The sequence below is a fragment of the Trinickia sp. genome (assembly GCF_051954495.1).
In the GTDB taxonomy this organism is placed as follows: Bacteria; Pseudomonadota; Gammaproteobacteria; order Burkholderiales; family Burkholderiaceae; genus Trinickia.
Window position 1 is genome coordinate 1 of the sequence record NZ_JBQCHR010000193.1, and the last position, 57671, is coordinate 57671.

Here is a 57671-nt window from a genome sequence, read left to right on the forward strand (position 1 = left end):
CGCCGAAACGACGTTCATCTGCTCGCCGGCGAACGTTTCATAGCCGGCGATCAACATGGCGAATATCGCGAAAACGGCGATCACTAACACGTCGTGCTCCGTGAGAAGGGTGTGCGAGGTCCGCCGGCGGCGAGGCCGGCAGGCAAGAGCCGTGCTTGGAAACGTGGGTTAGCTAGAGGTCCACACGACTGAACCGGCGGCGTTGCCGCATGCAGTCTTCGCCGAGCCCGGAGAGATCGGTGGAACGACCGCTGTGGCGCTGCCTGGTCCAACTACCTGCAACCAGCCGGTCGTCGTCGAAGTTAGCGCGTTCACGCACACATCCGGCGGTACGTTGGTATAGGTAATCGTGAATTTTGTATTGTCGGCGGCCACAGGCGCGACCGTCACCGAACCGCCCCATGCATCCGCCACCGTGCCATTGGCAGCATCGGTCGTCAGCGTCTGCGGAAACCCCTTGGCGGCGATTAGCGTTGCCGTGAAATCCGTCGCCCCATAATTGCCTTGCGTCGTCATGAACAATTTGCGCGACGCCGTCTGAATGGCCGACAACTCCGAGTTCAACTCATTCGAATTCGCGCTGCTGAAAGCCGTATTGAGCAACGCAATCGCCCCGATCACGACAATCGCCGCGATCCCGAGATAAGCGATCCCTTCCAGCAGCGAAGCGCCCTTTTGCACCCGTCGCAACGCCCTGCGTGTTTGATGCTTCGTCATTTGGTCCCCCAATTCACAAAGAAATATGCACCGCATAAAGAGTCGAAACAGCCCGCCCTAACGCATGGACCGCGTCACGGCGGCGATTTCCTGCTGAATACCGAAAAACCCCGTGATGAGCCAAGCGATCACGAGCGCAAGCACGATGATGGCCGCCCCGTTCAATACCCGCATCTGCACGGAGATCGTCTCCACGCCGTCCTCCAACCATTCTTCCGCGATGGTTTCCAATGCATCGGCGAAGCCGCCGTACTCGGAGTAGACGCACAAGTCGTCGACGATCTCCTGCGACGGAAACCGATAGCCCGCGACGCGCATCGCCTCCCCTGCGTTGAGCCCCGACTTCACGCCGAACAGCGTGTCGTCGATCCGCGCACGCAGCCAAGGCCGCGCGTTCGCACCGAGCCGAACCAGCGACTTTTCGACCGTGAACCCCGAGGCTTGCAGGGAAGCGAACGCCATCAGAAAGCCGCTGCCCACGACGAGCCGATAAATCGAATACGGCGGCAGGCGATCGAGAAACGTGCGAACGCGCCCGTTCCAATGCGGCATCGACCATGCGACGACGCCAATTGAGAGCGCCAGCACGATCAGACACGGCCACAGCCAATGCTGAACGAAGCGCGACATCAGGTAGAGCGAGCGAGCCGCCCCCTGCCACTGCGCGGGGTTCGCGAATTGCTCGAAGCGCGGGATTACACGCGTGCCGAACAAGTAGACGTAGCAGATCGTCATCGCGAACACCATCACCGGGTAGGCGATACCGCCGAGAATCGAAGCGCGGATCTTCTTGCTCGATTGCACGACGCCGGCCACCGACATCAGCGCCGTTTCGATCCGCCCTGCCTGCTCGCCGGCCAAAATGATCAGCTGCTCCGATTCGGGCACCCAGCCGGCCATGCCCTCCGCAAGCATGCCGCCGTTCTGCACGGCATGGCGCCAATCGCCGAGCACGATCGCCATCGCTTCGCTGGGCTTGCGTCCGCCGTGCGACGCGCGCAGTTCGAGCTCCTCCAACACCTTGAGCAGCGGCAAGCCGTTCGACAGCATTTTGCTGATCTTGCGGTAGAGCCGCAGCCGCTCGTTGGTCGTCAGTTGCAGCTTCGCGAAGGCCCGGTTCAGATCGGGCAGCGAGAACGGCAAGCGTGCGAGATCAAGCCGCGCCATAGTCCACTCCGATCACGTTCGACCCGAAGCCCTCGTAATCGGCTTGCTCGGTCAAGTGCCCGACTACACGCTCGGCCATGCGTGGATCGACGAGCCCTTCGATGACCTTTTCGATCGCATGATCGACCACCGTTTGACCGTCGAGATGCCTGAGCCAGTAGGCGATTGCGCCGGCCTTGTCACCATCGCGCAGCAAGGCAAAGAACCTTGCGTCCGTGCGGATGACCTCGGCCACGACCGTCCGGCCGATCGTTCCGCGTTGCCGGCAATGCTCGCAACCCGGCCCCGCGATGCACACATCGCCGATATGGGCACCGGCCACGCGTTTGACGCGAGCGACGAGCGCCGCATCGAGTTCATGCACTTCATCGGCGAAACGCAGCTTGCAGTGCGGGCAGAGCAACTTCACGAGCCGCTGACTGATGAGCCCCGTCACGACCGATTCGTCCGTCACCATGCGCAGCGGCAGCCCAAGATCGATCAGGCGGTCCACGATCGCGATCGCGCTATTGGCGTGCAGCGTCGTCCAGACTTGATGGCCCGTCATGGACGCGCGAAGCGCGCTCTGCGCCGACGCCCGGTCTCGGATCTCCCCGATCATGATCGTGTCCGGATCGAGCCGCATCGCGTTTGCGATCGCCTCGGCGAAGACGACGGAGCGGGCTTCCTCGCCCAGCGCGTTGATAACGGGCGTTTGCACGGCGCCCGCGATCGGATATTCCACCGGGTCTTCCACCGTGATCACGTGAATCGTGCCGGCCGTATCCTTGATCTCGCTCGTGAGCACACGCTGCAGCGTCGTCGATTTGCCCGACCCCGTCGGCCCGCTGATGATGTTCATCCCGATCGGCTGCGCTTTCAGAAAATCGAGTGTCTCCGCTTGCGCATCGGTGAAACCCAGCCGCTGCAAATCCGTCGTATCGCCCGCATCGTTGTAGAGCAGGCGCAGCACCATCACACTGCCCTCGCTCGTGGGCGCCGTGGCAATTCGGACACCGAACAATTGATCGGGCAGCTTGTCGCGGTCGCCGATCGCCGCGTCTTGGCGTTCGGTCGGCTTGTACGTGTTGTCGGAAACGCTCGCCATCGCGGCGTAAAGGGTCGCCAGCAAGCGCTCGCCGTGCTCCCGCGTCTGTTCGCGCACGCGCTGCAGTTCGTTGTGCACGCGAAAGAGAATTTCCGTGCTGAACCGATTGACGCGAATGTGAATGTCCGATGCGCGCTCTCTGCACGCTTGCGCGATCAGCTCTTTGGCGAGAACCTGCATGGCCGTATGATCGAGCGGCTCCGCGCCCGAGCGACGGCGCTCGCGGTACGCTCGGCTGACGACGTCGAGCCCGACCGGCGTCGGCGTATAGGCATGGCGCAGCCGATCCAACCGCGCGCGATACGAAAGCACGAACGGGTTCATCTCTTGACCTTCGGCGATCAAGAGCCGCCCGTCGTCCAGCAGGCAAAGGAACTTGCGCTCTTCTTCGCTGGCGGCGAGCTCGCCGGTGTCGGATACGGCTTTCGTATCGGCGAGATCGAGCGCCTGTACGGTCGTCTTGCCTTCCGCGTGCTTGATTCCGAGCGCGGCGCGCGCCGACTCGACAGCGTTGCGGGCCGGGTGCAGCGGAACCGGAGACGCCGGGCGGCCTTTGGAAGTCAACATGCGCATGATCAGTTCCTCGGCAGCGGCGGGAAGCTCGCCGTATTGGACTCGGGCGCACCGGCGTACGACGATGCATCCCACGAAACGACTCTTGGCAGTTGAACTTTCGCGCCGCCGCGCAATTGCGCATAGACGGCGTTCGGCTTGATCGACACGATCTTCATGCCGTTGGGCAGCGTATCGCCGGCCTTCACTTCGAACTCGCCCGCGCTGCGGCTTTCGAGCGTCGCGAAGAGCTTGTTTCCGAGCCCCTCGACGGCCCGCACGCGAACCTCATCGGGGGCGCCCGCGCCATTCAGTCGATTGAGCTCCGCGGCGCGCTGCGCGATTTGCGTCTGCGTCTCGAGCTTCTTGAGTTCCGCCTTGAGCACGACGGTTTCGCCTTCGAGCCGCGTCAGCGCTGCCACGGTCGCCGCGGCTTCCGGCGACGGCGGATCGACTTGAGCCGCCGTGACCGGAGCCGGCGCCAGCGCGACCGCCGACGACGCCGCGACGGCAGGCGTTTGAGGCGCGGCCTGCGCGAACGGCGATGCCGACGCGGCCAGCGTCGCCACGCATGCCGCGACGAGCCACTGCATGCCTTGGATCGACTTACTTTGCATAGATCTCTCCTTCCACCGACCAGGCGCCGTTTCGATACGACACCGACTGAAGTCGAACGCCCGGTTGATCGAACAGCGGGGCGACGAGCGTGGGCGCGATGCCGTCGAGATTCGCCGACAGGCGCCAGACGCGCCAATTCGGCGCGGCCGCGGGCGGGTTGTGCCCGCCCGGCAGAGACTTCACGATTGCGGACTTCACCGAGGGGTCGTCGCGCTGCTGGACCACGTCCAGCTTTAATGCCACGCCCAACGGCTGAAAAGCGTCGAGCAGGCGCAGTCGTAAATGCGATTCCGAATCGAGCGCCTCGTCGTCGGCATGCGTTACGGCGAGCGGCACCGTCATCACCGCGCGATCGCCGCTGCCGTCGATTTCCGCGCGCGGCTCGTCGGCCAACAAATAGCCCACCGTCGAGCCATTGCGCGACCAGACGTAGCTCGCGGCCGCCTGCGAGCATGAATACTGATCGAGCTGCCAGCCTCCGGGCGAGACGATGCCGAATGCGCGCAGGCAAGCGCGCACCATCGCCGACGGCGCCGGCTGCGACGCCCACGGATGCACGACGGGCGCGTTCTCTCCCGCGTCATGGTTGCGGTTCGCGGCCGCCCGTTCACGCATCAGCGCGACCATCTTGTCGAATTGCACCTGCCGCTCGTGCTCTCGGTATTTCGAGTAGCCGAACGCCGCGCACAACACGAGCACCGCAGCCGCCGCGCTGGCGAGCAACGGCTTGCTGATCGTGCGGCGCGCGCTCTGCAGCGCCCACCAGCGCTGCACGCGCAATTTGCCGTTGCGCTGCGGCAATAGATCGTCGAGGCTGCGCTGATAGAAGTTGTGAAAACCGAGCGCCTCGAGTTCGGCGTCGCCGATCACGACGTTCCACCCGCCCAACCCATAATCGGCGATCAACCGATCGAACACTTCCTCACGCGTGGCGAGCCAATCGCCGTTGGGTAAAAACAAGTTGTCGCGCACGGCGAAGTACGCCCACCGGCCGTCGGGCACTTTGAATGCCCCGAGCCAATTCGGCGCGGGCTGCTGCCTGCCGTCGTACTGCGCCCCCTGCCTCGCGATCGCCTCGCCCACCATCGCGCCCAGCGAGAGCAAGCCGGGCTGCACGCCCTCGCGCACGCTCGCGAATCCGGCTTCCGCGACGTCGCGTCCAATGCGAACGATCAAGAGATCGAAATTGAGCTTTTGCGCGAGCTCGAGCGCTTCCTTGCGCAACTCGCGCTTGCGCGACAGCGATTGCCAAAACAGCCCGCTGACGAAGCGCTGGCGACCGATTTGGATGATGGGGTTCGACATGATCGAAGCGTCGTATGAAGAAGCGCCCGCCTACACGCCGGCGACCGACATCGTGATCGGCGTGATCAGGATCACGATGATGTCGCGCGAACGCCCCGCATTGAACCCGCCTCCGAACAGATAGTTTTGCGCCTTGCCCACTCCGCTCTGCGTCAGGTTGTCGTTCGTGCCTTCATAGCCACTGATGACGAGCGTCGCGCCCGACTTCATCGCCACCCGCTGCAGGAAGTTGCGCGTATCGATCTCCGGCGTTTGAATCTGCAGCGGGTTGTTCCCCCCGCTCGACACTTGCTGCAGTGCAACCAGCGAAGACAGGTTCGTGTAGAACTGCATCAGCACCGTGCCGTCGTCGAGCACATGCGGCAGCAGCGTCATATTGAAGCCCGTCGTGACCGTGCCCGGCGTGAGCGACGTTTGCGAACCGACGAGGGCCGTGTTCGTCGTCGAAATCGAGGCGAGATAGCCCTGCTGCGTCGCCACCTGCACGGGCACCGGTTGATTGTTCAGCGTCGTCACGGAAGCCGACGTCTTGCGGCGCACCTTGCCTTGCTGCGACAGCGCCGCGATCATCGCCTTCGTGCCGTTCGCACGGCTGTTCGGCGTAATGACGGCCGCCGAGAACGACACCGGATTCGTCAGCGTCGGCGCGAACGTGTTGGCTAGGCCAAACTGCGTTCCGAGCGTTTGGTAGACGGCCGTCCAATCGATGCCGTAGCTGTCTTGATCGGAAAGCGTGACGCTCAGCACGGTCACATTGATCATCACTTGACGCGACATCGTGCGGTTTTGCTCTTCCATGAAACGGCCGACGCGCTCGAGGGCATCGGGCGTATCGGTCACGGAGATCGAGCCCGTCGCCGGCGACGAGACGACGTGGCCGTAAGGCGAGAGCATCGCCTTGATCGCGGCGTCCAAGCTGCCGAAGATCGACAATTGAGAGTTCACCTGCGTGGTCGACGTGTTGTCGGACGAGACACCCGTGCCGCTCGATCCGCCACTGCCGGCCGACGAGCCGATCGTGCCGCTCGTTCCGCCCCCGCCGTTCATGCCGCTGCTGTTGCCGTTGTCATTGTTGGCCGCGCTGACGACATTGGCCTTGACCGCCGAATCGCCCGGCACCGCGCTGACTTGGAACGTGCGCGTATCGGTGAAATAGAAATCGACCACGCCGTTCGCGAACTTCCAATACACGCCGAACTGCGCGCAGGCCGAATCGAGCAAACCCTTCAGATCGCCGCTGCTGTAGACGACATGCAGCGGCACGGGGCCGAAGCCTGCCGCGGGCGCACCGCCGCGAGTGGGCGGCAGCGGCGGTTTGACGGCCGTCGCCCCCATCGCGTTGCCGCCGGCCGCGCCCGAACGCGCGTCGCCGCCCACCGCCGCTTCGAGCGTGCGTTCGGCGGCCGAACTCGCGTCGGGCGCCACCTTCGTCGGCAACTGCGTGAGACGCGTGATCCGTTCGGCGAATTCCTGCAGCGACGATACCGAGCGGTCGAACGTCGCCGGCTGCGCGAAAATCGGCGGCAGCGCGGCGTCGGTGCCCAGCTTGACCGTGCGGCCCGACAACCAAATGCCGTTGTTGACGACGACGTCGTCGAGCGCATGGACGGCGATATGCCCTTGCTCCGCATCGGCCACGAGAGCATGGCCGTGCTCGGCATCGCGCTTGGCCGAATCGGTAATGCGCTGAGAGAGGCCCGTGCATCCGGCGTTCATCAGCAGAACGAATGAAAGACCGGCGGCCGCCGCGCGTTTGAAAGAACGGTCGTTGCGCATCATGCTGCTCCCTTGGCGACGATACGAAGCACCTTGTTGCCTCGGTAGAGGATCGCCTGAATCGGCGTCTCGGATTTTTTCAATGCGTCGACGACGGCCTGCAGGGCTTGCTCGAACGTCCCCGTCACCGTTGCGTCCGCATCGACGCCGAAGTCGAGCGGCACGTCCCAAACGAGCTGCCAGCCGTCTTCCTTCGCCCAACGCGTCAGCGCGGTCTTCACGGTGTGATCGGCGAGCGACAGATGCCACTCCCTCACGGGCTCTGGCGGCGGCGCGGCCGGAAGCGGTTCGCCGACGGCGTCGGTGGACGAAACGGTGGCGGGCGATGCCGGCGATGCTTCCGTCGTCGTGCCCACGACGTTGCGCGCGTTGACTGTCGCATTCGTCGAAGCGGAAGGGGCCGCGGGCTTCGCTGGGGCCGGGCTCGCCGTCGCGGCCGGCCCGAGGTCTGCCGTGGCAGCCGGCCGTTTGGTTGCGGGCGCAACGGTTGGCTGGTCGTGCATGGCGGCCAAAAGCGGCGGCTGCGTGGCAAGCGCCGGTCCGATCCCCGCGGATTGCGCGGGTGGCTGCGATGGCTGCGATTGCGGTGCTTGCTGCGCCGGCTGTACTTGGCTCGGCTGCGAAGGTTGCGGCGCCTGCGCACTGCCGTTCGGCGGCAGTCCCCAGACGTGCTTCATCGCAAACGCCGCATCGTCGCTCATCGCCGAGACCGATGCGTTGGCGCGAACCGTCACGAGGCGCAGCTTGAGATCGACATCGGCGTTCACGTCGGGCGCGGCCGACAGCGCATCGCGCAACGCGGCGACGAAGGTCACGTGCGCGGGCCAGCTCACGGGCACGTCGGCCCATGGGCCCGCGTTGGGCAAATTGATACTGAAATCGGGCGGCACGATCTGCTCGAGCGCATGGCGCAACGGCACGCCGCGCCCGCCTTGCGAGACCTTCGGCGCCGCGCGGCCCTCTCCGAGCACGCGCACCTGCGCCGCATCCATCGTTTTCGCGATCGCCGAGGAGCAATCGGCGACGCCGCACATCAGACCCACCAGCGCGGCAATGCACACTGTCAGCTTCTGCATGTTTTTGTCCTTGCCGTCGGATTTGACGAAGCCGGCAGCAAGCCCAAGCGCGATAAAACGCTCGACGATATGCGGGAACCTTCGCACCCTCGTAACCGTCCCCCCACGAGACGGCTTGCCTGCTGCCGGTTTCGCTCCGGGCCTTCGCGTTCGCGCGCCCGGAATCCTTCGGCTGTTCGTTTGTTTTCGCCTGCTTTACTTTGACTGCGTTACTTCATAAGCTCGCGGAAAACCGCAACGGACCGCGTGCGCCAGGTTCGACGCGCCGCGCCCTTCACTTACCACGACAACGTACCGCCATGACTAACGACTTCGGCACGATGCGCGACTTGACGCGCGAAATTCTCGACCTCGTCGACCTGCGACAAACGTTCACCGACATCCATATCGAGCAAGACCGCCCGATCATGATCAAAACGCCGCGCGGCTGGACCGAGACCGGCGACGGGCCCGTGCTGTTCGAAGAGATGCTGCCCATGCTCGATGCGATCGATCCCGACTGGCAAACGCGCCTGGCCGTGGGCGCGCTCGACCGTCCCTTCCTGCTTACGCGCTGCCGCCTGCGCTGCAACGTCTATCGCAGCTCGGGCGGGCGCAAGACGGTGATCTCGATGCGCCGCCTTCCGCTCGAGCCGCTCGCGCTCGACAAGCTCGGCCTGCCCGCGTACGTGAAGACGATGCTCGAAGCGACCAAGGGCATCGTGCTCGTGACCGGGCCGACCGGCTCGGGCAAAACGACGACGATTTCCTCGCTGCTCGACCACGTCAACCGCACCCGCAACTCGCACATCATCACGATCGAGGAACCGATCGAGTATCACCTCGACAGCCGTCAATCCATCGTGTCGCAGCGCGAAGTGCCGACCGATACGCCCAGCTTCTCGGCCGGCTTGCGCGAGGCGCTGCGCCAGAAACCCGACGTCATCATGGTGGGCGAAGTGCGCGACCTCGAAACCGCCGAGACCGTGCTCCAGGCCGGCGAATCGGGCCACCTCGTCTTCGCCACCATGCACACGAGCAGCGCGATCAGCACGCTCACTCGGCTGCTTTCGTTCTTTCCCGCCGCCGAGCGCGAACGTCACGCCGTTTCGCTGGCCAATTCGCTGATCGGCGTCGTGTGCCAAAGCCTCGTGCCGACCGAGGACGGCGAAAATTTCGTGCTGGCGAGCGAGCTGCTCTTCAACAACAACCAGCAGGTCAGCAAGCTGCTCGTCGATCCGAACAAGCTGCACTTCGTCGGCGAATTCATCCGTCGCAAGGAAGACAACATGTCGCGCTCCTTGAACGAGCATCTCGCCTCGCTGGCATCGCGAGGGGCGATCTCGTCGCGCGACGCGCTTCGCGCCACCTACAACCGGATGGAACTGCATGAGATGCTCCAGGGGTCGGTCAAGCGTTGAACGGATTAAAGCCGGTCGAGCGCACTCCTCGCACGATGTTTGACAAAGATTTACAAACTCGAATGCTCACTTCTTCCTCCTATCGCCTGCGCCGATTATTGGTTCGCAATCTTACGGCTCTCTGACACAAAGGCGACACATGATATTGCGCCAAAAAACAAGGGCTACAGATCGGTCGGCGTAGACTCGCCTTATCGGCTGCGCAGTATAACGTCTGTATTAGGGTTTTCACTAGAGCCAATTTAATGCATCCATAATGTGGCAAATTTATTCCGATGCAATCTCATACCGGGTTAAATTACCGCCTATCGCATCGATAGGTTTTCGCAATGAAAAAGGGTCTTCAACGGTTGCTAAAAGAATGCATTGGGGCCGTTAAAGCCGCATGATCGTCGGCACGGCTTCGCAAAGCGAGCCGGTGCTTCGCACGCCCGAGATCGACCGGGAGACGCCGTGCGCCGATACTGCGCGGGCGGAAGTTGCAAGGGCAACGTTCCGCCCGCGCCGGCGTCGAGCCGGCCACTTCACGAGGAGAGCGCGATGCCCGTCGATAACGTCAACGAACCGAACAGCCACCATCCCATCGATTCGACAAGCCTCGACGACGCCAGCATTCATCACGAGCCGACGACACCCGTCGTCCCGCCCTCGAGGCCGCAGGTTACGCCGCACCCGCAGTTCGAAGCGCTGGCCGACGGCCCCCCATCGCGCCCACCGGTGCAGGACAATACCGGCGTGCGCCTGAACGCCGACAGCTCGAAGCTGAACGCATTCAGACAACGCCTAAGTAGCCCGCCGTCGGGTCACGCACCCAACGACGGCTCGCAAGCCCCCGGCATGGCCCATGACGCCATGCGCGATCGAATGCATGAAATGATGTGGTTCGAACAAGGGATGGCGGGCATGCAGATCGAACAGAAGATGTTCGTCTCGGCACTCGAGTTCGAGAAGCAGCTCGCGGCCGATATGGCGAAGCTTTCCGAGCCGATTCGGTAACGCGATTTTGGCGTTTGTTTAGTATATTTTCGCGTATGTTTAGTCAGTCAAAGTCGAATAACGATGCGCCGCTTCTCTGCGGCGCATCGTTCGTTACGCGACCGCATTGGCGGCATTCTCCCCATTTTTGGTAGTGCCTTTCACGCCGTTATCGCCCATACGCCGAGCAACGTAACAAACCATCAAAATCGTCCCGCCTGCACGCATCGCATTGAGAACATGGCAACCAAGACACGACGTTTCGATCTGTCGACACGGTTGCAAGCAAAACGATCTCAATGGAGTGTGTCATGTTCTCGACTCTTTACTTCGCTGTCGCCTCCGCCCTCTGCGCGCACGAGCAGTTTCCGGCTTACACGCAAAAGGTCATCGCCGGTCAATTGAACGAGGCTTGCTCGACGGCCGCCGCCTGGGCGGAACCTGACGGCGCGGAGCGCGAGCTCGACTACATGCCGCTGCTCGCATACGCCGATGCGCAGTTGATTCTCGGCAGGCCCGTCGAAGCCGAGGAAACCTATCGAAAGGCTCAGCGAGCGATTCGCGATTGCCGTGAAACGCTGCGCATCGTGTCGTGCCGCAATGCCGGGTGGCAAGCCTTCTTCCAGCATCGTCTCACCACGGCGCTGACTTGTTTCGCTCGCATGGGCGGCGAAATCAACGCCACCGCGCCGCAAAAGATGGACAGTCTCATCGGCGAAATCCTTGTCCTGCATCAGCTCGGCAGACTCGGGGCGATCGATGCGCGCGTTCAAGCGCTCGAGGCACTCGCCGATCAAGCGGACGACGCACGCTGGTCCTCGCTCGTTGCCTCGCTCGTGCTCGACCTTCGCATCCAACAGCAAGTGCGAGGCGCCGACGAACTCCATGATCATATCTACTGGCGCTCGATCGAAACGGACCGCCTCTTCGCCATGGCAGACTCCGGGGAGACTGAGCATTCGAGCCCGCTTGCCGACATGCCTATCGTCGATGCACGTCTCGACTATTTGCGTCGACTGCAAGGCTTCGCCGCCGGCCGGCGCGACGTGGCCGAAAAGCTCGACGAACACCTGCACTGGGCGGCGCGCACCGGCATCTCGGCCTATCACCGCGGACTGTGCCTCGAAATCGCCGTCGCCGCCCTTGCCGCGGCCGCGCCGAACACGGCCGAATCCATGCTCGAGCAGTGCCGCGTCGGCAACGGGCAGCAACCGTGGCATGAACGCTGGTATCTCGAGTACGCCTACTGCCTTTCAAAGGTTCGTCAACGTCAGGGCCGCATCCAAGAATACGCGCAGCTGTATGGGCGTTACGCACTCGCCTCGATTCGACACGTGCGATCGGACAACGTATCGATGACGCCGGCGACGGCCGACGCGCTGCAGGACGCGCGTCAACCGACGTCGGATGACGTCAGCGCGCGACTGCCTGGCAAGTACCGCCGCGCGTACCGCTACATGATGGAGCACCTCGATCGTCACGATCTGTCGGTGCGCGAAATGGCGGCCCACATCGGCGTGACCGAGCGTGCCATTCAAGCGGCCTTCAAGACGCACCTCGGGTTGTCGCCGAGCCAATTGATTCGCCGCCAGCGCATGGAGCGCATCCGTCACGAGCTCACGCGCGACGGCGGGCGCACGCCCGGCGTGCTCGAAGTCGCGACGCGCTGGGGCGTTCAACATCGTTCGACGCTCGTGAACAGCTACCGCAAGGTTTTTCACGAAGCGCCGTCCGACACGCTCGCGCGCTGAAAATTCGCCCCATCAACCCGCTCGCCTCGTGCACACACCGTGGTGTGCACGCGGCGCCATCGATCCGCTCCTGCGCTCAGCCTGTGAGGTCGACGCCATGGAATCGTTCGTACCGCCTCGCTTCATCGAAACCGATGACCTCTTGCTGCGGCCCTTCGCCGAAGGCGATGCGCCGCAGTTCTTTTACGCCTTGTTCGGCGATCCGGCCGTGACGGAATGGCTGCCCACGCCGACGCTCAATTCCGTCGACGACGCCCGCGCCATGATCGGCAAGATGCAGCTTGGCTGGGAGCGCAACACGTGCTTCGCCTGGGCGTTGGAGGATAAGGAAACCGGGCATATCTCGGCCATGATCGAGATTCGTCCTTGCCTGCCTCGGGTCGAGCTCGGCGTCGCGATCAGCATGCGCACGACCCATCGGCGCCGCCGCGCCGGCCTCGTGGCGTTGCGAAAGTTGATCGATTGGGTGCTCGCCCAGCCCGGCGTGTATCGCCTCTACGCGTGCTGTTCGCCGCAGGCCAAGTCCACGCCCGTCATGGAAAAGCTCGGGTTCAAGCTCGAGGGTCGCCTCGTCAACTGGGACGCACGGCCCAACGCGGGCATGCGGATCGACGACGCGCTGATGTTCGCGATGACGAAGCCCGCGCGCGCCGACGAATGCAAACCGCAAGCAACGTCCCACTCCTCTGAATCCTCACGAGACCGGCACGCGCTCGCGACGCGCGAGACGGCCGACATCGCCGACGAAAACTAAGGAGCGCAAAGCGATGGAATTCGGCACTTTCATGACGATGCAATCGCCCGAGGCCGCTCCCTCCGACCGCATCTACGCACGCGCCCTCGAGGTGGCGCAAATGGCCGAATCGATCGGCCTCACGCGGCTTTGGCTGGCCGAGCATCACTTCACGAACTATGCGTACACATCCCGGCCGATCGTCTTGTTGTCGCATATCGCCGCTCGAACGCGTCGCATTCGCCTCGGGCCCGCCATCGTGCCTTTGCCGTTGCACCATCCCTTGGTCGTGGCCGAAGAGCTCGCGACGCTCGACGTTCTGAGCGGCGGACGCGTCGAGGTCGGTCTCGGCAAAGGCTATCAGCAATATCAGTACGACCGTTTCGGCATGACCAAGGGCGAGGACGAGCAGCGGTATTTGGAATCGATCGAAATCGTGCAGCGCGCCTTGCATCAACCGACGTTCTCCTACGAAGGGGAACGCTTTCGCATCGCGCCGACGCGCCTCTATCCGCAGCCATTGCAGCGGCGCGCGCCATGCTGGCTCGTCGTCAATTCGAGCCGCCGCGAGTCGGTCGCCGTCGCCACGCGCGCGGGGATGAATCTGTTCACCGGGGTACTGGAGCCCATCTCGCGACTCATCGACGTTCGCGCCGCCTATCCGGACTTGTTCACCGATCGTCCGGGCCTGCTCATCGGCACGCAGCGGCCCGTCTATGTGGCCCAAAACGAAGCGGACGCCGCCGATGCCGTGCGCGCGGCGCGTTGGAATGGCCGCGCCACGGTGCGCCTGCGCTATGACGCGGCGCAAGTGCACGACGGCGTCGTGCGCGCCGACGCGTTTCCCGGGGAACCGAGCGACGAACAGATGCGCCGCGACTACGTGGTGATCGGCACGGCGCAGGAGTGCGTGCGTCAGTTGCGCAAGATTCGGGACGGTCTCGGGTGCAACTACTTCAGCGCAAGCTTTTGGTTCGGCGACCTATCGCACGAGCGCGTCCTGGCGTCGATGGCTCGCTTCGCGCGCGACGTGATGCCGGCGTTTTCGCGCGTGCGCCGTACGGAGCACGCGTAAATCGATCGAAACATCGCATGCCGGTCGCCGAACGCCTAGCCGCATTCGAATTCGAATTCGGCTAGGCGTGCTAGGCGTGCTCGGCGCCGCCTAGCAGCGAGCTTCGATCCGCCGTTTTAGACGCTCGCCCATCCGCGCGAACGCGCGCGACTCCCCACCGGCGATCGCCGCATAGCGTTCGCGCAAGGCATCGAGCTTCGGCCCGATGCCCGCGTCGATGCGTTCAAGAACGCTCTGCTCGAAGCCGCGCGCTTCGCACGAAATCGCCCAATCGCTCAAGCCGTTTTCGGCGAAGAGCTGATCGATACGGCTATCCATCGACACCCCAACGACCGGCACGCGATTCGCAATCGCCATGACCGAAGCGTGATAACGCGTGGTCACAATCCACTGCGCGTCCTCGAGCGTGCCGACGAGCGCATCGAGCGTATGCTGGCCGCGCATCAGCACCGGCGCGTCGAACGGCAGCAAGGCGGCGATCTCATCGCATGCGGACTTGTCGAGCCGCTCCATGGCCACGAACACCGGCGCATAGCCACGACGCTTCAACCCTTCCGCAATCGTCGCAAAGCCGCGCTTGTAGGCGGTGAAGCGCGCGGCGCGCAAGTCGTCCCACGTATGGAAGCTCAGGGGCCCATAACGCAGCGCCGACTGTGCGCCCGCGATATCCAGCTCGATCGCGCGGTTCACGTTCGTCTGTACGGGCCACCAAAACGGGTTGTTCGGGCAAAGCACCGCGTAGCGGGGGGGCAGCGCCAAACGCGCCCCCGGCGCCGCGCGAAAATTCCAAGCCGCGTCGGCGCCTTGTTCGACCGATAGGCCGAGCGATCGCAACTTGTCGCCGGCTCCGGCGCTGCGGCACACGATATCGACGCCCTCGGCCGTCTGCGTCGCGAAGCGGGTCAACCGCTCGGTCATGGTCCCGGCGTCGATGCCGTAGGCGCACGCAATACGGCCATTGGCGGCGGCCAAGCCCACGCCGCCCACGAGCAACGCGGCCAGCGCATCCGAAAATTTCGACGTGTAGGTCGAGCCTTCGACATTGAGCACGACATCGTATTCGTCGACCGCCTGCGCGAGCGCGTCGGGCAAGTAGTCGCTGCGCGGCACGAACAGGTGGGCCGATCGCAGATCCGGATGATCGAGCAGCGCACCCAAGGCGAATACCGTCAGATCGAGACGGCGATCGGGAAAGAGTGCGTGCAGCTGTCGAATCGTTTCGATCGTGCGTAAATCGGCGCCCGTGTTGCCAGCGCCCGTGTAGCCGAGCAGCAGCACACGCAGCGGTGCATCGTGCGCGCGCGACCGGGCGAACGGCGATGCGCGGCCACGCTGTCTTGCTTCTTCGATCAAGGCCTGGAAATCGTCGAGCAGCACGCTATCGGGATCGGTCGCGGACAGGAAGCGACGCTGTCGGCCGATCTTAGGCGCGGCCCCGCTGTTCGCGCCGACTAGCCCTTGGTCGAGCTTGCGCGGCGCATCGGCTTCATTGATGACGGTCATTTTTTTCTCCTGTTTACGTCACGCCGGCTACTCCGCCACGCAAGCCGCCTGTCTACATGAGCGACAGCACGGCCTCGAGACAACGCAGGCCGTCGAGGGCCGAATTCGGCGGCACGAGCGCCTCGACGATCGTCACGCCGTCGTGCCGTGCCGCGCCGTCGAGCGCCGCGCGCAGCGGCTCGCGGCCTTGCGCTCGCGTAAAACGCAGGCCGAACGCTGCGGCGACGAGCGAGATATCGCATTCATAAGGATTCCTAATAGACTCCTTGTACTCGGGTCGGCTCGCAAGCGGCAGGAAATCGAAGATCGCACCGCCGGCATTGTTGATGACGCAGATGCAAGCCGCACGCCGATGCCGCTGAAGGTTCGCCAGGGCGGGCAGATCGTGCAGGAACGCTAGATCGCCGAGTACGAGCAAGCCCGATGCATCGAGCGCCACGGCTTCGCCCAGAAACGTGCCGAGCGTGCCGTCGATGCCCCACACGCCGCGATTGGAAAACGTCGGCTGACGACCTGCTCGCGTTTCGTAGAACAAATCGGCGTGGCGAATCGGCATCGAATTGCCGAAATGGACGAAGTCGAAACCCTCATGCGTGAAGATCTCGCGCGCGGCCGCCAACTCTCCCCACCCCAGCGCATCGGCCAGGTCGCGCCGCTGCTTGGCGACGCGTTGCGCCGCGCGGCGCCAGCCGGTCAGCCAATTCGCGTCGCCCGGGGCCAGCGCATCGGCAAGCGCATCGAGTTCGGATGCGCTCGGGGCAACGAGCGGCGCGAACGACGGGTGAAGATAGTCGCGCTCGATGGCGGTGCGGCTCACGCGGATCGTCGGGCACGGCTGTTCGATCAGATAGTTCTGCACGGACGGCATCACGGGCGCGAAGCCGAAGCGGACCACCAGTTCCGGCGGCGCTTGCGGACGCATCGCGGGTGCGCTCAGCGCATCGAACCCGCTTACCACCGAGGCGCCGCCCGCGCCGCGCAACCCGCTCGCCGCATCGGCGAAGACCGGAAAGCCCGTGCGCGAGGCGAACCGCGCGAGCGTGTCGGGCGCGACGCCGCACTCGGGCCCCGCCACGACGATGCCCCGCATTCCGGCTCGCAATCCCAGCGCGCCGGCAAGCGCGGCGATATCGTTTGCCGGGTGCGCCGCCTTCGGGTGGAAAAAAGCCGGCCGGCTGGCTTCTCGCAGCGCGGTGGGGGAAATCGCGCATGGTTCTGTCGAGTCGTAGCGGCCGGCGAAAGGAATATTGATGTGCACCGGGCCCGGCCGTGCGCCGCCACATGCCGCGAGCACCTCGGCCACGCGTTGGCGCAGGCCGGCAAATGCCCGCGCATCGTCGACCGGATCCGGCAAATCGACGCTCGCCCGCACGAAGGCGCGGCACGCGCCGATATGGTCGATCATTTGGCCGAACCCGCTACCGCGCAGGGTACGTGGGCGGTCGCACGTGACGAGGACGAGCGGCAGAGCGCACTCATCGGCCTCGGTCAACGCCGGCACGAGGTTCGCCACGGCGGAGCCCGACGTCGTCACGACCATCGCGCCCTCGCCGCTCGCCTTGATCATGCCGAGCGCCGTGAACGCGCCGGTGCGCTCGTCGGCGCTGACGACGACATCGGCAAACGTCGTGCGCTCGCGCACAGCCAAGGCCATGGCGGCAGAACGCGCCCCGGGGCACAGCACGGCGCGGCGAACGCCGGCCGCATCGAGCACGCGCAAGACGCACTCGAGCCACAGTTCGTTTAGATTGGCATGGGCAAGCGTCGACGCCCCGCTGGTCGATTCGCTGGGCACTTCAACCACGGCGGCAGTCATATCGATGAGGCGTCCTAAGTATCAGTGGTCGAGCGTGGCGCAATCGGAAGGCAGTGCAACGGCGCCGGCGCACGTTCGATCTTTCGATTTTCGTGAATCGCTTAGTTCGTGCTCCGCCGGGCCCGAGCACGCCCCCGGGGCCGCGGCGCGCAACGCGTCGCAGAATTCGCGCTCGCGCCGCTCGTCGGCCAGTTTGAGCTCCATGATGCGGCGCGCCCGCACCGCGGCGCCATCGATCGAAAGCATGACGGGCTGAGCCGCCCAAAAATCGCCCTCCCCGATTGCCCGCTGCTGCGCCTCGAGCATCGGCAGGTCCTCTTGCTTGAACGGCGTCATGAGACCGTCCACGGCGTATTCGACGAGCGACTTCGCCGCGTCGCCCATCAGCTTGGGCAGCCCGAAGCCGAAAAAGTAGTGCGTGGACGCTTCCGTTTCCGGCGTGAGGAAGTGCCCCGAAAAAGATACGCGGCCGAATTCCAGCGGCAAGCCCGATGGAGTGACGCCGACTTCGATCGACATGAGGCCAGGCGCATCCCACCTGACATTCAGATAACGGTCGACCGCCAAACCGGGGGGCACGCCGAACGCGCTCGCGACGAAATCCTGCAAGTGCTCGCCGCGGCAGACGCGCCGCGACCATACGGTGTCGCCTTGTGCGTCGAACGACACCGCGCCCTGGGACACCATCTCGTTGCTTCCGAGCGTGTCGGGATGCAGAAACTGAAAGTGGCTCAAGTCGAGCAGATTGTCGGCGCTCAGCTGGTAGTGCGCGTGGGTCCGCAAATAGCCGCGGCTCGTCTCGAAGGCGGCTTCGTCGAGATAGTCGAACGCCGGCAAGGCGGCCGCGCCGGCACGTTCGGGGTCGCCCATCCAGATCCAAACGGCGCCATAGCGCTCGGCCACCGGGTAGCTCGCCACGCGGGCGGCCGATGGAATGCGGCCGTCGCCGTGCGGATTGTGAACGCATTGACCTGTACGATCGAAACGCAGGCCATGGTAGGGGCATTCGATTGCATCGCCGCGAATCGTCCCGCCAGCGAGCGGCGCGAAACGATGCGGACACCGGTTCGCAAGCGCGACGGGCGTGCCTTGCGAATCGCGAAACAAAACGGTCGTTTGACCGAGCAACGTGCGCTCCATGGGCGCTTGCTCGGTCACCTCGCGACTCCAAGCCGCCACGTACCACGCGTTTCTCAGGAAAGCCATCGTTCAATCCCCGTCGGCGTCATCGATTGATTGACTGCCCTGCCGATTAAGCGGGCGCATCGATGTGTTCGAAGGGAGTCTAGCGACGGCCTTGCCGGCGAGACGCGCGGCGCGCGAAACCTTCGCCTAGGAAACGAAGTGCGAAAGGGAAATGCGAAAAGCACGCTACCGGACCGTTCGGTATGGCGCATCGGGGGCCAACGGCGCTACACTCGGACATCTCTCGCCGCGGAGCGCCATCATGACCGACATCGATCCGGAGCGGACCTTCCGCGGGCTTCCGCTCACGCCGGAGCAAGACGCGGAAATCAGGCACTACATCAAGACTCGCAAGCAGCACGGCAAACCGTGGGACACGCCCGAGCTCGAAGCCATGCTGCGCGACATGCTGGAGCCGCCCGGCGACGAAGAAACCGGCGACGACTTCGACGACGAATTCGGCAATGCGCGCACGGCGGCCGAGCGCGCGCAATTTTCGATCGACGACGAAATCAATTCGATCGAAGCGTCAGAAGAATGGCAAGCCGCCATGGAATCCGAAACGATGAAAAGGCTCGATCATTAAGCCGCTTGCCTATGACGCCACCGCGGCCGCTCCCAACGGCGGCGCGTTGGAAGTACTCGCCATCTTCCTCAAATTGGGGCTGACTTCGTTCGGCGGACCCATCGCCCATCTCGGCTATTTTCGTCGCGAATTCGTCGAACGCCGGCGCTGGCTCGATGAATCGGCCTACGGCGATCTCGTCGCCCTCTGCCAATTTCTGCCGGGGCCTGCCAGCAGCCAGGTCGGTTTTTCGATCGGCCTCATGCGCGCGGGCTGGCTCGGCGCCCTCGCCGCCTGGTGCGGCTTCACGCTGCCGTCGGTACTGCTATTGCTCGCGTTCGCCCAGTTGGCCCCGGATTTGGGCGGCGTCGCAGGTCTTGGGCTCGTGCATGGGCTCAAGCTGACGGCCGTGGCCGTCGTCGCACAGGCGGTATGGGACATGGGGCGCAGGCTGTGTCCCGATCGGCGGCGCACGGCCATCGCCGTCGTTTCCATTGCGTTGCTGGCGATCATGCACACGGTTTATGCGCAACTGATCGTGATTGCATTCGGCGCAGCGGCCGGGCTTGCGTTCTACGGCCGCGAGCGAGGGATAGAAACGCACGCCGCCTCGCCGGCCGGCCGCCTCATCGTCGAGCGGCGCATCCCGCCCGCGGCTGGGGCTGTTGCACTCGTCATGTTTTGCCTGTTGCTGGCCGGGCTGCCCGCAATCGCCCGGCTCTTGCCGGCGCTGCGCGCGTTCGACGCATTCTTCCGCTCGGGCGCGCTGGTATTCGGCGGCGGGCACGTGGTGCTGCCCTTGTTGCAGCAGCAAAGCGCCATTCAAAACGCGGTCGGGGCCAACGAATTGCTGGCCGGATACGGTGCGGCGCAGGCCGTGCCGGGTCCGCTTTTCAGCTTCGCCGCCTACCTGGGCTGGATGATGCCGAGCGCCGGCAGCCGGGTCGCGGGCGCCGCGCTGGCGACGATCGCCATTTTCCTGCCGGGGCTTCTGCTCGTCGTGGCCGCGCTGCCGCACTGGCAGGCCCTACGCTCGCGCGTGTCGACGGCCGCCGTATTCGCCGGCATCAACGCGGCCGTCGTCGGTCTGCTGGCGTTTGCGCTCTATACGCCGGTTTGGACGAGCGCCGTGCATGGCCCGCGCGATTTCGCGATCGCCGCTGCCGCGTGTCTGCTGCTCGTCAAATGGAAAGCGCCGCCGCTCACGGTCGTTGCGTTGTGCGCGGCGGCGGGTATCGCGGCGGCTTTCGCCGGATAAGACGCCCTACGTTACTTCGGCTGCGCCACCGTGCGCAGATACGGCTTGAGCGTCTTGAAGCCTTGCGGGTACTTCTTCTTGGCTTCTTCGTCCGACACCGACGTCGGGATAATGACGTCGTCGCCCGGACGCCAATTCACGGGCGTCGCCACCGTGTGCTGCGCGTTCAACTGCAGCGCGTCGAGCAAGCGCAGCACTTCGTCGAAGTTGCGGCCGGCGCTCATCGGATAGACGAGCATCGCCTTCACCTTTTTATCCGGGCCGATGATGAACACCGAGCGGACGGTCGCGTTGTCGTTCGCCGTGCGCGCGCCGCCGCTGGCATTGGGGTGGATCATGTCGTAGAGCTTGGCGACGTTCAAATCGTCGTCCCCGATCATCGGGTAGTTGACCGCGTGCCCTTGCGTTTCCGCGATATCGCCCACCCAGTTCTTATGATCGCTCACCGGATCGACGCTCAGACCGATGATCTTCGTCTTGCGCTTGTCGAACTCCGGCTTCAGGCGCGCCATGTAGCCGAGCTCGGTCGTGCACACGGGCGTGAAATCCTTCGGATGCGAGAACAGGATGGCCCAGTTGTCGCCGATCCACTCATGAAACTTGATCGTGCCTTCGGTGGTTTCTGCGGTGAAGTCGGGGGCGACGTCGCCGATGCGGATGGTCATAGCGAACCTCCTTCTTTAGATGACGTTGGCAAGCACGGAATCCACGCGGCATGCATAGCTTATTAGCGTTCGGCGTGGCATGAGATGAAGATGAGGTTCCGAATTATAGACCCCGATGCGCCGCCGCATCCGACGAAGACGCACCGAAGACGACACTGTCGCGCCGAACGGGTGCGGCTCGCGCGCCGCGCTGCACTGCTGCGGTGCGGCACGCGTATGCCGCCCAGTTTCCTTGTGGTGCGTCGATCCCCGCAGACCCTTATTTCTTCTGGGTTTTAAGCACTTGGCATAGCCTTTGCATAGAGTGCGTCCGTACCCGGCAACGGTGTCGGGATGCATGCAATGCAACGCGATTGCGAAGTGGCGCAAGGCAGGTCGTTCTGCCCGCACGCTCGCGCAAGCTTCAAGGACAACGGCGTCCCCTCGTGTATCGGCACGAGCGGACGCCGTTTTCGTTGATGCATGCCCTTAGCTTGGTTTCATCTCCCAGTCGAGCAATGACGCTGCGACCTCAACGGTTCAAGGAGTAAGCAACGATGAACGCGCCCCGACTCGTCGTCATCGGCAACGGCATGGCCGGCATTCGTACGATCGAAGAGCTGCTCGCGCTCGCGCCGAATCACTACGACATCACCGTTTTCGGCGCCGAGCCGCATCCGAACTACAACCGGATCTTGCTCTCGCCCGTGCTCGCCGGCGAACAGACGTTCAAGGACATCGTGCTCAATCCGCTCGAATGGTACGAGCAGAACGGCATCCAGCTGCATTTGGGCAAAACCATTTCGCGCATCGATCGCAAGCGCCGCATGGTCATGGCCGAAGACGGGACCGAGGCGCCGTATGACCGCCTCCTCATCGCGACCGGGTCGCAGCCGTTCATCCTGCCGGTTCCGGGCGCGAACCTCAAAGGCGTCATCACCTATCGCGACATAGGAGATACGCAAGCGATGATCGACGCCGCGTCGGTCAAGCGCCGCGCCGTCGTGATCGGCGGCGGCCTGCTCGGCCTCGAAGCGGCCAACGGCCTGAAGCTGCGCGGCATGGACGTGACGGTGGTGCACTTGTCCTCGACGCTGCTCGAGCGCCAGCTCGACGCAAGCGCGGGGCGGCTGCTGCAACGCTCGCTCGAAGCGCGCGGCCTCGACTTTCTCCTGTCGAAAATGACCTCGGAGATCATCGGCAACGAAGCGGGCGAAGTCGCCGGCGTGCGCTTCAAGGACGGCGACGAAATCCAAGCCGACCTCGTCGTCATGGCCGCCGGCATTCGCCCGAACACCACGCTCGCCGAATCGGCCGGGCTGCATTGCGACCGCGGCATCGTCGTCAACGATACGCTGCAGACTTACGATCCGCGCATCTACGCCGTGGGCGAGTGCGTGAGCCATCGCGGCGTGGCCTACGGTCTCGTCGCCCCGCTGTTCGAACAAGCCAAAGTGTGCGCGAACCACCTCGCGCTGATGGGCATCGGCACCTATAAGGGCTCGGTGCTTTCGACCAAGCTCAAGGTAACCGGGATCGACCTGTTCTCCGCCGGCGATTTCATCGGCGGCGACAATACCGAGCAAATCGTGCTGTCCGATCCGGCCAGCGGCGTATATAAGAAACTCGTCATCGAAGATGACCGCCTGGTAGGTGCCTGCCTCTACGGCGATACGGCCGACGGCGCGTGGTATTTCAAGCTGCTGCGCGAAGGCCGTAAGCTCGGCGAACTGCGCGACCGGCTCATGTTCGGCGAATCGAGCATCGGCGACGCGGGCGTGCAAGGTCATAACCGCGCCGCCTCGCTGGCCGATTCCGACGAAGTGTGCGGCTGCAACGGCGTGTGCAAAGGCACGATCGTCAAGGCCATCACCGAGAAGGGTCTTTTCACGCTCGACGAAGTCAAGAAGCACACGAAGGCGGCCAGCTCGTGCGGTTCGTGTTCGGGCCTCGTCGAACAGATCTTGATGAGCACGGTCGGCACGAGCTTCCAAGAAACGCCGAAGACCAAGGCGATGTGCGGATGCACGGATCGCACGCACGACGAAGTGCGTAAAGCGGTGCGCGAACACAAGCTGCTCACGCATCGGGCGGTGTACGACTTCCTCGAATGGCGCACGCCCAACGGCTGCGCGAGCTGCCGTCCCGCGATCAACTACTACCTGGTCTCGACTTGGCCGCGCGACGCCGTGGACGATCCGCAAAGCCGCTTCGTCAACGAACGCGTGCACGCCAATATTCAAAAGGACAACACCTTCTCGGTCGTGCCGCAGATGAAGGGCGGCGTGACCACGCCCGACGAACTGCGCCGCATTGCCGACGTCGCCGACAAGTACAACATTCCGATGGTCAAGGTGACGGGCGGCCAACGCATCGACTTGCTCGGCGTGAAGAAGGAAGACCTCGTCAACGTCTGGCAAGACCTCGGGATGAAGTCGGGCCACGCCTACGGCAAATCGATCCGTACCGTGAAGACGTGCGTGGGCAGCGAGTTCTGCCGCTTCGGCACGCAGAACAGCACGCAAATGGGCATCGACCTGGAAACGATGCTCGCGAACATGTGGTCGCCGCACAAGGTGAAACTGGCCGTTTCGGGCTGTCCGCGCAATTGCGCCGAAGCCGGCATCAAGGACGTCGGCGTCATTGCCGTGGACAGCGGCTGGGAGCTCTACGTCGGCGGCAACGGCGGCATCAAGACGGAAGTCGCGCAGTTCCTCGCCAAGGTCAAGACGGCCGAGGAAGTGAAGGAATACACGGGCGCATTCCTGCAGCTCTATCGAGAGGAGGCGCACTACCTCGACCGCACCGTGCACTACATCGCGCGCGTCGGGCTCGACTACGTCAAACGCAAGATCGTCGAGGATGCGGGCCAGCGCCGCGCGCTGTACGAACGCTTGCTCTACGCGCTGGAAGGTCTGCCCGATCCGTGGCAGGCGCGCGTCAAAGGGCAGCATCAGCGCGAATACATCCCGATCAAAGTCATCGCTTGAGGTCATTCACATGGATATGACGACTCACACCGCGTGGACGCACGTTTGCAGCGTCTCCGATATTCCGCGCCTGGGCAGCCGCGTCGTCAAACGCGCCGACGGCGACGTCGCCTTGTTCCGGACCGCCAGCGACGAAGTGTTCGCGCTGCACGATCACTGCCCGCACAAAGGCGGTGCGCTGTCGCAAGGCATCGTGCACGGCAAGACGGTCACCTGCCCGCTGCACGGCTGGAACATCGCGTTCGAAACGGGCGAAGCGTGCGCGCCCGACGAAGGCTGCACGATGCGCTTCGCCGTGAAGGTCGAGGGCGAAGCCGTGTTCGTGCAGTTCGCATGACGCAGGATGCCGTCGCGATGAGCGCCGCCCCGAACGAAGGTTCCGCCAAATCCGTCACGCGGTCGACCTGCTGCTACTGCGGCGTCGGCTGCGGCGTGCTCATCGAAACGCAGGACGGCCGTGTCACCGGCATCGCCGGCGATCCCGAGCATCCGGCCAACTTCGGCCGGCTCTGCACGAAAGGGCGCACGCTCCCGCTGACGGCGGCGAGCGACGCCGGCCGTGCGCTGCGGCCCGAGATGCGCCTCACGCGCGACGCGGGGCGCGAACCGACCGATTGGTCCCACGCACTCGATCACGTCGCGGCGCGCTTTGCCGACGTGATCGAGCGCGACGGACCCGACGCCGTGGCGTTCTATATCTCCGGACAGCTCCTGACCGAGGACTATTACGTCTTCAACAAATTGTCGAAGGGGCTCATTCGCACGAACAACATCGACACGAACTCGCGCCTGTGCATGTCGAGCGCGGTGACCGCGTACAAGAAAGCGCTCGGCGCCGACGGCCCGCCGACGTGCTATGAAGACCTCGAACTCGCTCGCACGGTGCTGTTCGCGGGCAGCAACATGCCGTACGCGCACCCCGTGCTGTTCCGGCGCCTGGAAGAAGCGAAAGCGAACGACCCGTCGATCAAATGGATCGTCGTCGACCCGCGCCGCACCGATGTCGCCGCGCTGGCGGATCTGCATCTCGCGATCGCACCGGGCACCGATGTCGCGCTGTTCAACGGCATGCTGCATCACATGATCTGGGAAGGCGCGCTCGACCCGGCCTTCATCGCGCGGCACACGAACGGGTTCGGCGAACTGAAAGCGCTCGTGCGCGGCTATACCCCGCGCATGGCCGCCGAGATTTGCGGCATCACCGAGGCCGATCTGCTTCAAGCCGCCGAGTGGTTCGCGACGAGCCCCGCTGCGCTATCGCTCTACTGCATGGGGCTGAACCAATCTAGCCACGGCACCGACAAGAATCTCGCGCTCATCAATCTGCATTTGGCCACGGGCCAGATCGGCAAACCCGGCGCGGGGCCGTTCTCGCTCACGGGCCAGCCGAACGCGATGGGCGGACGCGAAGTGGGCGGCATGGCGACGATGCTCGCCGCGCACCGCGATATCGGCAATGCCGAAGATCGCGCGCAAATCGAAGGACTATGGGGCGTGAGCGGATTGTCCGCGCGGCCGGGCCTGCCCGCGGTCGACATGTTCGATGCGGTGGCGCAAGGCAAGATCAAGGCGATCTGGATCGCCTGCACGAACCCCGTTCATTCGATGCCCGACATCGAACGCGTACGCAAGGCGTTGCGCAAAGCTGAATTCGTCGTCGTGCAGGAAGCGTTCATGCAGACCGACACCGTGCCGTATGCCGACGTCGTGCTGCCGGCAGCGAGCTGGGGCGAGAAGTCGGGCACGGTCACGAATTCCGAGCGGCGGATCTCGCGCGTACGCGCGGCGGTGGAGCCGCCCGGCGAAGCGCGCCCGGACTGGTGGATCGCGAACGAAATCGCGAAGCGGCTGGAAGCCCGGCTCGCACCCTCTTCCCGCACACCCGGCGCCCCCGCGACGCTGTTTTCCTTCGATTCTCCGCAGGATGTTTTCGATGAACATCGGGCGCTGACGGTGGGCCGCGACCTCGACATCGAGGGGCTCACCTACGCGCGGTTGGAAACCGACGGCCCGCAACAATGGCCGTTTCCGGCCGGCGCCGCGGCAGGCGACGCGCGCCGCTACACCGACGGCGTCTTCGCCACGCCCGACGGCCGCGCCCGCTTTCACGCGACAGCCTACTTGCCCGTGGCCGAGCCGGCCGACGCGCGCTACCCGTTCCGACTTTTGACGGGCCGATTGCGCGACCAATGGCACGGCATGACCCGCACGGGGCGCGCAGGCGCGTTGTTCAACCACGCGCCCGAAGCGACGCTTTCGATGCGGCGTGAAGATGCCTTGCGCCGGGGGCTGAAGGAAGGCGACTTGGTGACGATCTCGAGCCGTCGAGGCCGCCTCGTCTTGCCGCTGGAGATGACTGACGATTTAGCGTCGGGTACAGTCTTCGCCGCGATGCATTGGAGCGGCCAATTCCTCGCGAGCGGAGGCATCAACGAAACGACGATCGGCGCCGTCGATCCCGATTCCGCGCAGCCCGAACTGAAGCATGCCGCCGTACGCATCGAACCGGCCAAGCTGCCCTGGCGGCTTGCGGCGGCCAAGCGCGGCGACGTGCTTGCCTTGCGCGAGGCCGTGCAGCCGCTGCTCGCCGAGCGCCGCTATGCATCGATTCGCGTCGAAGGGGACGACCTGCTCGTCGTGACCGCCGCCGACGTCGATGCGGACACGTCATGGACCGAACGGCTCCACGATGCGCTAGGATTGGCGCGTGGCGACGATCTGCTCGAATACCGCGACGCGCGTCGCGGCCGCGCGCAGCGCGTCGCCTGGGATGGAGAGCTCGTCGACGGCTTCCTTTTGACCGGCGAAACGAGCCCTGCCGCGGTGCTGATCGAGCAGATTCGCTCGGCCGCGCCTTGGCAAGGCCCGCGTCATGCAATCGTCCTGCTCGGCGGGGACACGCCCACGCGCGCCGCGACGCCGCGCGCACGCGTGGTCTGCAGTTGCAAGCAAGTCACGCAACCGCAAATCGAGCAGGCGATCGCCGGCGGCGCGGGACTCGACGAATTGAAATCGACGCTCGGGTGCGGCACCGTGTGCGGCTCGTGCGTCCCTGAGATCAAGCGATTGCTGAGCGCGACGACGCTCGCGTGATTGCATTGCCCACCGTGTAGATGCTGCGAATTTTGCTCGTCACCGATACCGACAAACCGATCGGCGAACTGCGCGAGGCGCTCGCGCGCCTCGGCTATGACATGCTGCCCGAGGCCGCGGCGCCGCACGCCTTGACGAAAGTCGTCGAGCGCGAACGGCCGGACGTCGTCATCATCGATACGGAATCGCCCTCGCGCGATACGCTGGAACACCTTGCCGTGATGAACGAAACGGCCCCTCGCCCGGTGGTGATGTTCAGCCACGACGCGAATCAGCAGCTGATCCGCTCGGCTGTCGATGCCGGCGTGACCGCGTACATGGCTGAAGGCCTCGCTCCGGACAAACTCGCGCCGATCCTCGAAGTCGCGCTCGCGCGCTTTGCGCATGAAGAGAAATTGCGGCAACGCTTGGCGAAAGCCGAAACCGAACTCGACGAGCGCAAAACGATCGACAAGGCGAAACGCCTGCTGATGGAGCGCGGCAAACTCTCCGAACACGACGCCTACGCCACGCTGCGCAAGCGCGCGATGGATGCCGGCGTGCGGTTGGCCGACATCGCGCGCCGCGTGCTCGACGCGGCCGATTCTTCCAGGTAGCCCAAGCAATGGATATCGCCACGCCTGCCGACGACCTTCCGGAGAAAACGCATCTTCGGATCGGCTTCGTCGCCCTTTCCGATGCCGCGCCGCTCGTCGCGGCCAAGGTACTCGAATTCGGCCATCGGCACGGGCTGACGCTCGAGCTATGCCGTCAACCGTCATGGGCGGCCGTGCGGGACAAATTGCTTTCGGGCGAAATCGACTGCGCGCACGCGCTGTATGGCCTCGTGTACGGCGTCGAACTCGGCATCGGCGGGCCGCGTGACGAAATGGCGATCTTGATGGTGCTCAATCGCAACGGGCAGGCGATTACATTGTCCACGCAGCTTGCCCGCGCGCTCGATATAAAGGGCGATTTGAAATCGGCATTGGCTACGCTCGGTCGGCCGCCGGTATTCGCGCAGACATTCCCGACCGGCACCCATGCGCTTTGGCTTTACTACTGGCTGGCCGCGCAGGGTGTGCACCCGCGCGACGACGTGGAAAGTGTCGTCATCCCGCCGCCGCGGATGGTCGATTCATTGGAGCGCGGGCTTCTCGACGGGTTTTGCGCGGGCGAGCCTTGGCATGCCGTCGCGGAGGCGCGAGGCGCCGGCGAGACCGTCGTCGCCACGAGCCAAATTTGGCCGAACCATCCGGAAAAAGTGCTGGCGTGCCGGCGTCATTTCGTCGAACGCTATCCGGCCACGGCGCGCGCGTTGGTGCAAACGATGCTGGAAGCTTGTCGTTGGGTGGATGAGATCGAGCACCGCGATGAAATTTCTGCGTGGCTCGCCAAGCCCGACGCGCTCGACGTGCCGCGCGAACTCATCGCGCCGCGGCTTAGCGGGCGAGAAGGCGGGAAACGCTTTGCGCGTGCGCCGCTGCCCGTATCGTTCTTCGACGGCGGCACGGTCAATTACCCGCGCGTGGCGGAGGGGCGCTGGTTTCTCGCGCAATATCGCCGTTGGGGGTTGTTGCGCGAGCCCGATGCCTCAGCGGTAAGCGATGAGGCCATTGCCGCGCGGGTCAATCAGACGGCGCTCTATCGGGAAGCGGCGGCGCGGGCCGGGGTTCCGGCGCCGGCGGCCGGCTCGGAAGATGGGCATGCCGATGTGTTTTGCGATGGGGCGGTTTGGCGGTAGGTCAACGCGCTGGCGGGGCGGTTGAAAGAGGCATTCCGATTTCGACCCCGAGCGTTTCAACATCGGGCTGTGAGTCTCAACCCGCTTCACCCGCAGAAATTCGGATACGTCCAGCAGCGCACATCCAACGCAGCCCTTCACCCCAGCGGACTCACCCCAATGAGCCAGCGGTGCAGCGCAAACGCGAAAACGCCCCATGCGATTAGCCCGACGATCACGGTTTTCGTATCGCCAGTCAGCGTCCCCACCGGATAGCGCACCCCGGCAGTGCGGTCGCGGCCTCGCAAAGCGACCGCGCCGACTGCGCCCCAGATCAGAAACACCGCGAACAGCACCACCGCATTGAGCGTCCCATTCGCAAGCAGATGCCCGAGCGCCCAGACGGCCACGCCGGCCATCATCGGATGTCCGATCGATTGCTTAATGCGATTGCCCGGCACATAAGCCGCGGCGATCAGCACGAATGCGATGAGAACGAGCAGCGCCGTCAAATGTCGCGCTCCGACCGGCGGCGACCACAGTACGGTCGGCACGCGCCGCGCCACACCGTAACCCCACACGATCAACACGAGTCCAACGAGCGAAGCCACGGAATAGAGGCCTTTCCATCCCAGTTCGCCAAAACGCGCAACCTGAGCGTCGCGCCATGCCGGCGCAACGAGCCGCGTACAGTGCACCCCGATAAAAACGATCAAACCCAGAATCAATATCGCCATGTCGCCCTCTCTTCTTATTGACTGCGGACAGCGTCGTTCCATGCAATGCCAAACGCGCAACGCGAAAAGCGATCTACGACGCCCAAGGCGCCATTCACCGTTTCATCCGGCCAAGCGCCGAAGCAAAGACATCAACGTGTCGCCGCAATGACCTGAGCCATGGCAGCCGTCAACTTCTTCGCAAACGGAACATGCAGAAACTCGTTCGGCCCGTGCGCATTCGATTTCGGCCCGAGCACGCCGCACACGACGAATTGCGATTTCGGGAACCCCGCCTGCAACACGTTCATCAACGGGATCGTGCCGCCCTGCCCGATGAACGCGCAATCGGCGCCGAAGTGCGCCCGCGATGCCTCGTTCAGCGCTTGCCCCAGCCACGGTGCCAGATCCGGCGCGTTCCAGCCGTTGGCGCTGGCATCGGGCTTGAACGTCACCTTCGCGTTGTACGGCGGATCGAGTTCGAGCAGCGCCTTGAGATCGGATACCGCGCGCGCCGCGTCGACGAGCGCCGGCAAGCGCAGCGATAGCTTGAACGCCGTTCGCGGGCGCAAGACATTGCCGGCGCTCGCAAGTGAGGGCAATCCTTCGGCGCCCGTGACCGAGAGCGAGGGCCGCCAGGTCATGTTCAGCAAGGCTTCGTAGGGATCGGCCGTGACGGGCAGCACGCTCTTGCCGTCTTGTCCGCACGCCCAGGGCGAGCTTTTCCAGACTTCGTCGCCGAGAATGCCCGCCGTGGCCCGCGTCTCGGTCAGCCGGTTCGCCGGAATCTCGCAGTGAAACTGAGCGGGGAGCAGGTTGCCCGTGGCCGCATCCTCCAGCCGCTCGAACAACTGCCGCATGATCCGAAAGCTCGACGGCACGATGCCGCCGTAGGAGCCCGAATGAACGCCCTCGTCCAGCACTTGCACCTCGAGCGAGCCGCCGACGAGGCCGCGCAGCGATGTCGTCAGCCATAGCTGATCGTAGTTGCCCGCCCCCGAATCGAGGCAAACGACGAGCGCGACATTGCCGAGCCGCTCGCGCAGCGCATCGACGTAAGGCAGCAGATCGTAGCTGCCCGATTCCTCGCACGTCTCGATGAGGCCCACGCAGCGGGGCCGGGCCACGCCCTGTGCGTCGAGCGCCGCCAACGCGCAGACGCTGGCGTAGATCGCATAGCCGTCGTCCGCTCCGCCTCGGCCATAAAGCTTGCCGTTCTCGTACTTCGGCGTCCACGGACCGAGGTCCTTGCGCCACCCGTCGAATTCCGGCTGTTTGTCCAAATGGCCGTAAAGCACCACGGTGTCGGTGCTGCCGGCTCGGGTAGCGGGCGCCTCGAAAAAGATCACCGGCGTACGCCCGGGCAGGCGAACGATCTCGAGCTTAAGCCCCGTGACTTGCTGCGCCTGCGCCCACTTCGCCGCGTCTGCCACGACGCGCTCTAGATAGCCGTGCTTTTCCCAATCGGGATCGAATGCGGGGCTTTTGGCGGGAATGGCAATGTAATCGGTCAGCGCGGGGACGATTTCGCCGTCCCACTTGCGCTCGACGAATTCGGTCAAGGCCGGTTGATCGATCGAGCGATCTTGCTGCTTCGCATCAGGTGCGGTCATGGCGGTCGGCTGTGGCGGTCAAAGCGCACATGATAGTCCCGATCCCCATGCACAACATCGCCGATTGCGCGACAATCGTTCATACCCTCCTCGAAGCGAGCACCATGCTAGGCCGAATTGCCTTAGAAATCGTCGAGGTGGTGTTTGCGCTGGCGATTTACTTCTTGCCGGCCATTCTCGCGGACCGCCGCAAACGCCACGACCTGCTGACGATCGCGTTGTTCAACGCGTGTCTCGGCTGGACGGGGCTGGGCTGGCTGCTGGCGCTGTTTTGGGCGCTGCAGCCGAATCCTCCGGTGAATCTCGGCCGCGATGTGACGACCAAGCGGCGTTTATTACGGATGAAGGCTTTTTCGACCGCGCTGATCTCGCGTATCGAGCGGCGCGAAGCGAAACGCAACGGCGCCCAGCGTTAGGCTAGCGCCGTCGCGCGCGGCGGCTGCGGCGGCCGTCAGATCGGCCAGGCGCGCCGCGGATTCAGACAGTCGATTTCGCCGCCGATTGGGGAAACGACGCGCCGGCCATGGCCGTGCCGTAACGACGCACGTGCACGAGGCCCGGGGGGATCGAACGCGGCTCGCGCCCCAGCGCTTCGCGATCGAAATTTTCTTGGCGGAATTCCCCTTGTTCGTCGAACCACTGGCACAGCACGCCCTCGGTGACGAGCGCCGTCACCGTCATGCGCGACCCGCCCGCTTTCAGCGTCACGACATCGCCCACGCAAAACTGTTCAACCGAATCAAAGGTAGCTGTCGACATAAGTAGTACTCCGTCGCAAAGCAGAGGGCCGCCCGAAGGGCAACGGCAATTCGAAAACGTGCGCCGGCGAACGGAAAGAAATAACAAAGCCGCTCGCACGATGACCTTGAGATAACAACCAAGGTCAAGCAGAGATTAACAATAGAATTTTTATTCTACAAGCAATTTTAGGGAAAACGCGGGGTGCGACTAACCCGCACATTCGTGTTCCAGACCACAAAAAACGATTTACATCGAAGAGGGCCAGATTATCTTCAAAATGCAACAATCGTACTTTTGGCGCTCCGGCACAGAAGGCTGTCCGGCTTGGCAGGTGTGCCTTCTGGCCGATACGACGTCGCAACCGTTCTGACCACGCGCGCGGGGAAAAATTCTAAGAAGATCGCTAATTATTATTTTGATCGAGATCAATCCCGCATTGCATCAATTCGACAGGGCCACTAAATCCTAGTAAGCGAATTAAGCAGAAACCGTGAAAACGTTTTCGGATCGAACGCCTTCAAGAATTACCGCACCATTCGAGCGCGGCGCACCGCCTTCAGCGTGCGCCGCCGCGCCGTTTTCACGCACCGCGCTCCAGGACGGCGCACGCGCGGCGCGACGCCACGACGATCAGCTTCATCGTCGCCCGCGTAGCACCCACGAACAGCTTGCGCGCCGCCCGCTCGTCGAACGCGTCGAAATCGACCTCGGTCAGGACGACGCAAGGCGCCGACTGCCCCTTGAAGCGATAAATCGACTCGAGCAGCACATCGCCTTCGCGATACTCGGGATTGCCGAACAGGTCGTACTTCCCCGTAAAGCTGCGCAGACGATGCGGCCCCAAATGCTCGAGCGCGGTCAGCCCGGAGCCTTCGCGGCCTCGGAACGACAGCACCGCGATGTCCTGCTTGCGAAAACCGAGCGACAGCGCTTGCGTGATAGCGCGCTTCGTGGAATCGATGACCGATTCGTCGTCCGTTTCGTCGTACGAAGTCATCGAAATGTCCGATCCGTCGAATGGACTGCCGGCCGCGAGTCCGGCCGCCATGGGCACCGCGGCGCCCACCTTGTCCCTGACGAAATCGAGAATGTCGCGCGGGCTGCGGTAATTCGTCGTCTCGGTCAGCACCGTCCAGCCCGGCAGGGCGACGGGCTCGCGCATATAGAGATTTTGCAGGGGATCTTCGAGCCACCACCACGCCCCGTCCGGCCGCACGAGACGCGATAGCGCCTCGACCCAGGCTTCCTGAAAATCCTGCCCTTCGTCGACGATCAAGACGTCGAACATCCAGCGCTCGTCGATCGGCGCCTGCACGAAAACGGACTCGAGCCGTTTGAATACGTCGGGTCCGCGAAAATCCTGCACCGCCCCCACATCGCGCGCCACCCAATCGCATAACTGATGGTAGTTGGCGACCTTCGCCCCTTCCGGTGCGACGCGCGCGATGTGATCGGCGAGCGGCCGGTTGAAGCAAACGTACAGCGCGCGCTTGCCGGCGGCCGCGGCGTCCCTCATGACTTGCACCGCCAGTTGTGTCTTACCGGACCCCGCCGTTCCTATCACGCGCAGACGAAACGGCGTGAAGGCGAGACGCCGCGCCCACGTCGCCAGCCCGCCGGACAAGCGCGTGACGAGCGTGCCCGCCTGCCCCACCAGCGCGCTGGTGTCCGGCGTGAGCGACAATTCGTCGGCCAAGAAATGATGAATCTTGGCTGCACACGGCAGCTTGGGCTCATCGGCGGGCAACGCCGCCAAAATGATCGAAGCGAGCCGGTCCTTGCGCGTCGCATCGACGATGCTTTCGGCAGACACGCCCGCAATGGCCGCATTCTTGACGATGTAGTCAGGGCAATAGAGCAGCGCCTCGATGCAATAGGTGCCCGCGCCGAACGCCGCCGTGAAGCGCCGGTGCATGCCTTCGATGGTGCGAGCCAGTTGGATCGAGACGTTGCGCTCGGTCTGGAGGTACACCTTGACGAGGCCCTTCGGCGTCTCGCGCAAGAAGCCGGCCTTCTGTTCGACGAGCATCACGCGGCCCGCCGGGCTCACGATCACGAAATCCGCTTCGCCGAATACGGAGAAAGCCCGATTCAGGCGTGTCCAATGCACGCCGTGATACACGGTGTAGTCCTCGGGCAGCGCCGCCTCGAGCAACGCGAGCGTTTCGCGCTCGCGCTCGGCGGCGCCGGTCGCGGCCAGATTCTTCCAATCGTCGGGAATAACGCGTGCCATGGCAGGTTGATCCTCGCTTTGAGGTGTCGAATTCGGCGTATTGTACAAACCGCGCGGCGCATTCCCGTATGCAGCCGCCACATTCTTCCGGAGGAATAGTCAATGCTGAAGATTTGGGGACGAGCCAACTCGGTCAACGTGCAGAAGGTGCTGTGGTGCTGCGACGAGTTAGGCCTCCCGTTCGAGCGCGTCGATGCCGGCCTGCAATTCGGCCGCGTCAACGATCCCGACTACCGCGAGCTGAACCCGAACGGACAAGTGCCCACGCTCGTGGACGGCGCGTTTTCGCTGTGGGAATCGAACTCGATTCTGCGCTACCTGGCAATGCAGTACGGTGCGTCGAGTTCGCTCTATCCCGCCGAGCCGAAGCTGCGCGCCAGCATCGACCGCTGGCTCGACTGGTCGCTCTCGACGCTCGCGCCGGCCGAGCGGCCGGTGTTCCTCACGCTCGTGCGGACGCCGCCCGAGCAGCGCGACATGGATGCGCTCGCCGCCAACGTCAAGACGCTCGTTTCTCGCTGGAAGATCGTCGACGGACACTTGCAAGGCCGCTTTCATTTGGAGGGGGACCGCTTTACGATCGCCGATATCGTGCTCGGGGCGTTCGCGAAGCGCTGGTTCGGCGTGGAAGGGATCGATCGTCCGCCTATGCCCAGCCTGGAACGCTGGTATCAACGGCTGACGCAAAGAGCGGCGTTCAAGAAGCACATCGATCTGCCGCTGACCTAGTGCCTGCTAGTGCCTGCTAGTTCCTGCTAGTTCCTGCTAGTTCCTGCTAGTTCCTGCTAGTGCCTGCCCGCCGCTGCAGGCCCTTCGCGGGTGCGGCGCTCGCTCACGGCGACGGTCGCGCGCGGCGCTCGCCGGCGCGCGTCAGCAACGTGTCGAGCATCGGCAATTGCACGGGCTTGGTCAAATGCAGGTCGAAACCTTGATCGAGCGAACGGGCGACGTCGCTTTCCTGCCCGAACCCCGTCATTGCGGCGAAGCACGCGTCTTGTAGCGCGTGCGTCAATTTGAGCTCGCGCAAGACGGTGAAGCCGTCCGCGCCGGGCATCGCGATATCGATCAGCGCCACGTCGATGCGCTGGCCCCCCTCGACCATGGTCAACGCTTGCGCGCCGCTGTACGCCACCTGCACGCGATGACCTTTCATGCGCAGCAGCATCGCCATGCTGTCGGCGGAATCGCGGTTGTCGTCGACCACGAGCACGGTCAGCATTTCGTGCGCGGCGCCCTCCGGCAAATCGCCGCTCATGCCTTCGTCATTGGCGGCGTCTTGAGCCGAGAACAACGGCAAGCGCACCGTGAAGGTGGCCCCGCGCCCCAACCCTTCGCTTTTCGCCTCGATCGATCCGCCGTGCATTTCGACGAGCCAGCGGCACAGCGTCAAACCGATGCCCAGGCCGCTTTCCCTGCGCTCGAATCGATTGTCGGCCTGCACGAACAGATCGAAGATCGATTCGAGTACGTCGGCCTCGATGCCGCACCCCTCATCGGTCACACGCAAGCGCGCGAACGCGCCGCCCACCTGGTCGACGTCGACGCTGATGCGGCCGCCGTGCTCGGAAAACTTCGAGGCATTGTTGAGCAGCCCCTGCATGACCTGCACGAGCCGAGTCGCGTCGCCGTTGACGACCATGCGGACCGCGCCCGTATGCACTTCGACCGTCTGCTGGCGCGACGCCACGTGGGGCCTGATCATTTCGATCGCGCGCACGACGACCTCGGACACATCGACGGGCTCGAGCCGCAGCGCCACCTTGCCTGTCGTCACGCGTCCCGCGTCGAGCAAATCGTCGACGAGGCGTGTCAGGTGCGAGATCTGCCGATCGATCATGTCGCGGCACTGCCGCAGCGCGGGACTGACGAGCGGCTCCAGCATCATGACGCTCAGCGCATTGCTGACGGGCGCCAACGGGTTGCGCAATTCATGGGCGAGCGTGGCCAAAAACTCGTTCATGTGCTGGCCGGCGGCTTCCAGTTCGCGCAAGCGCTTGCGCTCGGTCATGTCGCGCGTCACCTTGGCGAACCCGCGCAGATGCCGGCCCGGGCCGCCGGGCGTGTAGACCGCCGTGATCACGACATTGGCCCAGAACATCGTGCCGTCCTTGCGCACACGCCAGCCTTCTTCCTCGACCCGCCCCGTTTGTGCGGCCACCGCCAATTCCGCGGCGGGTTTGCCGCTCGCGACATCGTCGGGAGGGTAAAAGATCGACACATGGCGGCCGATGATCTCTTGCTCGGTATAGCCCTTGATCTTCTCGGCGCCGTTGTTCCAACTGACGATAACGCCGTCCGGGTCGAGCATGTAGATGGCGTAGTCCTGGACGGACTCGAGGAGGATGCGCAAGCGTTCCTCGGGCGGGACAACCGGCTCGGGCGGCGCGGAGAATGACGGGTTATCGCTGGCGAAGCTGTCCGGACGCATGACGCGGCATTTCATTTGAGAGTAGTGCGACACATGGGTTGCCGCTGGGGACTGAAGTAAGCACAACGCATGCCTGCGGGCTTACCCTCGCCACCCCAAAGCAGCCGGGGAGCGACAGAGCGGTCCCCACCGCGCCGGATAAGGCTTCGCCGAAACCGCCTGCGCGCGCGCGGCGCACGCACCCCGCCCGGCTATCGTTGCGAAAGCAACTTTGACCGTGTGTTTTGCAAAATCTTCCGACGCCGCGCCAAGCCAGCGGTCTTAGCCGACGGCCCGCGCACCGACGGCGTCCGCCAGCAGCGTCACCAGCCGTTCGGGTTCGGCCGGCTTTCTCATGAAATGCTGAAAGCCCTCGCCAATGCTGCGTAGGCGGTAGGTTTCATCCGCGTGCCCAGTGATCGCGACGGCCACCGCGGGCAAGCGATCGTTGCGAATTTCATCGTCGCGCAAGCGCTGGATCAGGTAAAAACCGTCCATGGCCGGCAGGTCGATATCGCACACGACGGCGTCGGGCGCCGTTCGCAGCACGGCGTCGACGCCTTCCTCGGCATCCGCGGCCGCCACGACGCGCGCGCCCTCCGATTCCAGCAACATGGAGAGCGACTCTCTGCTCGATCTATCGTCTTCGACCACGACGACCGTCATCTGATCGAGTCTCATCAATCCGTTCATACAATTTGTTGTAGCTGTCAATACACACGCAAAATCCTCGGACTCGCACACGCTCGTGGAAGTTGCATGCCACGGTGAGACATGAGCGCGGCGAGCGGATCGCAAGCCGGGCGCACGATAACACGCCGTTAAGTTAATACGATGACCGCCTCGATGCGAGCGAATCGCCGTCGGGCGCTGGCATATGGCGTATAACGACCGACAAATGTCGGCGCGCCACCGGCGCGACAAGGCGCAATATCCGCGCCAGGCGGGCCCGCGCCCCGTTTCGCCGGAGGGGCTATCATCCGAGGATTTGCTCGAAGCCGTCGCTTGAACGCACCGCTCGACCGTCCTATCGTTACGTCGGCCGATGTCGAGATGCGATGTCAAATAACAAGAAACGAGAGGCTGCCATGACGGTGCCGATACGCCGCGACCTTCGCTTTACCTTGCCTGCCGAGCGCGCCTGCGACTGGCACGCGCTCGGACCTTACGTGACGCATTTCTTCAATGCGTTGTCGCTCATGTTTCCCGCGGGCGAACGTTATTTCATCGACAGCGTGCGCCATTATCGCGACCGCATCGAAGACCCGGCGCTAAAGAGGCAAGTGCTCGGTTTCATCGGGCAGGAAGCGATGCACACGCGCGAGCACGTCCAATACAATGCGGCGCTCGAAGCGGCCGGGCTTCCCGCCGCTCGGCTCGACCAGCGCATTCAGAAACTGCTCGATTACGGACGCCGAACGCTGCCGCCTTCGATTCGGCTCGCGCAAACCGTTGCGCTCGAACACTACACGGCGATGCTGGCTGGCCTGCTGCTCGACGACGACGCGCGCATCGCGAGTTCCGTGCCGATCTATGCGCAGCTCTGGCTGTGGCACGCGCTGGAAGAAACCGAGCACAAGTCGGTGTCGTTCGACGTCTGGAACGCGGCGGTCAAGCCCGGCCTGAAGCGGTATTTCATGCGAACGTTGACGATGCTGCAAGTCACGGTGCTGTTTTGGACGATCGCCTTCAGTTTCCATGTCCGCCTGCTGGTTGCCGATCGGCATCGCGGCGGCCATGTGCGCGGCCTGTGGCTTCTACTGCGCTTTCTGTTCGGGCGGCGCGGCGTGTTTCCGAACATCGCGCTCGAATGGCTGAGATTCTTCAAGCCGTCATTTCATCCGTGGGACCATGACAATCGTGCGCATCTCATACGCATCGATGCAATCGTTGCCGAAATCGAGGCAAGCGGCGGCGCCCTTCGGAATGGGCGTGAATGACTGATTCCGACAAGGCCCGATGAAGAAGGAAACGCCGGCGCCGCGCGCGCGACCTCTGCTACGAACCGTCGCAGGCGCGATAGCACAATTCAATTGGCATATGAACGCGAATCATCTTAAATAGCGAGAGTCGCCTCGCACGCTGCCCCTTCCGCGGAGATCAACATGACTCAACCGAACGTCGACGATCTAGTCGAATCGATCGCCAACGACACGGGCGCGCCGCCCGAGACCGTATCGAAAATGGTCTCGCAGACCTGGCAAGCGTTCAGCGACGGCGCTCGCATCACCGACTACCTCCCCGTGCTCGTCACCAAAAGAGTGCGCGAGAACCTGCGCGACCAGGGACAATTGCGTCGCCGCTGACTCCTCCGATGTAACCGCCAAGGCGTGCTCGCGAGCACGCCGCTTGCGTTCGCCTGCTGCCGTGCCGCTTGCCGTACTGGGAAGCCGGCGCGCGTTCCGTCGGACGCTTGGCGTATATTGCGCGGCCTGCACTTCCATTCTCCTCTAACGTTTTTCAAATTCGCGCCGAGCCGCTACTAGCGTTTGAAGGCGAGCTTACGCACTTTCAAAAACGTGATGCTCGACGGTGCAAATAGACCACTCCGGCTATTTGACAGCGCCATTTCACCTGCATACGCTTGCGCATTCTCGCCGCGCAAACGTTTTCTCCCAATTTCTTTCGACTTCTTCTTTGTCAAAATCGCGGCACCATCGCATACGGCCGCATTTGCGCGTTGGCGCGCCGATCGAAAGCATAAGACGAGGGGACCAAAAACGAAGCATCTCATCACATGGAGGAGCCATGTTCGAATCGTCCCTGATGCACGGCTTGCGCGGCGATCGCGTCCTGCGCGTTCGCAAGGCGCGGCTTGCGGCTATCGCATTGCTGACAGGCCTTGCCGCCTCGTCGATATGCCGCGCCGATGCCGCGGTCGATAGCGCCGCCGCCCTGCCCCCGCCGCCTTCGGAGCTTTACGGCGATCTATTCGTCGCCGTGCAGACGCAGCAGGTCTTCCCCGATCAAAAGACCTTCGTCGACGCGGTGCCCAACAGCACCCCGGCGGCGATCGTGCAACTTTACGATCAGTCGAAAAACCAGCCGAACTTCGATTTGAAGCGATTCGTGCTGGCGAACTTCACGCTGCCGAGCGAGCCTGTCATCACGCCGCCGAGCGGCCAAACGCTGCGCGAACACATCGACTGGCTATGGCCGAAGCTCACGCGGACGACGACGGCGGCCGACGTGCCGGCCAACAGTTCGCTGATTCCATTACCCAAGCCCTACGTCGTACCAGGCGGGCGCTTTCGCGAAGGCTACTACTGGGATACGTACTTCACGATGCTGGGCCTGCAGGAAGCGGGCCGCGAGGATCTCGTCGACGACATGCTCGACGACTTCGCCTACGAGATCGACCGCTTCGGCCACATTCCCAACGGCAACCGCACCTACTATCTCAGCCGCTCGCAACCGCCGTTCTACGGCTTGATGGTTCAGCTCGCCGCGAAAGTCGAAGGCGATCGCGTCTATCAAAAGTATCTGCCCGAGCTGAAGAAGGAGTACGCGTACTGGATGATGGGCGCCGATACGACACCGCGCGGCCAAGCCACGCGCAATGTCGTCGTATTCAGAGACGGCGCCGTGCTCAACCGGTATTGGGACGCACGCGATACGCCGCGAGACGAATCGTACTTGGAAGACGTGACGACGGCCAAACAGGCCGCGGGCCGCGACCCGCGCGAAGTCTATCGCGACCTGCGCGCCGCCGCCGAATCCGGGTGGGATTTCAGCTCGCGCTGGTTCGGCGACAATCAAACGCTGACGACGATCCGCACGACCTCGATCGTGCCCGTCGACTTGAACAGCTTGCTGTTCTCGCTCGAGGCGACGATTGCCAAAGGCTGTGCGCAATCGCTCGATTTCCGCTGCACGGCCGATTACATCGGCAAAGCCGAGCGGCGGGCGGAGGCGATCAACCGTTATCTGTGGAATCCGAAAGGCTATTACGCCGATTACGATTGGCGGCTAGGCAAGCGGCGCGACAATCTTTCGGCGGCGGCCGTGTACCCGCTGTTCGTGCGTGCCGCGTGGCCCGAGCGGGCCGTGAAGACGCTGCATGCGGTGTCGGCCCAACTGCTCAAGGACCGCGGGCTCGCGACGTCCACGTTCCAAACGGGACAGCAGTGGGATGCGCCGAACGGCTGGGCGCCGCTGCACTGGCTGACGATCAAGGGCGCCCAGCATTACGGCGATCGGAAACTCGCGCAAACGGTCGGCACGCGCTTTCTCGCGGACGTGAAGCAAGTCTATGCGTCGGACCAGAAGCTCGTCGAGAAATACGTGGTCGAAGGCCCCAATGCGGGCGGCGGCGGAGGAGGCGAATATCCGCTGCAAGACGGCTTCGGCTGGACCAACGGCGTCACGTTGAAACTGCTCGATCTGTACGCCCCGGGCGAGTAGCGAGTAAAGTGTTTGGCGCCCCCGCTCGATTGGAGATTCGATATGTCACGGAACGACGATGCGACGTTTTGGCGTCACGCCGAGCAACATCTGATCCGATACGGGGGCGTGTTCGAGCGCATGATCATCGAGCGGGCTCAGGGCAGCTTCGTCTACGACGCCGACGACCGGCCGATTCTAGATTTCACCTCGGGACAAATGAGCGCGGTCCTGGGCCACAGCCACCCCGAGATCGTGCAGGTGATCGCCGAGTACGCCGGCAAGCTCGACCATCTTTTCAGCGGCATGCTGTCTCGGCCTGTAGTCGACCTAGCCACGAGGCTCGCCGAGATCACGCCCGCCGGGCTCGATCGCGCGCTGCTGCTCAGTACCGGCGCGGAGTCGAACGAAGCCGCCATTCGCATGGCGAAGCTCGTCACGGGCAAATACGAAATCGTCGGGTTCGCCCAGTCATGGCACGGTATGACGGGCGCGGCCGCGTCGGCGACCTACAGCGCCGGCCGCAGGGGCGTGGGCCCGGCCGCGGTAGGATCGTTCGCGATCCCCGCGCCGCACACATACCGGCCGCGCTTCGAACGCAACGGCCAGTACGACTGCCTTGCGGAACTCGACTATGCGTTCGATCTCATCGATCGCCAGTCGAGCGGCAATCTGGCCGCCTTCATCGCCGAGCCGATTCTGAGTTCGGGCGGCATCATCGATCTGCCGCCCGGCTACCTCGCCGCGCTGAAGCGGAAATGCGAGGAGCGCGGCATGCTGTTGATCCTCGATGAAGCGCAAACCGGCGTGGGACGCACCGGCACGATGTTCGCGTTCGAGCGCGACGGCGTGACCCCCGACATTCTGACGCTATCGAAGACGCTCGGCGCCGGCCTGCCGCTTGCCGCCGTCGTCACATCGGCGCAGATCGAAGAAAAAGCCCATGATTTGGGCTTCTTGTTCTATACGACGCACGTCTCGGATCCGTTGCCCGCGGCCGTGGGCCTGCGGGTGCTCGACGTCGTGCAACGCGACGCGCTGGCCGCGCGCGCCGGCGCCATGGGCGAGCGACTCAAGCGGGGCTTGCTCGACTTGATGGAGCGATTCGCCTGCATCGGCGACGTTCGCGGGCGCGGCCTGCTGCTCGGCATGGAAGTCGTCAAGGACCGTAAAACCAAAGAACCGGCCGATGCGCTGGGCGCGAAGATCACTCGGGAATGCATGAACCTCGGGCTCAGCATGAACATCGTGCAATTGCCGGGCATGGGCAGCGTTTTTCGGATCGCTCCACCGCTGACCGTCAGCGAGGAAGAGATCGACCTTGGCTTGGCGCTGCTCGAGCGGGCCATCGAGCGTTCGATTTAACGCCTCGCACAGCGCGATCGATCACCGGGCTACGTGCGCGCCGAAGCCGGTCGCGCCGGGCGCGACATCGTCCTTCAGCGTACATTCGGGAATGTCGTAGTCGCCGGCGTTCTGCCTGCGATACGGGATTGGCCTCGTACTCCAAAGTTCGTCGAGACGTCGGCCCAGCGCATCGCAGGCCTGCGAAAACTTCGCCTCGTCCATCCGCCCAGTTCGATAAACCAGAAACGGCGGCAACACGTCGAAGCCCGGATAAAACAGCATGCCGTGCTGGATCGGGAACAAGAGATCGTCGATCGGCCCGTTGATTCCGCGCGCACTGTAGTGCGGCTCCCACCCGCCTGTCGTCACGATCAGCATCGCGCGTTTGCCCGCTAGCGACCCTTCGCCGTACCGGTCGCCCCATCGCTTATCGGAGTGTTCGCCCACCCCATACGCGAATCCGTAGGCATACACGCGGTCCACCCAACCCTTCATGATCGCCGGCATCGAGAACCACCAAAGCGGAAATTGGAAGATCACCGCATCGGCCCATTTCAGCTTCTCCTGCTCGGCGGCGATGTCTTCGCTTTGCGTGCCGTTGCGCAGGGCGCGCGCGGATTCGGCCGACACGTTAAACGGCGTCCCCGGCACATGTTCGCTGCTGTCGTTCGGATCGACCACCGCTTTCCACTGCATCGCATACAAGTCGGACACGCGCACCGCGTGACCCGCGGCTTCGAGCCGCTTGACCGAAAAATCCTTCAGCGCACCGTTGAGCGAACTCGGCTCGGGATGCGCATAGACGATAAGAACGTTCATGAGAGGCGCCCTCGCTTGCGTGTTGGGAAAACACAGGCTAAGGCGCGCGGCGGTATAGTAGAAATGAATTTATGAAATTAGAGGTATTAGTTTGGATAATCGCCTTCGCCAGCTCGATCTCAATCTTCTCGTTACGCTCGACGTGCTGCTCGCCGAGCTGAACGTCACGCGCACCGCGCAGCGCTTGCATTATTCGCAGCCTTCCATCAGCGTCCAGCTCGCCAAACTGCGCGACGTGTTCGACGATCCGCTGCTGTTACCCGGCCCGCGCGGCATGCAGCCGACCAAGCGCGGGGAGGCGCTGCGCGCGCCGCTGCGCGAAGCGCTCAACGCACTGGAGCGCGCCGTCGCGCCCGAGCGGCCGTTCGATCCGCTGCAAGCGGAGCAGACATGGAGACTGGCGGCAACCGACTACGCGGAATCGACGATCGTGCTGCCCGCCCTGCTGGGTCTGCGCACGGCCGCGCCGGGCAGCCGGCTCGCGGTCGTGGAGATGGCGCCTGCGCGATTCGAGAAGCAAGCCGCGTCTGGCGAAATCGATCTGGCGTTCCACACGACGGCCGACTCGCCCGAGGCCATGCGGCGGCGTACGCTGTTCACTGAGCGCTACGTGTTGGCGGGGCGCGCCGATCACCCGCGGCTCAAGCGGCGGCCCACTCTCGCGCAATTCTGCAAACTCGAACACGTCATCGTTTCGCCCGAAGGCGGCGGGTTTCGCGGCGTGACCGACGAAACGCTGGCGGAAGTCGGGCTGACGCGCCGCGTGGCGCTGTCCGTTCCGCACTTCTTATTTCTGCTCCAGGCGCTGGCCGCCACCGATCTCGTGGCCATGGCGCCGTTTCGGCTCGTTCAAGGCCACCCGGCGTTGCGCGCGGTGGAGCCGCCCATCGACGTGCCGGGCTACGAGATGTCCATGCTTTGGCATGAACGCACACACCGCGATCCGGCGCACCAGTGGCTGCGAGAACATATCGCCGCCACGGTGGGCTAGCGCATCACCGAGACTTTACCGCGGCCACATCCTCACCGCGAGCGCAGCCAGCGCCGTGACCACCGCCAAGCCGATGACGCCCATCCAGCCCCATTGCGCCAGCGCCAAGCTGCCCAGGCCGGCGCCCGCGGCCATGCCGATGAACATGCCGACGAACAGCACCGCGTTGAGCCGACTGCGCGAGGCCGGATCGATGCCGTAGACGATCGTTTGATGGGCGATCAGCGTGGCCTGGACCCCGAGGTCGAAACCGACCGTCGCGATGGCGAGCAGCACCAGCTGTGCGTGCGGCGTCAACGTCGTGCCGAGCGCCATCACGCCGAACGAAACGGTCGCGAGACCGATGCCGAGCCGCGTCACGCGCTCCGGCCCGCTCCGATCGGCCAAGCGTCCCGCGATGGGCGCGGCGAGCGCGCCGGCCGCGCCGGCCAGGCCGAATGCGCCGGCCACCGCGCTGCCAAGATGAAACGGTGCGGCGTGCAGCATGACGGCGAGCGTCGACCAAAACGCGCTGAAACCCATCGCCAGCAACCCTTGAGCGAACGCCGCGCGGCGCAGCGCCCGATGGTGCCACCACAGGTGAGCGAGCGAGCCGATCAGCGCGCGGTAGGACAGGTGCGTCGTCGGCTTGAACGACGGCAGGCCGCGCCACGCCGCCACGCCGATCGCGGCCACGCTCACGGCCGCCGCGACGAACATCGCGCGCCAGCTGTAATGCTCGGCGACGAACCCGCTCACGACGCGCGACAACAAGATGCCGAGCAGCAATCCCGTCATCACCGTCCCGACGATTTTGCCGCGGCTGGCATCGGGGGCGAGCGTCGCAGCGGCCGGCACGATGTCTTGCGCCATGGTGGCCGACAAGCCGATGGCGAAGCTCGCGGCGAGCAAGCAGCCGATCGACGGCGAGACAGCGGCCAGCACCAACGCGCCGACGAGCGCCCCGGCCTTGATCAGGATCACGCGACGCCGGTCGAAGCGATCGCCGAGCGGCGCCAGCAGCAGGATCCCGAGCGCGTAGCCCAGTTGCGTCAACATCGGCACCATGCCGATCGCGCGGGCCGAAGCGCCCATATCCGATTCGAGGATGCCGAGCATCGGCTGGCTGTAGTAAAGCGGCGCGACGGCCAGTCCGGCCGCCGCGGCAAGCAGCAAGACCAACCGGGGCGCAAGCGGCGCCGCCGCGTTGGGCGCTTGGGTTGAATGCAGGCCGCTCGGCGCGGCTTGAAGGGTTTGCGGGGTGGACATGATCGGAGTCCTTTCTCTCGTTGTTCGTGCGAAGTAGGAATGGACGCGAGTGTGAGGCCCACGGCCGATGACCGGTAGTACCGCGGGACGAAGATTTGTTATACGCTGTGCGTATGAACAAGAAACACCGCCATCTCCCCGCCGAAAGCCGTGTGGCACGTGCACCCGAGATTTCGGCGGAGGGTGCGAGCCAACGCTTTCAGCTCATGGAAACGTTCGTGCGTATAGTCGAGGCGGGCAATTTGTCGGCCGCCGCGGCGTTGCTGCGCACGACGCAGCCCACCATCAGCCGTCGCTTGCAGGCGCTGGAACGCTCGCTCGGCGTGCGGCTGCTGCAGCGCTCCACGCATACGATGCGGCTGACCGTCGACGGCGAGCGCTGTTTCAAGCGCGCCAAGGAATTGCTCGCGAGTTGGGCGTCGTTCGAGGCTGATTTGCGCGGCGCCCAAGAGGAACCGGAAGGCATGCTGCGGGTGGCCGTCCCACATGCCTTCGGTCAAGAACGGCTCGTCGAACCGCTGTCGCGGTATTTAAGCGACTACCCGCGCGTATCGGTGGATTGGCTGCTGCAGGACGACGTGCGCGACTTCATCGCCAACGGCATCGATTGCGCCGTGCAGGTGGGCGAGCCGACGGACCCGGCCGTCGTCGCGATTCGCCTGTCGAAGGTCGCTCGCTTCGTGGTGGCCGCGCCGGCACTCCTCCAAGGCGGCCGCGTTCCCCAAGAACCGGAGGAACTCGTCGCCCTGCCGTGGCTGGCGTTGCGAACCTATTACCGAACGGAGCTCACGCTCACGCATGCGGAAACGGGAGAGACGCGCCGCGTCGCCATGCATCCGCGCGTCAGCACGGACAACCTTTATGCGCTGCGCAGCGCCGCCGTGCTGGGGGTGGGGGCCTGCGCGGGGTCGGCCTGGCTGCTGGCCGACGATCTGGCCCGCGGGCGCCTCGTTCATCTTGCCCCGAAATGGCAAGCCGCCGCGCTGCCGATTTATCTCGTCTATCCGCACGCGCAGTTCTATCCGTCGCGCTTGCAGCGGTTCATCGCACTGATGCGTGAAGCGGTGCCGCTCGCGACGGACAACGCAGCCTAAGCGCGGCTGCGCCGAGTGTCGAGTCATCGCGCCTATCGAGCGCCGGCTACCGCAGATTCTCGAGAATCGCCGCGATGCCTTGCCCGCCGCCGATGCACATCGTCACGAGCGCATAGCGGCCGCCGATGCGCAGCAACTCTTCGATCGCCTTCACCGTGATCAAGGCGCCCGTCGCGCCGATCGGGTGTCCGAGCGAAATACCGGACCCGTTCGGATTGACCTTGGCCGGATCGAACCCGAGTTCGCGCGTGACCGCGCAAGCTTGCGCCGCGAACGCTTCGTTCGCCTCGATCACGTCGATGTCGCTCACCGACAGCCCGGCGCGCTGCAAGGCAAGCCGGGTAGCCGGCACGGGCCCGATACCCATATGCAGCGGATCGACGCCCGCGTGCGCGTAGGCGACGAGGCGCGCCATCGGCTTGACGCCCCGCCGCTGAGCGGCTTCGCCCGACATCAGCATCACCGCCGCGGCCGCATCGTTGATGCCAGACGCATTGCCGGCCGTGACCGTACCGTTCTCGCGAGCGAAAACGGGTTTGAGCTGCGAGAAATCCTCGAGCGTCGCGCCGAGCCGAACGTGCTCGTCCGTGTCGAAGACGACATCCTTGCCCTTGACGCGCCGCGTGATCGGCACGATCTGGTTTTTGAAGCGGCCTTCCGCGATGGCACGCTCGGCGCGCCGATGCGACTCGAGGGCGAGCGCGTCTTGATCTTCGCGCGAAATGCCGAACTTGCGCGCGACGTTTTCCGCCGTCACCCCCATCGGCACGGCGTGAAACGGGTCGTTCAGCGCGCCCAGCATCATGTCGACCATCCGCATGTCCCCCATCCGCGCGCCGAAGCGCGCTTCCGGGGCAATGTACGGCGCGCGGCTCATGTTCTCGGCGCCGCCGCCGATCGCCACTTCGGCATCGCCGAGCAGGATGGTTTGCGCGGCCGAGACGATCGCCTGCAATCCAGAACCGCACAAGCGATTGACGTTGAAAGCCGGCGTCGTTTCCGGAATGCCGGCATTGATGGCGGCCACGCGGGACAGATACAAATCCTTGGGCTCGGTGGCCAGGATGTTGCCGAACACGACATGCTCGACCTGCGACGCCTCGACCCCGGTGCGCGCGAGCGTCTCGCGCACGACGATCGTCGCCAGTTCCGTGGGCGCGATGTCTTTCAGGCTGCCGCCGAACTTGCCGATGGCGGTGCGCACGCCGCCTACCACGACCACTTCCTTATTCATCCGCTTCTCCTCCAAATTGATTCGACCCGCACCTCGGCCCTTCGAGCTGCATCGGCGTTCGATGTGCGTACTGAAAGGTTGCCGCGTTCGGCGCCGGCCTTAGAACTGGTCGGGGCGCAAGGCGAGCAAGCCTTCGCCGTTGCGCGCCGTGAGCACCGCCGTTTCCAGCGCCGCCGCCTGCGGCAGCACGTGCTCGGCAAAGCATTGCGCCGTCGCGATTTTCGCGGCGTGGAACGCATTGTCTTCGGCTAGCTTTTCTCGAGCGACGAGCGCCGCGCGCGCCATCTGCCATCCCGCCAGCACCAGGCCGGCCAGTTTCAGATAGGGCACGCTGCCCACGAAGACGGCGTTCGGATCGCGTTTGCCTTGTTCGACGACGAAGGCGACCACCGCCGCCAAGGCCCGGCGGCCGGCTTCCAATTGCGTGGCGATCGATTGGAAAGCGCGGACGTCGTGCGCGCGCAGTGCGCCGACGGTCGTGTCGATCTCGCCCAACAGCCGCTGCGCCACCGCGCCGCCGTCGCGCAGCGTCTTGCGCCCGACGAGGTCGTTTGCTTGAATCGCCGTCGTGCCTTCGGAGATCGGCAGAATGCGCGCATCGCGGTAGTACTGCGCCGCGCCGGTTTCCTCGATGAAACCCATGCCGCCGTGCACCTGCACGCCCAGGCTCGTCACCTCGAGCGACATCTCGGTGCTCCATCCCTTCACGATCGGCACGAGGTATTCGTAAATGGCCAAGTGCTCGGCGCGGACTTTCTCGTCGGCATGCCGATGCGCGATATCGCTGTGCGCCGCGGCCACATAGGCCAGCGCACGCGCGCCTTCGGTCTGTGCGCGCATCGTCGCGAGCATGCGGCGCACGTCCGGATGATGAATGATGGTCACGGCCTCTCTGGCAGAACCGTCCACCGGGCGGCTTTGCACGCGCTCCTTCGCATAGGCGACGGCATGCTGATAGGCGCGATCGGCCACTGCCACCCCTTGCATGCCCACGGCGAAGCGGGCTGCGTTCATCATGATGAACATGTACTCGAGCCCGCGATTTTCCTCGCCGATCAAGTAGCCTAGCGCGCCGCCGTGATCGCCGAATTGCAGCACGGTGGTCGGGCTTGCCTTGATGCCGAGCTTGTGTTCGATCGAGACGCAGTGCACGTCGTTGCGCGCGCCGAGCGTGCCGTCTTCGTTGATGAGGAACTTCGGCACGATGAACAGCGAAATGCCCTTCACGCCCTCGGGCGCATTGGGCGTGCGCGCCAGCACGAGATGGACGATGTTCTCGGCCATGTCGTGCTCGCCCCACGTGATGAAGATCTTCGTGCCGAACACGCGATACGCGCCGTCGCCCTGAGGTTCGGCGCGCGTGCGCACGAGCGCCAGATCCGAGCCCGCCTGCGGCTCTGTCAGATTCATCGTGCCCGTCCATTCGCCGGAAATGAGCTTGGGCACATAGCGCTGCTTCTGCGCCTCGCTACCGGCCGTGAGCAGCGCTTCGATCGCGCCGTCGGTCAGCAGCGGGCATAGTGCGAACGACAGATTGGACGCGTTGAGCATCTCGATGCACGGCGTCGCGATGAGCTTAGGCAATCCTTGTCCTTCGTATTCGGACGGATGCTGCACGCCCTGCCAGCCCCCCTCGACGAATTGCCGGAACGCTTGCTTAAAGCCGGGCGTGGCCGTGACCTCGCCGTCTTTCCAAGTACTCGGGTTGCGATCGCCTTCGACGTTCAGCGGCGCCAGCACTTCTTCGCACAGCTTCGCCGATTCCTCGAGCACGGCCTGCGCCGTGTCGATTCCGGCGTCTTCGTACCCCGGAAGGCCGGCTACCTCGGCCATGCCGGCCAACTCCTGCAGCACAAACAACATGTCCTTGATCGGCGCGCTATAGCTCATGGGTCGAAGTCCAAACGTAGAAGGAAAGCGAACGCGGCGCGCGTATGACATTTGCGGCCACGTTGCGATGGTTCAACTGAGATCGTACCGAGAAACCCGCCAAATCGGCTGACCAAACCGGCCCGATGACTGACAAATCCGGCCAAAACGTGCGGCCGGGCGTCGGGCGCCGATGGCAAGGCGCGGCGCCAGGCATCGGCCTGGGCATGCCGCCCGCCTGGTCTGCGGTCGCCTTATGCGCGCCGCCGATAGGTTCCGGGCGTGCTGCCCGTCCAATGCCGGAATGCGCGGTGAAACGCGCTGGGATCGTCGAACCCGATGTCGCCCGCGATCTTCGTGATCGTCTCCTCCGTCTCCGTCAGTCGTTGGATAGCGATATCGCGGCGTAGTTCGTCCTTCAACGACTGAAAGGTCGTCTCTTCGCCGGACAGACGCCGGCATAGCGTGCGCACCGAACAGTTCAAGCCGGTTGCGGCCTGCTCGATCGTCGGCAGATCGGGCAATTGGGCCGCGAGATACTGCCGCACGCGATGGCTGACCAGTTGCTCGCTGAACGAATCGAAGATCCAATCGCCCGGCGCGCGCGCCAGGAATTTGCGCAGGTTGCGTTTGCTTTGCCGGATCGGCAGATCTAGATAGGCCGCGCTAAAGCGCATGAGCGTGCGGTCGCAATCGAATCGAACCGGGCCCGAAAAGAAGTATCGATGATCGAGGGCGTGCGGCGGGCGAGGACAGGCGAGCTCGACCTGCAGCAAGGGGATGTTCTGGCCGATGAGCCAGGATCCCACGCCGTGGGCAAGCTTGAGCATCAGCTCGTGCCCCAGCGGGCCGATCTGACCGGCGACGGGATCGATCTGCAGCGCGATCTGTCCCACGGGCCCGGCGCGTCTGGACTCGATGCGGAAATCGTCGAGGACGATATGAAAGAACTGGCCGAATCGATGGAGCGCGGTGTCCAGATTGCGTGCGTCGAGCAAGCTTAGGCAAAGAAACTTCAATGTGCCGCTGCGCAGCGGGCGGCTGAAGAATCCGGGCATTTCATCGTCGAGCGCGATCGCGAGCGCTTGGTACAGCGTCGAGAATTGCTCTTCGGTCACGCGCGCGCCGAGTTCGGCCAGCAATTCCGGCGCGATGCCCGCTTCTTCCAAATAACGGCGAATCGTCTCCGGGCGCGCGTCGGCGCCGGCGAGAAACGCCTTGACGAGCGAGATCGGGACGGTTGCACTCGGCGGCACGGGCGCGGCCTGAACGAGCGCCGAGCCCGCATCGTCGGCGGCGAATCGATGCATAGACGACTCCAATGCGAGCGTCAGCAGTATATTGACGCTCGCATCAGGACGCCAGCGCGGGCCCCATGCTCGGGTGAGTTCAGGGCGGCAGCGGCACAGCGGGCGGGTTGCCGACGGGCCGCTCGAGGTCGGCTCAGGGTTTCAGGGTTGCGTCGAAGCAAGCGCGCTCATGATCCGATACGCCGCGCGTACCCGCTCGTCGATCGGGAAATTCTTGTTGGCGAGCATGACGATGCCCATCCGCTTGCTCGGAACGAAAGCGATGTACGCGCCGAAGCCGTTCGTCGAACCCGTCTTGTTGATCCACACATCGGGCGTTGGCGCCGTGGGCGGCGTGAGGCGCGACACCTCGGTCGCGTGAAAGATCATGGCCGGGGAATTGCCCTCGAGCAGCGCATCGAGCGTGACGGGATACGGATATTGCTCCCAAATCAGATCCTGGGTCATCGGCCCGGCTTGGAAGTAGCCGGTATGCGTGCGCATGACGGCTTGCCGCAGCGAGTCGTCGAGCGCGACTTGGTCCATGTTTTCCTGAATGAAGCGCAGGGCATCGGCTGCCGTCGTCTTCACGCCGTACGCCTCGTCGGACAGCATGCCGGGCGACACGCGGCGCGGTTTTCCTTGCTTCGTATAGCCTTGCGCATAGTCCTTAGCGCGCGCCTCGGGCACATCGATGTACGTGCTGCTCAAGCCGAGCTGCGGAAACAGCCGCTGCTGCAGCGCCTTGAAATCGCCGTCCATACTGCGCGCGGCGATCGCGCCGAGTATGCCGATGCCCAAGTTCGAGTAGGTCCGATGCGTGCCCGGGTCATATGCGGGACGCCACGCTTTCAGGTACCCCGTGAGTTCGGCGTCGTTCTTGACCTCGTCGGGCACTTGCAGCGGCACGCCGCCCGGCGTATGAGTGCCGAGATCGAGCAGCGAAACCTGCCCGAACTTCGTGCCGCGCAAGGCCGGCTCGTACTTCTCGACCGGGTCGGAAAACGAAAGGTCGCCGCGCACCTGCGCATACGAGGCAAGGGTCGCCGTGAACGTTTTGCTGATCGACCCCAGCTCGAACAGCGTGCGATCGGTCACCGGCTCGCGCGTTTCGGCGGACGCGAGCCCATAGTTGAAAACGTAAGGCTTGCCCGCAACGATGACGCCTACGGCCATGCCGTGGATACCGTCCTTTTGCATGAGCGGCTCGATCGCCGCATCGACGGTTTTCTTTATGCTGTCGCGCTCGATTTCCGCCGCGTGGGCCGTGCCTGCCGTCGCCCCTGCCACCAGCGCGGCCGCCATGACGAGGCCAATCAGTTTGCGCTTCATCGCTTTTCTTCTCCTGGGAACGGGTCACTTCGATGCCCGGAGTATCCGCGCGCCCCTTCCGACTGACAAACGACGATTCGTTGAGGGAGGCGAAAGAAAAACTAGGGCTTCCCTTGCCGATCGGCACGCTACGCGTCGCGCTGTTTCACGAAATCGACGAACGCGCGCAGCGGCGCCGGGACGTGCCGATGGCCGGGGTAATACAGAAACGGCCCCGCGAACGGCTGCCGCCACGATTCGAGAATCGGCACGAGCGCGCCGCTTTCGAAATGCGGCTGCAGCATTTCCTCGAATAGATGGACGATGCCGCCGCCGTGGATCGCCACGCCGATCACCGTGGCCAAGGCAGCCACGGGCTTGACGAGCAACGGGCCGGGCGGATCGAGGCGATAGACCTCGTCTCCTTGCTGAAAATGCCACATCGCCATGGCGCCGCTGGAAAACTGCGCGCGCAAGCACGCATGAGAAAGCAGTTCGCGCGGGTGCTCGGGCTTGCCGTGCGTCTCGAGGTAGCTCGGCGCGGCCGCGGTGGCGAACTGCTGCACGCGCGGGCCGATCGGCACCGCGATCATGTCTTGCTCGAGCCGCTCGTCGTAACGAATGCCCGCATCGCAGCCGATGGAGAGCACGTCGACGAATCCGTCCTCGGCAATGACCTCCACCCGTATGTCCGGGTACGCCTGCGTAAAAGCGGCGACGATCTCCGGCAGGATGACCCAAGCCGCGCTGATCGGCACGTTCAGCCGCAGCGTGCCGGAGGGCTTCTCGCGGAATACGTTCAGCACGTCGAGCGCCGCCTCCATCTCGCCGAAAAGCGGCGTGAGCCGCTCGAGCAGCCGGCGGCCCGCTTCGGTCGGCGCCACGCTGCGCGTCGTGCGATTGAGCAACCGCAAGCCGAGCTTCGCCTCGAGGCGGCGCACCGCCGTGCTCAAGCTCGACGCGGAGACGCCGCTCGCGCGCGCCGCATCGCGAAAGCCGCCGGCGCGCGCAACCGAAGCAAACGCCGCGAGATCGTTGAATTCCATGGGAGATTGTTCGTTTTTTTGCACAACCCGTACAACTTAGACCGGATTATCGAACAACGCAATCGCCGCGATACTGGGCTTCCGTTTCTTCCTACCAGGAGCACACCATGTTCAACCCCGCCATCGACGACACTTTCCCGCTGGCCGGACGCCGCGTGCGGCGCATGGGCTACGGCGCCATGCAACTGGCCGGGCCGGGCGTGTTCGGTCCGCCGAAGGACCGCGAAGCCGCGCTCGCCGTTCTAAAAGAAGCGTTGGCCTTGGGCATCGACCATATCGATACGAGCGACTTCTACGGCCCGCACATTACCAATCAGCTCATTCGCGAGGCGTTGCACCCCTACCCCGAATCGCTCGTGATCGTGACGAAAATCGGCGCCGTGCGCGATCAGGCCGGCGCATGGCTGCCCGCGCAGGAACCGGACGATCTGCGCCGAGGCGTGGAAGATAATCTGCGGAATCTAAATCTCGACGCGCTCGACGTGGTCAACCTGCGGATCATGGGCGATGTGCACAAGCCGTCGGAAGGGTCGATCGAGCGACAAGTCGCCGCCCTCGCACGGCTGCGGGACGAGGGGCTCGTACGGCACGTCGGCTTGAGCAACGCGACTGCCACGCAAGTAGCGCAGGCCCAGCGCATCGTACCGATCGTGTGCGTCCAGAACCAATACAACCTCGTGCACCGGGAAGACGACGAGCTCGTCGATTCGCTCGCCGCGCAAGGGATTGCCTATGTGCCGTTCTTTCCGCTCGGCGGGTTCTCACCGATCCGGTCGAATGCGCTGTCGAAGATCGCCGCATCGATCGGCGCTACGCCGATGCAGACGGCGCTCGCTTGGCTGCTGCATCGGTCGCCGAACATTCTGCTGATACCGGGCACCTCGTCGGTCGGGCATCTGCGGGAAAACGTGAAAGCCGCGGCGCTGCAGCTGTCGGCGGACGTTTATGCTCAGTTGGATTCGATCGCGCAATTGGCCGATTGAGGCACCGGTCAGCGCGAGCCGCTTTCCCTCCCCGGGGAAAGGAAAGCGACCCGTTCTTACAGATAGCGCTTTTGCAAATCGCCAAGCGAAGCGCGCTGCCGGCCTTGTTCATCGAAATTTTCCGCGGCGAGCCATGCATTGAACGCCTGCTTCAACGCAGGCCATTCCTTGTCGATGATCGAAAACCACGCCGTGTCGCGGCTGCGTCCCTTGTAGACCACCACTTGCCGGAAGACGCCCTCGAACTTGAAGCCGAGGCGTTCGGCCGCCGCCCGCGACGGCGCATTCAAACTGTCGCATTTCCATTCGTATCGGCAATAGCCGAGTTCGTCGAACGCATAGGCCATCAGCAGGAATTGCGCTTCGGTCGAGATCGGCGTGCGCTTGAGCAATGGCGAGAATACGACGGCCCCCACCTCGATGACGCCGTGGTTCGGCTCGATGCGCATCAGCGAGAGCGTGCCGACGGCCTTGCCAGTCTTCTTGTCGATCACCGCGTAATGGCGCGGATCGGCGCTTAAGGCCGCCGTTTCGATGTAGCGCCGGAACGCTTGCGGGTCGTCGAATGGGCCGACAAAGAGGTAAGTCCAGTCCCGGCCGTCCGGCGCCGTACGATAGGCGGCAAAGAGATCGTCGGCGTGGCGCTCGGCGCTCAATCTTTCCAGCCTGCAATACGCGCCTTCCAATGTCTCCGCGGTAGGCAGCGGCCGCGGCGCCCAATTTGGCAAAGGCGCGCCGATCGGCTGGCCGTATTCGTTCGTAAAGGTCGTCATCGCATCTCCCGTTTTGCGTGAAGTCGAGAAGACTTTAAAATGTGCGTGGTCCGCTTCAAAGTGCCACGACGGGGTAATTCGATGGTGCCACGACAGGATCATGCCGTCCCGTCGACCTGGCTCCGCACGTCGCCACGGTCATTGCGCTCTCCGGCTCACGTTTATGTCTACCCTCGACGAACCTCTTAGCCCTGTGCTCGACCTGCTCCTCGCCGCTCCGCTGGTCAGGGATCGCAGCGGCGCGACGCTGCAGCGGCAGTTGCACGAGCGCATCCGCGGTGCGATCTTGGACGGCCGCTTCCCCTCCGGCTGCCGCCTGCCGGGTTCGCGTGCGCTCGCAGCCGCGCTCGGCGTATCGCGCAACAGCGTGACGGCCGTCTACGAATTGCTCGGCGCCGAAGGGTACATCGAACCGAGCCGCCAAGGCACGCGCGTCACGGCGCTCGAACCGCGCCGGGGCGCTCACCGCCCGCCTCGACGCGCCACGGCCCCCGAGGTGTCGACGCGCGCGGCTCGCATTCGCGATGCGCGCCTGAACGCGGCGGACACGCTGGCCCTGCGCCCAGGGGTGCCTGCCTTGGCGCGCTTCCCGCTCAATGCCTGGAAGCATTGCCTCGATCGCGCCGTACGGCACGCGGGGGTCGAGGCCCTCGGCTACGGCGACCCTCGGGGCGAAATGGCGTTGCGCACCGCCATCATGCGCCACGTGGCCGTGGCGCGCGGCGTGCGTTGCGAACCGGAACAGGTCGTCATCACGGAAGGGGCGCAGGAAGCGCTGACGCTTTGCGTGCGGCTGGTGACGAACCCGGGCGACACTGGGTGGGTGGAAGATCCGGGCTACCGTGGCGCGCGCTCGGCGTTTCATTGCGGCGATCTGAATATCGTGCCGATGCGCGTCGACGAGGACGGCTTATGCGTACCCGCACACGCATGGGAAACCGATACGCCGCGCCTCGTCTACACGACGCCGTCTCACCAATACCCGACGGGCGCCGTATTGACAGCGTCACGCAGGCTCGCGCTGATTGCGAAGGCGCAAGAGCATGGCGCGTGGATCATCGAAGACGATTACGATAGCGAATACCGTCACTTCGGCGAACTCATCGGCGCGATGCAAGGCCTCGTGCCGAACTCGCCCGTGCTGTACGTGGGCACGTTCAGCAAGACGCTGTTTCCTTCGCTGCGCTTGGGCTTCGTGGTGTTGCCCGAGGCATTGGTCGCCTCGGGCGAGCCGCTCTTGAGGGAAACGCTGCGCGGCGGCCACCGCTACGAACAGCTTGCCTTGGCGGAGTTCATCGAAAGCGGCCAGTTCAGCCGGCATCTCGGGCGCATGCGCCGCCTCTATCGGCGCAGGCAGGATGCGCTGCGATCGGCGTTGCTCCAGTACCTGGATACGCCGCATGTCGTGAGGGGCGGGGACAGCGGCATGCATTTGACGATCGAGCTTCCCCCGGATTGCTCCGACCTGCGCATCGCCGAGGCGGCCCGCGTCTTCGACATGGCGCCGATGCCGCTGTCGCGATTCGCGTCGACGCCTTGCGCCGAACACAACGGGCTCGTGCTCGGCTACGGCAATACGCCGGAATCGTCGTTCGTCCCGCTCATTCGGCAGTTGGCGCGCCTGATCGACGCGGACCGGCGGAGCGGGAATCGGTCGAAGCCCGCCTCCTAGGCGGCGGCCCCTTTAGGACTGCGTACAATACGCGCTCAAAGATTCCAACCGCAGGACATCCCATGGCAATGAAGAAAACCGACCTTGAAAGGAACAAGGCGCTCAAACTCACGCATTCGATGAAGCAGTCGCATTCGGACCGCTTCGGCAAAGGCGCCGCCGAAACCGCCGTCAACCGTCGCGAACAACGCAAGCTAGACCAGGCGAAGGGGCTCGTGCCGTTCGCATGCAAGCTCGACGGCGAACTCATCGCCACGCTGAAGGCGCGCGCCGCCGAGCACCCGGACGGCATGAACGGGCTCGTCGATGAATTGTTGCGCCGCGCATTGGCGGAAACGGGCGGCCTGGCCTAGCGCCGCCCCCAGCCGGGCGGCGCTGCCTGCCCGATCAGCGGGCGGCTTCGTTCGCCCGCGCCGCGGCCTCGATGCAGGCATTCGCGACCTGCTCCACCACGGGCCCCCACTGCCCCGGCTCGCTTTGCCGGAACAAGCGCATCGTCCGCGGGTACCACGGGGAATCGGCACGCCCGCGCACCCAGCGCCAATCCAGTCCCGCTGCGGGCAGCATGACCCAACTCGGTTTGCCCAGCGAACCGGCGAGGTGTGCGACCGCCGTGTCCACGCTGATCACCCAGTCGAGTTCGGAAATGAGCGCCGCGCTGTCGGCGAAGTCGGCGATCTCGGGCGCGGCATCCAGGAGCGCAGGCCCGCCCGCGAGCGCGCTCGCCTCGCCCTGCCCTTGCCCCTTTTGCAGACTGACGAAGCTGACGCCGCTCACATTCAGCAGCGGTCGCAGCGTCTCGAGCGACGCAAGCGACCGATTGCGGTCGTTGCCATGGCCCGCGTGCCCTTTCCATACGAGTCCGACCTTCGCGCCCTTCAATGCAGCGAGCCGGGCGCGCCATTTTTCGGCGA

At 64.4% G+C, this 57671-nt stretch carries 49 protein-coding genes (1 of these 49 running past the window's edge); 23 read left to right on the top strand and 26 right to left on the bottom strand.

The annotated features are described in order from the left end of the window. Positions 1-168 precede the first annotated feature (168 nt). The 7 genes from ACTHNR_RS27060 to ACTHNR_RS27090 are packed head-to-tail and all read right to left on the bottom strand — an operon-like array spanning position 169 to position 8298. Complete coding sequence (locus ACTHNR_RS27060) at positions 169-717, bottom strand: type 4 pilus major pilin (RefSeq protein ID WP_440552002.1); 549 nt, start codon at positions 715-717, stop codon at positions 169-171. A gap of 57 nt (positions 718-774) precedes the next feature. Next, a complete protein-coding gene (locus ACTHNR_RS27065) occupies positions 775-1884 on the bottom strand; it encodes a type II secretion system F family protein (protein ID WP_440552004.1) in 1110 nt (369 codons plus the stop codon). Continuing rightward, entirely contained in the window at positions 1871-3538 is a 1668-nt protein-coding gene (locus ACTHNR_RS27070) for a GspE/PulE family protein (RefSeq protein WP_440552130.1), read from the bottom strand. The genes ACTHNR_RS27065 and ACTHNR_RS27070 overlap by 14 nt, the downstream gene beginning before the upstream one ends. 8 nt (positions 3539-3546) lie before the next feature. After that, positions 3547-4140, bottom strand: a complete 594-nt coding sequence (gene pilP, locus ACTHNR_RS27075; RefSeq protein ID WP_440552007.1) for a type IV pilus biogenesis protein PilP — start codon at positions 4138-4140, stop codon at positions 3547-3549. Beyond that, positions 4130-5446 carry a type 4b pilus protein PilO2 gene (pilO2, locus tag ACTHNR_RS27080; RefSeq protein ID WP_440552009.1) on the bottom strand — a complete coding sequence of 439 codons (1317 nt, stop codon included), beginning with the start codon at positions 5444-5446 and terminating at the stop codon, positions 4130-4132. The genes pilP and pilO2 overlap by 11 nt, the downstream gene beginning before the upstream one ends. Before the next feature lie 30 nt (positions 5447-5476). Then, positions 5477-7162 carry a PilN family type IVB pilus formation outer membrane protein gene (locus ACTHNR_RS27085; protein WP_440552132.1) on the bottom strand — a complete coding sequence of 562 codons (1686 nt, stop codon included), beginning with the start codon at positions 7160-7162 and terminating at the stop codon, positions 5477-5479. 59 nt (positions 7163-7221) lie between these two features. Further along, complete coding sequence (locus ACTHNR_RS27090; protein WP_440552011.1) at positions 7222-8298, bottom strand: toxin co-regulated pilus biosynthesis Q family protein; 1077 nt, start codon at positions 8296-8298, stop codon at positions 7222-7224. Between the two features lie 299 nt (positions 8299-8597). On the opposite strand from ACTHNR_RS27090, the gene ACTHNR_RS27095 reads away from it, so the two are divergent. The 5 genes from ACTHNR_RS27095 to ACTHNR_RS27115 all read left to right on the top strand — a co-directional run bounded on the left by ACTHNR_RS27095 (position 8598) and on the right by ACTHNR_RS27115 (position 14232). Next, entirely contained in the window at positions 8598-9698 is a 1101-nt protein-coding gene (locus ACTHNR_RS27095) for a type IV pilus twitching motility protein PilT (RefSeq protein ID WP_440552013.1), read from the top strand. A 540-nt stretch (positions 9699-10238) separates the two neighbouring features. Further along, entirely contained in the window at positions 10239-10694 is a 456-nt protein-coding gene (locus tag ACTHNR_RS27100; protein WP_440552016.1) for a hypothetical protein, read from the top strand. A gap of 290 nt (positions 10695-10984) precedes the next feature. Beyond that, complete coding sequence (locus ACTHNR_RS27105; RefSeq protein WP_440552017.1) at positions 10985-12424, top strand: helix-turn-helix domain-containing protein; 1440 nt, start codon at positions 10985-10987, stop codon at positions 12422-12424. Between the two features lie 97 nt (positions 12425-12521). Next, positions 12522-13178 carry a GNAT family N-acetyltransferase gene (locus tag ACTHNR_RS27110; RefSeq protein WP_440552020.1) on the top strand — a complete coding sequence of 219 codons (657 nt, stop codon included), beginning with the start codon at positions 12522-12524 and terminating at the stop codon, positions 13176-13178. A gap of 13 nt (positions 13179-13191) precedes the next feature. Then, the gene (locus ACTHNR_RS27115; protein ID WP_440552022.1) at positions 13192-14232 is read left to right on the top strand and encodes an LLM class flavin-dependent oxidoreductase; all 1041 of its coding nucleotides are present in this window, start codon (positions 13192-13194) and stop codon (positions 14230-14232) included. A 90-nt stretch (positions 14233-14322) separates the two neighbouring features. Here ACTHNR_RS27115 and ACTHNR_RS27120 read toward each other — a convergent pair whose 3' ends face one another. The 3 genes from ACTHNR_RS27120 to ACTHNR_RS27130 are packed head-to-tail and all read right to left on the bottom strand — an operon-like array spanning position 14323 to position 18757. After that, positions 14323-15735 (bottom strand): polysaccharide pyruvyl transferase family protein, encoded by a 1413-nt coding sequence (locus tag ACTHNR_RS27120; protein WP_440552024.1) that lies wholly within the window; start codon positions 15733-15735, stop codon positions 14323-14325. 52 nt (positions 15736-15787) lie between these two features. Beyond that, positions 15788-17551 carry a 2-succinyl-5-enolpyruvyl-6-hydroxy-3-cyclohexene-1-carboxylic-acid synthase gene (gene menD, locus ACTHNR_RS27125; RefSeq protein ID WP_440552026.1) on the bottom strand — a complete coding sequence of 588 codons (1764 nt, stop codon included), beginning with the start codon at positions 17549-17551 and terminating at the stop codon, positions 15788-15790. A gap of 21 nt (positions 17552-17572) precedes the next feature. Further along, positions 17573-18757 carry an aromatic ring-hydroxylating dioxygenase subunit alpha gene (locus tag ACTHNR_RS27130; protein ID WP_440552028.1) on the bottom strand — a complete coding sequence of 395 codons (1185 nt, stop codon included), beginning with the start codon at positions 18755-18757 and terminating at the stop codon, positions 17573-17575. A gap of 241 nt (positions 18758-18998) precedes the next feature. Between ACTHNR_RS27130 and ACTHNR_RS27135 the strand changes: the two genes are divergently transcribed. Both ACTHNR_RS27135 and chrA read left to right on the top strand, forming a co-directional pair. Then, the gene (locus tag ACTHNR_RS27135) at positions 18999-19322 is read left to right on the top strand and encodes a hypothetical protein (protein ID WP_440552031.1); all 324 of its coding nucleotides are present in this window, start codon (positions 18999-19001) and stop codon (positions 19320-19322) included. Between the two features lie 46 nt (positions 19323-19368). Continuing rightward, on the top strand, positions 19369-20559 hold the full coding sequence (chrA, locus tag ACTHNR_RS27140) for a chromate efflux transporter (RefSeq protein ID WP_440552033.1): 1191 nt from the start codon (positions 19369-19371) through the stop codon (positions 20557-20559). A gap of 11 nt (positions 20560-20570) precedes the next feature. Here chrA and ACTHNR_RS27145 read toward each other — a convergent pair whose 3' ends face one another. Further along, a complete protein-coding gene (locus tag ACTHNR_RS27145) occupies positions 20571-21224 on the bottom strand; it encodes a peroxiredoxin (RefSeq protein WP_440552034.1) in 654 nt (217 codons plus the stop codon). 536 nt (positions 21225-21760) lie between these two features. Between ACTHNR_RS27145 and nirB the strand changes: the two genes are divergently transcribed. Genes nirB through ACTHNR_RS27170 form a run of 5 tightly spaced genes read left to right on the top strand, consistent with a single transcriptional unit; the run spans position 21761 to position 29009 of the window. Then, positions 21761-24193 (top strand): nitrite reductase large subunit NirB, encoded by a 2433-nt coding sequence (nirB, locus tag ACTHNR_RS27150; RefSeq protein WP_440552036.1) that lies wholly within the window; start codon positions 21761-21763, stop codon positions 24191-24193. A 16-nt stretch (positions 24194-24209) separates the two neighbouring features. Then, complete coding sequence (gene nirD, locus ACTHNR_RS27155) at positions 24210-24530, top strand: nitrite reductase small subunit NirD (protein ID WP_440552133.1); 321 nt, start codon at positions 24210-24212, stop codon at positions 24528-24530. Beyond that, positions 24527-27286: a nitrate reductase gene (locus ACTHNR_RS27160; protein WP_440552038.1), complete on the top strand. Its 2760-nt coding sequence runs from the start codon at positions 24527-24529 to the stop codon at positions 27284-27286. The genes nirD and ACTHNR_RS27160 overlap by 4 nt, the downstream gene beginning before the upstream one ends. Before the next feature lie 20 nt (positions 27287-27306). Then, on the top strand, positions 27307-27882 hold the full coding sequence (locus ACTHNR_RS27165; RefSeq protein WP_440552040.1) for an ANTAR domain-containing response regulator: 576 nt from the start codon (positions 27307-27309) through the stop codon (positions 27880-27882). Positions 27883-27890: 8 nt separating this feature from the next. Continuing rightward, positions 27891-29009: a CmpA/NrtA family ABC transporter substrate-binding protein gene (locus ACTHNR_RS27170; protein WP_440552042.1), complete on the top strand. Its 1119-nt coding sequence runs from the start codon at positions 27891-27893 to the stop codon at positions 29007-29009. A 137-nt stretch (positions 29010-29146) separates the two neighbouring features. On the opposite strand, the gene ACTHNR_RS27175 is transcribed toward ACTHNR_RS27170, so the two are convergent. Further along, on the bottom strand, positions 29147-29725 hold the full coding sequence (locus ACTHNR_RS27175; protein ID WP_440552044.1) for an NnrU family protein: 579 nt from the start codon (positions 29723-29725) through the stop codon (positions 29147-29149). A gap of 131 nt (positions 29726-29856) precedes the next feature. Beyond that, entirely contained in the window at positions 29857-31317 is a 1461-nt protein-coding gene (locus ACTHNR_RS27180; protein WP_440552046.1) for a M20 family metallopeptidase, read from the bottom strand. 104 nt (positions 31318-31421) lie between these two features. On the opposite strand from ACTHNR_RS27180, the gene ACTHNR_RS27185 reads away from it, so the two are divergent. Then, entirely contained in the window at positions 31422-31733 is a 312-nt protein-coding gene (locus tag ACTHNR_RS27185; protein ID WP_440552135.1) for a superinfection immunity protein, read from the top strand. Between the two features lie 61 nt (positions 31734-31794). On the opposite strand, the gene ACTHNR_RS27190 is transcribed toward ACTHNR_RS27185, so the two are convergent. Together ACTHNR_RS27190 and ACTHNR_RS27195 are read right to left on the bottom strand one after the other, a co-directional pair. Next, positions 31795-32076, bottom strand: a complete 282-nt coding sequence (locus ACTHNR_RS27190) for a YodC family protein (RefSeq protein ID WP_440552048.1) — start codon at positions 32074-32076, stop codon at positions 31795-31797. Positions 32077-32638: 562 nt separating this feature from the next. After that, positions 32639-34291, bottom strand: a complete 1653-nt coding sequence (locus tag ACTHNR_RS27195) for an ATP-binding domain-containing protein (RefSeq protein WP_440552050.1) — start codon at positions 34289-34291, stop codon at positions 32639-32641. Between the two features lie 102 nt (positions 34292-34393). Here ACTHNR_RS27195 and ACTHNR_RS27200 point away from each other — a divergent pair, with 102 nt between their 5' ends. Continuing rightward, on the top strand, positions 34394-35020 hold the full coding sequence (locus tag ACTHNR_RS27200) for a glutathione S-transferase family protein (protein ID WP_440552052.1): 627 nt from the start codon (positions 34394-34396) through the stop codon (positions 35018-35020). A gap of 103 nt (positions 35021-35123) precedes the next feature. Here ACTHNR_RS27200 and ACTHNR_RS27205 read toward each other — a convergent pair whose 3' ends face one another. Then, entirely contained in the window at positions 35124-36719 is a 1596-nt protein-coding gene (locus ACTHNR_RS27205) for a PAS domain-containing hybrid sensor histidine kinase/response regulator (protein WP_440552054.1), read from the bottom strand. 261 nt (positions 36720-36980) lie between these two features. Beyond that, the gene (locus ACTHNR_RS27210; protein ID WP_440552056.1) at positions 36981-37391 is read right to left on the bottom strand and encodes a response regulator; all 411 of its coding nucleotides are present in this window, start codon (positions 37389-37391) and stop codon (positions 36981-36983) included. A 365-nt stretch (positions 37392-37756) separates the two neighbouring features. Here ACTHNR_RS27210 and ACTHNR_RS27215 point away from each other — a divergent pair, with 365 nt between their 5' ends. The 4 genes from ACTHNR_RS27215 (at position 37757) to ACTHNR_RS27230 (ending at position 42446) form a co-directional block, all read left to right on the top strand. Then, the gene (locus tag ACTHNR_RS27215) at positions 37757-38638 is read left to right on the top strand and encodes a metal-dependent hydrolase (protein ID WP_440552058.1); all 882 of its coding nucleotides are present in this window, start codon (positions 37757-37759) and stop codon (positions 38636-38638) included. Positions 38639-38803: 165 nt separating this feature from the next. Further along, positions 38804-39004, top strand: a complete 201-nt coding sequence (locus ACTHNR_RS27220) for a DUF3562 domain-containing protein (RefSeq protein ID WP_440552060.1) — start codon at positions 38804-38806, stop codon at positions 39002-39004. A gap of 460 nt (positions 39005-39464) precedes the next feature. Continuing rightward, positions 39465-41102 (top strand): alpha,alpha-trehalase TreA, encoded by a 1638-nt coding sequence (treA, locus tag ACTHNR_RS27225; protein WP_440552136.1) that lies wholly within the window; start codon positions 39465-39467, stop codon positions 41100-41102. 42 nt (positions 41103-41144) lie between these two features. Continuing rightward, positions 41145-42446 (top strand): aspartate aminotransferase family protein, encoded by a 1302-nt coding sequence (locus ACTHNR_RS27230; protein WP_440552062.1) that lies wholly within the window; start codon positions 41145-41147, stop codon positions 42444-42446. A 21-nt stretch (positions 42447-42467) separates the two neighbouring features. Here the strand turns inward: ACTHNR_RS27230 and ACTHNR_RS27235 are convergent, their stop codons facing one another. After that, on the bottom strand, positions 42468-43247 hold the full coding sequence (locus tag ACTHNR_RS27235) for an NAD(P)H-dependent oxidoreductase (protein ID WP_440552064.1): 780 nt from the start codon (positions 43245-43247) through the stop codon (positions 42468-42470). A 91-nt stretch (positions 43248-43338) separates the two neighbouring features. Between ACTHNR_RS27235 and ACTHNR_RS27240 the strand changes: the two genes are divergently transcribed. Continuing rightward, positions 43339-44238 (top strand): LysR family transcriptional regulator, encoded by a 900-nt coding sequence (locus ACTHNR_RS27240; protein ID WP_440552065.1) that lies wholly within the window; start codon positions 43339-43341, stop codon positions 44236-44238. A 15-nt stretch (positions 44239-44253) separates the two neighbouring features. On the opposite strand, the gene ACTHNR_RS27245 is transcribed toward ACTHNR_RS27240, so the two are convergent. Next, a complete protein-coding gene (locus tag ACTHNR_RS27245) occupies positions 44254-45486 on the bottom strand; it encodes an MFS transporter (RefSeq protein WP_440552067.1) in 1233 nt (410 codons plus the stop codon). Between the two features lie 113 nt (positions 45487-45599). On the opposite strand from ACTHNR_RS27245, the gene ACTHNR_RS27250 reads away from it, so the two are divergent. After that, a complete protein-coding gene (locus ACTHNR_RS27250; protein WP_440552070.1) occupies positions 45600-46580 on the top strand; it encodes a LysR family transcriptional regulator in 981 nt (326 codons plus the stop codon). A 46-nt stretch (positions 46581-46626) separates the two neighbouring features. On the opposite strand, the gene bktB is transcribed toward ACTHNR_RS27250, so the two are convergent. The 5 genes from bktB to ACTHNR_RS27275 all read right to left on the bottom strand — a co-directional run bounded on the left by bktB (position 46627) and on the right by ACTHNR_RS27275 (position 53329). Next, on the bottom strand, positions 46627-47814 hold the full coding sequence (bktB, locus tag ACTHNR_RS27255) for a beta-ketothiolase BktB (RefSeq protein WP_440552071.1): 1188 nt from the start codon (positions 47812-47814) through the stop codon (positions 46627-46629). 99 nt (positions 47815-47913) lie between these two features. After that, positions 47914-49704 carry an acyl-CoA dehydrogenase gene (locus ACTHNR_RS27260; protein ID WP_440552074.1) on the bottom strand — a complete coding sequence of 597 codons (1791 nt, stop codon included), beginning with the start codon at positions 49702-49704 and terminating at the stop codon, positions 47914-47916. Between the two features lie 233 nt (positions 49705-49937). Beyond that, the gene (locus tag ACTHNR_RS27265; RefSeq protein WP_440552077.1) at positions 49938-50993 is read right to left on the bottom strand and encodes an AraC family transcriptional regulator; all 1056 of its coding nucleotides are present in this window, start codon (positions 50991-50993) and stop codon (positions 49938-49940) included. A gap of 141 nt (positions 50994-51134) precedes the next feature. Then, positions 51135-52304 carry a class C beta-lactamase gene (ampC, locus tag ACTHNR_RS27270; RefSeq protein WP_440552078.1) on the bottom strand — a complete coding sequence of 390 codons (1170 nt, stop codon included), beginning with the start codon at positions 52302-52304 and terminating at the stop codon, positions 51135-51137. A gap of 128 nt (positions 52305-52432) precedes the next feature. Beyond that, positions 52433-53329, bottom strand: a complete 897-nt coding sequence (locus tag ACTHNR_RS27275; RefSeq protein ID WP_440552080.1) for a LysR substrate-binding domain-containing protein — start codon at positions 53327-53329, stop codon at positions 52433-52435. A gap of 107 nt (positions 53330-53436) precedes the next feature. On the opposite strand from ACTHNR_RS27275, the gene ACTHNR_RS27280 reads away from it, so the two are divergent. Further along, on the top strand, positions 53437-54312 hold the full coding sequence (locus ACTHNR_RS27280) for an aldo/keto reductase family oxidoreductase (protein WP_440552082.1): 876 nt from the start codon (positions 53437-53439) through the stop codon (positions 54310-54312). 56 nt (positions 54313-54368) lie between these two features. On the opposite strand, the gene ACTHNR_RS27285 is transcribed toward ACTHNR_RS27280, so the two are convergent. After that, the gene (locus tag ACTHNR_RS27285; RefSeq protein WP_440552084.1) at positions 54369-55085 is read right to left on the bottom strand and encodes a GNAT family N-acetyltransferase; all 717 of its coding nucleotides are present in this window, start codon (positions 55083-55085) and stop codon (positions 54369-54371) included. Positions 55086-55248: 163 nt separating this feature from the next. Here ACTHNR_RS27285 and pdxR point away from each other — a divergent pair, with 163 nt between their 5' ends. Further along, positions 55249-56757, top strand: coding sequence for a MocR-like pyridoxine biosynthesis transcription factor PdxR (pdxR, locus tag ACTHNR_RS27290; RefSeq protein ID WP_440552085.1), 1509 nt, complete (start codon positions 55249-55251; stop codon positions 56755-56757). Positions 56758-56819: 62 nt separating this feature from the next. Then, complete coding sequence (locus tag ACTHNR_RS27295) at positions 56820-57110, top strand: hypothetical protein (RefSeq protein WP_440552087.1); 291 nt, start codon at positions 56820-56822, stop codon at positions 57108-57110. Positions 57111-57144: 34 nt separating this feature from the next. On the opposite strand, the gene ACTHNR_RS27300 is transcribed toward ACTHNR_RS27295, so the two are convergent. Continuing rightward, positions 57145-57671 carry the end of a tetratricopeptide repeat protein gene (locus tag ACTHNR_RS27300; protein ID WP_440552090.1) on the bottom strand. Its footprint extends 1003 nt past the window's final position, so 527 of the gene's 1530 nt are visible here — the last part of the coding sequence; its start codon lies beyond the right edge, outside the window; it ends in the stop codon at positions 57145-57147.

Bases quoted from the DNA above. Each gene is read 5' to 3' on its own strand.
- ACTHNR_RS27210 (WP_440552056.1), bottom strand. From the start codon at position 37,391: ATGAACGGATTGATGAGACTCGATCAGATGACGGTCGTCGTGGTCGAA.
- nirD (WP_440552133.1), top strand. From the start codon at position 24,210: ATGACGACTCACACCGCGTGGACGCACGTTTGCAGCGTCTCCGATATT.
- ACTHNR_RS27265 (WP_440552077.1), bottom strand. From the start codon at position 50,993: ATGCATCGATTCGCCGCCGACGATGCGGGCTCGGCGCTCGTTCAGGCC.
- ACTHNR_RS27285 (WP_440552084.1), bottom strand. From the start codon at position 55,085: ATGACGACCTTTACGAACGAATACGGCCAGCCGATCGGCGCGCCTTTG.
- ACTHNR_RS27110 (WP_440552020.1), top strand. From the start codon at position 12,522: ATGGAATCGTTCGTACCGCCTCGCTTCATCGAAACCGATGACCTCTTG.
- ACTHNR_RS27130 (WP_440552028.1), bottom strand. From the start codon at position 18,757: ATGGCTTTCCTGAGAAACGCGTGGTACGTGGCGGCTTGGAGTCGCGAG.
- ACTHNR_RS27220 (WP_440552060.1), top strand. From the start codon at position 38,804: ATGACTCAACCGAACGTCGACGATCTAGTCGAATCGATCGCCAACGAC.
- treA (WP_440552136.1), top strand. From the start codon at position 39,465: ATGCACGGCTTGCGCGGCGATCGCGTCCTGCGCGTTCGCAAGGCGCGG.
- ACTHNR_RS27085 (WP_440552132.1), bottom strand. From the start codon at position 7,162: ATGAACGCCGGATGCACGGGCCTCTCTCAGCGCATTACCGATTCGGCC.
- ACTHNR_RS27090 (WP_440552011.1), bottom strand. From the start codon at position 8,298: ATGCAGAAGCTGACAGTGTGCATTGCCGCGCTGGTGGGTCTGATGTGC.
- bktB (WP_440552071.1), bottom strand. From the start codon at position 47,814: ATGAATAAGGAAGTGGTCGTGGTAGGCGGCGTGCGCACCGCCATCGGC.
- ACTHNR_RS27195 (WP_440552050.1), bottom strand. From the start codon at position 34,291: ATGGCACGCGTTATTCCCGACGATTGGAAGAATCTGGCCGCGACCGGC.
- ACTHNR_RS27070 (WP_440552130.1), bottom strand. From the start codon at position 3,538: ATGTTGACTTCCAAAGGCCGCCCGGCGTCTCCGGTTCCGCTGCACCCG.
- ACTHNR_RS27135 (WP_440552031.1), top strand. From the start codon at position 18,999: ATGACCGACATCGATCCGGAGCGGACCTTCCGCGGGCTTCCGCTCACG.
- ACTHNR_RS27065 (WP_440552004.1), bottom strand. From the start codon at position 1,884: ATGGCGCGGCTTGATCTCGCACGCTTGCCGTTCTCGCTGCCCGATCTG.
- ACTHNR_RS27200 (WP_440552052.1), top strand. From the start codon at position 34,394: ATGCTGAAGATTTGGGGACGAGCCAACTCGGTCAACGTGCAGAAGGTG.
- ACTHNR_RS27120 (WP_440552024.1), bottom strand. From the start codon at position 15,735: ATGACCGTCATCAATGAAGCCGATGCGCCGCGCAAGCTCGACCAAGGG.
- nirB (WP_440552036.1), top strand. From the start codon at position 21,761: ATGAACGCGCCCCGACTCGTCGTCATCGGCAACGGCATGGCCGGCATT.
- pdxR (WP_440552085.1), top strand. From the start codon at position 55,249: ATGTCTACCCTCGACGAACCTCTTAGCCCTGTGCTCGACCTGCTCCTC.
- pilO2 (WP_440552009.1), bottom strand. From the start codon at position 5,446: ATGTCGAACCCCATCATCCAAATCGGTCGCCAGCGCTTCGTCAGCGGG.
- menD (WP_440552026.1), bottom strand. From the start codon at position 17,551: ATGACTGCCGCCGTGGTTGAAGTGCCCAGCGAATCGACCAGCGGGGCG.
- ACTHNR_RS27230 (WP_440552062.1), top strand. From the start codon at position 41,145: ATGTCACGGAACGACGATGCGACGTTTTGGCGTCACGCCGAGCAACAT.
- ACTHNR_RS27280 (WP_440552082.1), top strand. From the start codon at position 53,437: ATGTTCAACCCCGCCATCGACGACACTTTCCCGCTGGCCGGACGCCGC.
- ACTHNR_RS27145 (WP_440552034.1), bottom strand. From the start codon at position 21,224: ATGACCATCCGCATCGGCGACGTCGCCCCCGACTTCACCGCAGAAACC.
- ACTHNR_RS27165 (WP_440552040.1), top strand. From the start codon at position 27,307: ATGCTGCGAATTTTGCTCGTCACCGATACCGACAAACCGATCGGCGAA.
- ACTHNR_RS27105 (WP_440552017.1), top strand. From the start codon at position 10,985: ATGTTCTCGACTCTTTACTTCGCTGTCGCCTCCGCCCTCTGCGCGCAC.
- ACTHNR_RS27115 (WP_440552022.1), top strand. From the start codon at position 13,192: ATGGAATTCGGCACTTTCATGACGATGCAATCGCCCGAGGCCGCTCCC.
- ACTHNR_RS27185 (WP_440552135.1), top strand. From the start codon at position 31,422: ATGCTAGGCCGAATTGCCTTAGAAATCGTCGAGGTGGTGTTTGCGCTG.
- ACTHNR_RS27260 (WP_440552074.1), bottom strand. From the start codon at position 49,704: ATGAGCTATAGCGCGCCGATCAAGGACATGTTGTTTGTGCTGCAGGAG.
- ACTHNR_RS27250 (WP_440552070.1), top strand. From the start codon at position 45,600: ATGAACAAGAAACACCGCCATCTCCCCGCCGAAAGCCGTGTGGCACGT.
- ACTHNR_RS27215 (WP_440552058.1), top strand. From the start codon at position 37,757: ATGTCAAATAACAAGAAACGAGAGGCTGCCATGACGGTGCCGATACGC.
- pilP (WP_440552007.1), bottom strand. From the start codon at position 4,140: ATGCAAAGTAAGTCGATCCAAGGCATGCAGTGGCTCGTCGCGGCATGC.
- ACTHNR_RS27295 (WP_440552087.1), top strand. From the start codon at position 56,820: ATGGCAATGAAGAAAACCGACCTTGAAAGGAACAAGGCGCTCAAACTC.
- ampC (WP_440552078.1), bottom strand. From the start codon at position 52,304: ATGAAGCGCAAACTGATTGGCCTCGTCATGGCGGCCGCGCTGGTGGCA.
- ACTHNR_RS27160 (WP_440552038.1), top strand. From the start codon at position 24,527: ATGACGCAGGATGCCGTCGCGATGAGCGCCGCCCCGAACGAAGGTTCC.
- ACTHNR_RS27170 (WP_440552042.1), top strand. From the start codon at position 27,891: ATGGATATCGCCACGCCTGCCGACGACCTTCCGGAGAAAACGCATCTT.
- ACTHNR_RS27180 (WP_440552046.1), bottom strand. From the start codon at position 31,317: ATGACCGCACCTGATGCGAAGCAGCAAGATCGCTCGATCGATCAACCG.
- ACTHNR_RS27245 (WP_440552067.1), bottom strand. From the start codon at position 45,486: ATGTCCACCCCGCAAACCCTTCAAGCCGCGCCGAGCGGCCTGCATTCA.
- ACTHNR_RS27095 (WP_440552013.1), top strand. From the start codon at position 8,598: ATGACTAACGACTTCGGCACGATGCGCGACTTGACGCGCGAAATTCTC.
- ACTHNR_RS27190 (WP_440552048.1), bottom strand. From the start codon at position 32,076: ATGTCGACAGCTACCTTTGATTCGGTTGAACAGTTTTGCGTGGGCGAT.
- ACTHNR_RS27235 (WP_440552064.1), bottom strand. From the start codon at position 43,247: ATGAACGTTCTTATCGTCTATGCGCATCCCGAGCCGAGTTCGCTCAAC.
- ACTHNR_RS27175 (WP_440552044.1), bottom strand. From the start codon at position 29,725: ATGGCGATATTGATTCTGGGTTTGATCGTTTTTATCGGGGTGCACTGT.
- ACTHNR_RS27205 (WP_440552054.1), bottom strand. From the start codon at position 36,719: ATGCGTCCGGACAGCTTCGCCAGCGATAACCCGTCATTCTCCGCGCCG.
- ACTHNR_RS27275 (WP_440552080.1), bottom strand. From the start codon at position 53,329: ATGGAATTCAACGATCTCGCGGCGTTTGCTTCGGTTGCGCGCGCCGGC.
- ACTHNR_RS27060 (WP_440552002.1), bottom strand. From the start codon at position 717: ATGACGAAGCATCAAACACGCAGGGCGTTGCGACGGGTGCAAAAGGGC.
- ACTHNR_RS27100 (WP_440552016.1), top strand. From the start codon at position 10,239: ATGCCCGTCGATAACGTCAACGAACCGAACAGCCACCATCCCATCGAT.